36 protein-coding genes and 1 tRNA gene (1 of these 37 only partly in view) are annotated in these 45,416 nt (G+C 45.2%); 19 read left to right on the top strand and 18 right to left on the bottom strand.

Annotated features, from left to right (window positions below):
• Positions 1-159: 159 nt before the first annotated feature.
• The gene (locus tag QUB10_RS04375) at positions 160-408 is read right to left on the bottom strand and encodes a hypothetical protein (RefSeq protein WP_333199875.1); all 249 of its coding nucleotides are present in this window, start codon (positions 406-408) and stop codon (positions 160-162) included.
• Between the two features lie 205 nt (positions 409-613).
• Here QUB10_RS04375 and QUB10_RS04370 point away from each other — a divergent pair, with 205 nt between their 5' ends.
• Complete coding sequence (locus QUB10_RS04370; RefSeq protein WP_333199873.1) at positions 614-856, top strand: transposase; 243 nt, start codon at positions 614-616, stop codon at positions 854-856.
• Between the two features lie 34 nt (positions 857-890).
• Positions 891-1,274 carry a transposase gene (locus QUB10_RS04365; protein WP_333054008.1) on the top strand — a complete coding sequence of 128 codons (384 nt, stop codon included), beginning with the start codon at positions 891-893 and terminating at the stop codon, positions 1,272-1,274.
• A gap of 224 nt (positions 1,275-1,498) precedes the next feature.
• On the opposite strand, the gene QUB10_RS04360 is transcribed toward QUB10_RS04365, so the two are convergent.
• The 4 genes from QUB10_RS04360 to QUB10_RS04345 form a co-directional block, all read right to left on the bottom strand.
• A complete protein-coding gene (locus tag QUB10_RS04360) occupies positions 1,499-2,974 on the bottom strand; it encodes an adenylate/guanylate cyclase domain-containing protein (RefSeq protein ID WP_333199871.1) in 1,476 nt (491 codons plus the stop codon).
• A gap of 70 nt (positions 2,975-3,044) precedes the next feature.
• On the bottom strand, positions 3,045-3,389 hold the full coding sequence (locus QUB10_RS04355; protein ID WP_333199885.1) for a slr1659 superfamily regulator: 345 nt from the start codon (positions 3,387-3,389) through the stop codon (positions 3,045-3,047).
• A 46-nt stretch (positions 3,390-3,435) separates the two neighbouring features.
• Complete coding sequence (locus tag QUB10_RS04350; protein WP_333199869.1) at positions 3,436-4,014, bottom strand: DUF6272 family protein; 579 nt, start codon at positions 4,012-4,014, stop codon at positions 3,436-3,438.
• 77 nt (positions 4,015-4,091) lie between these two features.
• Positions 4,092-6,065: a PP2C family protein-serine/threonine phosphatase gene (locus tag QUB10_RS04345; RefSeq protein WP_333199867.1), complete on the bottom strand. Its 1,974-nt coding sequence runs from the start codon at positions 6,063-6,065 to the stop codon at positions 4,092-4,094.
• Positions 6,066-6,600: 535 nt separating this feature from the next.
• On the opposite strand from QUB10_RS04345, the gene QUB10_RS04340 reads away from it, so the two are divergent.
• Positions 6,601-7,182, top strand: a complete 582-nt coding sequence (locus tag QUB10_RS04340) for a hypothetical protein (RefSeq protein WP_333199865.1) — start codon at positions 6,601-6,603, stop codon at positions 7,180-7,182.
• 263 nt (positions 7,183-7,445) lie between these two features.
• Here QUB10_RS04340 and mnmA read toward each other — a convergent pair whose 3' ends face one another.
• The gene (gene mnmA, locus QUB10_RS04335; protein ID WP_333199863.1) at positions 7,446-8,537 is read right to left on the bottom strand and encodes a tRNA 2-thiouridine(34) synthase MnmA; all 1,092 of its coding nucleotides are present in this window, start codon (positions 8,535-8,537) and stop codon (positions 7,446-7,448) included.
• Positions 8,538-8,652: 115 nt separating this feature from the next.
• Here mnmA and QUB10_RS04330 point away from each other — a divergent pair, with 115 nt between their 5' ends.
• Both QUB10_RS04330 and QUB10_RS04325 read left to right on the top strand, forming a co-directional pair.
• Entirely contained in the window at positions 8,653-10,305 is a 1,653-nt protein-coding gene (locus QUB10_RS04330; RefSeq protein ID WP_333199861.1) for an NAD(P)H-hydrate dehydratase, read from the top strand.
• 269 nt (positions 10,306-10,574) lie between these two features.
• Complete coding sequence (locus QUB10_RS04325) at positions 10,575-11,105, top strand: peptidoglycan-binding protein (RefSeq protein ID WP_333199859.1); 531 nt, start codon at positions 10,575-10,577, stop codon at positions 11,103-11,105.
• A gap of 521 nt (positions 11,106-11,626) precedes the next feature.
• Here QUB10_RS04325 and QUB10_RS04320 read toward each other — a convergent pair.
• From QUB10_RS04320 to QUB10_RS04305, 4 genes are all read right to left on the bottom strand, one after another.
• A complete protein-coding gene (locus tag QUB10_RS04320; RefSeq protein ID WP_333199857.1) occupies positions 11,627-12,100 on the bottom strand; it encodes a TerB family tellurite resistance protein in 474 nt (157 codons plus the stop codon).
• Positions 12,101-12,220: 120 nt separating this feature from the next.
• Complete coding sequence (locus tag QUB10_RS04315) at positions 12,221-14,122, bottom strand: M61 family metallopeptidase (protein WP_333199855.1); 1,902 nt, start codon at positions 14,120-14,122, stop codon at positions 12,221-12,223.
• Positions 14,119-14,799 carry a Crp/Fnr family transcriptional regulator gene (locus QUB10_RS04310; RefSeq protein WP_333156927.1) on the bottom strand — a complete coding sequence of 227 codons (681 nt, stop codon included), beginning with the start codon at positions 14,797-14,799 and terminating at the stop codon, positions 14,119-14,121. Before QUB10_RS04310 ends, QUB10_RS04315 begins: the two co-directional genes overlap by 4 nt.
• A 567-nt stretch (positions 14,800-15,366) precedes the next feature.
• Positions 15,367-16,227, bottom strand: coding sequence for an inositol monophosphatase family protein (locus QUB10_RS04305; protein WP_333199853.1), 861 nt, complete (start codon positions 16,225-16,227; stop codon positions 15,367-15,369).
• Positions 16,228-16,579: 352 nt separating this feature from the next.
• Here QUB10_RS04305 and QUB10_RS04300 point away from each other — a divergent pair, with 352 nt between their 5' ends.
• Entirely contained in the window at positions 16,580-17,632 is a 1,053-nt protein-coding gene (locus tag QUB10_RS04300) for a glycosyltransferase family 4 protein (RefSeq protein WP_333199851.1), read from the top strand.
• 124 nt (positions 17,633-17,756) lie between these two features.
• Here QUB10_RS04300 and QUB10_RS04295 read toward each other — a convergent pair whose 3' ends face one another.
• The 3 genes from QUB10_RS04295 to QUB10_RS04285 form a co-directional block, all read right to left on the bottom strand.
• A complete protein-coding gene (locus QUB10_RS04295) occupies positions 17,757-19,682 on the bottom strand; it encodes an alpha-amylase family glycosyl hydrolase (RefSeq protein ID WP_333199849.1) in 1,926 nt (641 codons plus the stop codon).
• Positions 19,683-19,969: 287 nt separating this feature from the next.
• On the bottom strand, positions 19,970-20,875 hold the full coding sequence (locus QUB10_RS04290) for an Rpn family recombination-promoting nuclease/putative transposase (RefSeq protein ID WP_333199847.1): 906 nt from the start codon (positions 20,873-20,875) through the stop codon (positions 19,970-19,972).
• A 142-nt stretch (positions 20,876-21,017) separates the two neighbouring features.
• Positions 21,018-21,512, bottom strand: coding sequence for a hypothetical protein (locus QUB10_RS04285; RefSeq protein WP_333199845.1), 495 nt, complete (start codon positions 21,510-21,512; stop codon positions 21,018-21,020).
• 198 nt (positions 21,513-21,710) lie between these two features.
• Between QUB10_RS04285 and QUB10_RS04280 the strand changes: the two genes are divergently transcribed.
• Together QUB10_RS04280 and QUB10_RS04275 are read left to right on the top strand one after the other, a co-directional pair.
• Positions 21,711-21,941 carry a hypothetical protein gene (locus QUB10_RS04280; RefSeq protein WP_333199843.1) on the top strand — a complete coding sequence of 77 codons (231 nt, stop codon included), beginning with the start codon at positions 21,711-21,713 and terminating at the stop codon, positions 21,939-21,941.
• Positions 21,942-22,148: 207 nt separating this feature from the next.
• Positions 22,149-23,153 carry an MvdC/MvdD family ATP grasp protein gene (locus QUB10_RS04275; RefSeq protein ID WP_333199840.1) on the top strand — a complete coding sequence of 335 codons (1,005 nt, stop codon included), beginning with the start codon at positions 22,149-22,151 and terminating at the stop codon, positions 23,151-23,153.
• A 25-nt stretch (positions 23,154-23,178) separates the two neighbouring features.
• On the opposite strand, the gene QUB10_RS04270 is transcribed toward QUB10_RS04275, so the two are convergent.
• The 3 genes from QUB10_RS04270 to QUB10_RS04265 all read right to left on the bottom strand — a co-directional run bounded on the left by QUB10_RS04270 (position 23,179) and on the right by QUB10_RS04265 (position 24,590).
• Positions 23,179-24,042, bottom strand: a complete 864-nt coding sequence (locus tag QUB10_RS04270) for an Npun_R2479 family HD domain-containing metalloprotein (RefSeq protein ID WP_333199838.1) — start codon at positions 24,040-24,042, stop codon at positions 23,179-23,181.
• A 240-nt stretch (positions 24,043-24,282) separates the two neighbouring features.
• Positions 24,283-24,420: a Mo-dependent nitrogenase C-terminal domain-containing protein gene (locus QUB10_RS34190; RefSeq protein WP_445300761.1), complete on the bottom strand. Its 138-nt coding sequence runs from the start codon at positions 24,418-24,420 to the stop codon at positions 24,283-24,285.
• Complete coding sequence (locus QUB10_RS04265) at positions 24,369-24,590, bottom strand: hypothetical protein (RefSeq protein ID WP_333199837.1); 222 nt, start codon at positions 24,588-24,590, stop codon at positions 24,369-24,371. Before QUB10_RS04265 ends, QUB10_RS34190 begins: the two co-directional genes overlap by 52 nt.
• Positions 24,591-24,914: 324 nt before the next feature.
• Between QUB10_RS04265 and QUB10_RS04260 the strand changes: the two genes are divergently transcribed.
• Complete coding sequence (locus tag QUB10_RS04260) at positions 24,915-25,730, top strand: cobyrinic acid a,c-diamide synthase (RefSeq protein WP_333199835.1); 816 nt, start codon at positions 24,915-24,917, stop codon at positions 25,728-25,730.
• Between the two features lie 156 nt (positions 25,731-25,886).
• On the opposite strand, the gene QUB10_RS04255 is transcribed toward QUB10_RS04260, so the two are convergent.
• Positions 25,887-26,930, bottom strand: coding sequence for an AI-2E family transporter (locus QUB10_RS04255; protein WP_333199833.1), 1,044 nt, complete (start codon positions 26,928-26,930; stop codon positions 25,887-25,889).
• A gap of 108 nt (positions 26,931-27,038) precedes the next feature.
• Between QUB10_RS04255 and QUB10_RS04250 the strand changes: the two genes are divergently transcribed.
• The 9 genes from QUB10_RS04250 (at position 27,039) to QUB10_RS04210 (ending at position 39,138) form a co-directional block, all read left to right on the top strand.
• Complete coding sequence (locus QUB10_RS04250) at positions 27,039-27,338, top strand: hypothetical protein (RefSeq protein ID WP_333199830.1); 300 nt, start codon at positions 27,039-27,041, stop codon at positions 27,336-27,338.
• A gap of 9 nt (positions 27,339-27,347) precedes the next feature.
• Complete coding sequence (gene gshA, locus QUB10_RS04245) at positions 27,348-28,499, top strand: glutamate--cysteine ligase (RefSeq protein WP_333199828.1); 1,152 nt, start codon at positions 27,348-27,350, stop codon at positions 28,497-28,499.
• 371 nt (positions 28,500-28,870) lie between these two features.
• Positions 28,871-29,332 carry a tRNA (cytidine(34)-2'-O)-methyltransferase gene (locus QUB10_RS04240; RefSeq protein ID WP_333199826.1) on the top strand — a complete coding sequence of 154 codons (462 nt, stop codon included), beginning with the start codon at positions 28,871-28,873 and terminating at the stop codon, positions 29,330-29,332.
• A gap of 582 nt (positions 29,333-29,914) precedes the next feature.
• On the top strand, positions 29,915-32,389 hold the full coding sequence (locus tag QUB10_RS04235) for a peptidoglycan DD-metalloendopeptidase family protein (RefSeq protein ID WP_333199824.1): 2,475 nt from the start codon (positions 29,915-29,917) through the stop codon (positions 32,387-32,389).
• Positions 32,390-32,527: 138 nt separating this feature from the next.
• A tRNA-Met gene (locus QUB10_RS04230) sits at positions 32,528-32,600 on the top strand.
• A 125-nt stretch (positions 32,601-32,725) separates the two neighbouring features.
• Positions 32,726-33,325 carry a peroxiredoxin gene (locus tag QUB10_RS04225; protein ID WP_015178160.1) on the top strand — a complete coding sequence of 200 codons (600 nt, stop codon included), beginning with the start codon at positions 32,726-32,728 and terminating at the stop codon, positions 33,323-33,325.
• Between the two features lie 112 nt (positions 33,326-33,437).
• On the top strand, positions 33,438-33,977 hold the full coding sequence (locus tag QUB10_RS04220) for a redoxin domain-containing protein (RefSeq protein ID WP_333199822.1): 540 nt from the start codon (positions 33,438-33,440) through the stop codon (positions 33,975-33,977).
• Between the two features lie 215 nt (positions 33,978-34,192).
• A complete protein-coding gene (locus tag QUB10_RS04215) occupies positions 34,193-38,242 on the top strand; it encodes a hypothetical protein (RefSeq protein WP_333199820.1) in 4,050 nt (1,349 codons plus the stop codon).
• A gap of 335 nt (positions 38,243-38,577) precedes the next feature.
• Positions 38,578-39,138, top strand: coding sequence for a Uma2 family endonuclease (locus QUB10_RS04210; protein ID WP_333151151.1), 561 nt, complete (start codon positions 38,578-38,580; stop codon positions 39,136-39,138).
• Between the two features lie 300 nt (positions 39,139-39,438).
• Here the strand turns inward: QUB10_RS04210 and QUB10_RS04205 are convergent, their stop codons facing one another.
• Positions 39,439-41,907 (bottom strand): ATP-dependent Clp protease ATP-binding subunit, encoded by a 2,469-nt coding sequence (locus QUB10_RS04205; RefSeq protein ID WP_333199818.1) that lies wholly within the window; start codon positions 41,905-41,907, stop codon positions 39,439-39,441.
• Between the two features lie 442 nt (positions 41,908-42,349).
• On the opposite strand from QUB10_RS04205, the gene QUB10_RS04200 reads away from it, so the two are divergent.
• On the top strand, positions 42,350-45,416 hold the 5' portion of the coding sequence (locus QUB10_RS04200) for an AAA family ATPase (RefSeq protein WP_333199816.1). Its footprint extends 2,273 nt past the window's final position; only the first 3,067 of its 5,340 coding nucleotides appear in the window; it begins with the start codon at positions 42,350-42,352; its stop codon lies beyond the right edge, outside the window.

Raw genomic sequence — 45,416 nt, 5'->3', positions numbered from 1 at the left:
AAACCTCTTTAAATATACTTAATATTCTTATTATATCATATTAGTTATTTATGTAATTAATTTTGTTTAACTACTTACTTAATCTTTCTTTAATCATTTTGCTACCCAATCGCTACCCGTTATGAGATCATGGTTAGCATGAAAACATTGAAGTTTAAGCTATATCAAAGCAAGCGAAATAGACATCTCAAGCGAAGTATCAATGCTGCCGGGGTGATCTACAACCATTGCATTGCACTCCATAAACGGTACTACCGGATGTGGGGCAAGCATTTGAATTGCAGCAAGCTTCAAAGTCATATTGCTAAAATCAGAAAGCGTAAAGCGTTCTGGCAGCAGGTTGGATCTCAGGCTGTACAGGATATCTGCCAGCGAATCGAGAAAGCCTACCAACTGTTTTTTAAGCATCACCAGAAAGGAGTTAGACCTCCCGGTTTCAAGAAAGTTCGCAAATACAAATCGTTCACTCTCAAGCAAGCTGGCTATAAATTTTTAGGTGGTAATCGAATTAAAATTGGGAATCGCGTTTATCAGTATTGGAATTCCAGAGAGATAGCGGGGAAGGTCAAAACCTTAACCATTAAGCGCACTCCATTGGGAGAGTTATTCATGGTTGTGGTCGTTGACAGCGTTGAACAACCTGAAACCAAAGTCGAGACGAGTAGAATCGCTGGCGCAAGATTTCGGCTTGAAAACGTTTCTCACCTGCTCAGATAAAACGAAAATCGAATCACCACAATTCCTGAAACAATCCCTCGGCGCTATTAAGAAAGCGAATCGTCAACATTCCAAAAAACGGAAAGGCTCAGCTAACCGGGAAAGAGCAAGACTCAATCTAGTTCGCAAGCACTCCTGACGTAGTAAATCGTCGCTCTGATTGGTTCTGGAAATTGGCTCACGAATTAACTGATAAGTTTGACGTGCTGTGTTTTGAAACGTTGAATCTAAAAGGAATGCAACGGCTTTGGGGACGTAAAATCTCAGACCTTGCATTTGGCGATTTCCTCCAAATTCTCAAATGGGTTGCCAAAAAGAAAGGAAAACAATTAGTTTTTATCGACCGCTGGTATCCATCTAGTAAAACTTGTTCCCACTGTGGACACGTTCTGAAAGAATTGGATTTATCAGTTCGTGAATGGCGATGTCCGTCCTGCCAGAAGGTGAACAGCAGAGACGAGAACGCTGCAATAAATAACTTGCTTGTTTTCCTTGGTGGGGCGTCAACCGTTAAGTTAGGCGATGTTAGACAGGCTGTGCCTGCAATTGCTGTTTGAGCTTAGAATCCCCTCGCCTTTAGGCAGGGGAGTATGTCAAACCTTTGACAGAGGCCAGAGGTCAGTCATCACTCTCAAGATATATATCAATCCTTACAGGAGTCCTAAATTTTTTATCCCACCCCAACCCTCCCCGAACCCGCGAGGAGAAAGTAAGAAATTCACAAGTGATGCGAGGATTGCTATATGGAGTCAATCTAAAATCTAAAATCGAGTAAGCTGCTTTAAATTCCTTTAAGGAGCGATCGCCAATCCCGACAGCGTTTCAGGTAAATGCGAGCTACCTGATCGCTGGGATTTGTTCGCAAACACTCTTCAAATAATTTTCCCGCTTCTCGGAATTCCTTGCGATCGCACAGTAACATAGCTTCATTATATACAGGCAAATTTGCTAGCTTGGCCGACATAATTTCCGGCATATCTGCATCAAATACCTCATAGACTACGACATATTGAGATTTTCCTTTTACCTGCACTTTATCCACAATCCTAATAGCATAATCTGTGGGATTTCGCAACCGTTCTAAAGTCTGCTGAGAAATTAACAGAGGTACGCCGTAATCTTTGGTCAATCCTTCAATGCGAGATGCTAAATTAACAGCATCGCTAATCACAGTGCTGTCCATGCGGCTTTTCCCCCCGACTGTCCCCAGCATCAAAGAACCGGAATTGATGCCAATGCCAATTCGGATCGGGACGTAGCCGACCTCTTGACGGTATTCGTTGTAAATCTTGAGGGTATTTAGCATTGCAATACCCGCTTTCACTGCATCATCTGCAAAGTCACTAAACAAAGCCATAATTGCATCGCCGATGTATTTGTCAATAAACCCATTATTGCTAGTAATCGCCGGCTCCATCCGCGAAAGGTAAGCATTGATAAATTTAAAATTTTCTTGGGGAGTCATAGTTTCGGAAAGCCTCGTGAAGTCGCGAATATCCGAAAATAGCACCGACATTTCCTGCTGCACTTGGTCGCCTAAATGGACATCTATAATACTTTCATATCCCAACAAATTTAGAAATTGGTGCGGCACAAATCTACCGTAGGCATCAGTTAACTCTGATTCGGCATCCAGGGATTTTTCTAAATTTTGATTGAGGTCAAATAGTTTCTTAATAAATAAATGGCGATCTGCTTCAGCTTCTTTGCGTTCCGTGGCATCTTGAAAAACTGCGATCGCAAAAGCAACTTTGCCACCCTCGTCAAAAATTGGTGTTCCCCAAATCTCCAGGGGAACTTTCTTGTAGGGTTGATGAATTTCCAGATTGTCGGCCGTCGCGTTTTCGCCCCTCAAAGCTCGGACGATGGGCAAATTCTCGAAAGGGTAAATAGTCTCAGTTCCCGCAATATAAATTTGATAAATTTCTGACAAATCCTCAACTGCATTTAAGGGCAAAACTCCTTGGCCGAGTAACTGCTGTCCGGCGTGATTTATGTAGTAAGGTCGGCCTTGAGAATCCAGCACGAGCACACCTATAGGAATCGCTTCGAGAAATTGAGCCAGCTTGATTTCGCCTTCGCGCACCGCCTCGAATGCGCGAGTTCGCAACTCAGTTTCAACCGTATCGGAATGTTCAGCAGTAGTTTCCAGCAAGATTTCCAGATCCGCTTTTTCCTCCTTCAAGTCTTCCACTTGCTGGCGCAATCTTTCTATCTCTAAAAGTAGCTGTTCTCTAGATGGTTGTTCTTCCAGCATAACTCGAGAATTTGCGCCTCGACTAACAAAAAATTGCTTAACATCTCGCACCCTAAAAGTAATCGTGTTTCTATAGAAAATCCAACTGCAAACCAGGCATCAGGCGCTGGAAATTCTTCAAAGACTTACCTTGCCATGCTATGCTTTGAGAGCCTTGTACCGCCATTTGCACCCTGGCTGTTTTGCGAACCTCGATAATAAACTTCGATAGCATATTGATGCCAGAACTGTTCAAAAATTCTAACTGCTGCAAATTGAGGGTAATTTTTGTCGGTTCCAAGTCGGCAACTTTGGTCAGAAACTGCGCTAGCGGCGCGTACTCTGCAGGCCCGCTCAGCCTTAGAGATCCAATAAAACTCACGGTTGCCGTTGCTGGATCGTAACAGATCTGGTAATCTTCTGTATTAATTTCCATAGCCACAAAAAAAAGTCCCTTAGATATTATCGATCGCTAGCGTTGGTTATACTGTTAATTGCACCATAGTTGTCACCGCAATTACTTCGGGGTCTTTGTGCACGGTCTGGAATTTCCAGCCAAGTTTGGCGGTATAATCGGTGAGCATGGTCAACAAACCCAATCCAGAATTCGTACAGGTTTCGTCAGCAGCATTTTTTTCTAACCGCTGAATGTAAAGTTCGCTTGGCTCCGAGGTCAGCAACTGGTGAATGTAAGCCTGAAACTTGTCCACCGCTTGCGGAGAGATGCTGTTAGCAACTGAGAAAATCACTCCGTCGCTGTCTAATTGCAGTTTAATATCGATCGGGTACTCCGAGGTTTCATCATTAAACTTCATGGCATTTTCCAATAACTCGTTGGCAATGTAGCTAACAGCGCTTTTTATTTCAGCTTGTCTTTCAATTGTCGCGGGATCATCTTGGTTGCCCGGAAAAAAAGTCGTCAGGTAGTCAGCCAGAAAATCCGCCGACAAACCGTTGTTACGCCACCGCTGCTTGAGAGGAATCGAACTCGGAGAAAATCCAATTATTAAGTATTCTTGGCTAGCGGGCTGCTCTATGAAATCGCCGAAAATCTGAATCATATCAATGTGAGACCTAAAGTTTGAGATGACGGACATCACTGAATATATTTTAAACTTTAGAAGGGATATCCAAGTAGTTATTTTTGTTTTAGTACCAGCAATGTGATGTCATCAAAAACTTTTTGTTCGCCGATATGCGATCGCACGTCCTTAATTACAGCGTGCCTGATTTCGGCAGCCGAACACTGCCAATTAATCTCTATTACCTCTATTAACCTATCTAAACCATAAAGCAGTTGATCCATATTTTGAGCTTCCGTAATCCCGTCAGTGTACAGCACAACTACATCTCCTGAATGCAAATGCACAATTTGCTCAGCAACAAATTCAGCAATATCTGCATCCAGCCCGATCGGGAAACCCAAATCGATCGTATCAAAGCGCTCGACAGAACCGTTACACCGCACGACAATCATTTCTTCGTGCTGGCCGCTCAACTTCAGCATCCCCTCCTCATAGTCTAGCAAAGCAAGGCTGGCGTTTTTATCGGATTTCATGCGCTTTACATTATCGTAAATTACACTGTTAATAGCACTTAAAAATCTCACCGGATCGGGTTCATTGTAGGCGAGCAAAGTTCGGACTGCCGTTTGAACCATAATCATTAAAACACCGCTCTCCAATCCGTGTCCCGTCACATCCCCAATGCCGATTTTTACTCTACCTTTGTGTTGGAGTACGTCGTAATAGTCGCCGCCTACTTCCTCAGCAGCCTCCATAAATCCCGCAATATCTAAGCCGATAACTTCCTTGAGTTCTCGATCTTTCGGCAGCAGCATCTGCTGAATCTTGCGAGTAACGTCTAGTTCGGCGCTCATTCGCATATTTTCGGATTTCAGGCGATCGTTGAGAACAGTAATTTCTTGATTTGCAGCAACTAAGGCATCGGCAATTTTGTTAAACGCACCCACAACTTGCCCCAGTTCATCTCTGTTATCCAAAATAATTTTTTGTGCGAAATTGCCACTTGCCATCTTTTTTGATGTTTCGTCAAGAACAAATACAGTTTGCATAACCGCCCTGTAAAAAGACACAAATAGATAAATAACGAGAGCTAATATTATTAACACTAAAATAATAATCACTTGTTTCCTCTTAACAAAAGCAGCAATCCGGTACTGAAGAAGAAAATCTAACTCGTTTACAGTTTTATCTCCGAGTTGAAAAATTGCATTTAAAGCCAAATTGCTTCCTGTGATGTAGGCGTAATATTTTAGTGATACAGTTTGATATATTGTTTGATCTAGTTGCTTAGTTAGCTGCTTAACCAGAGAGTTGAATTTTATTAAATCCTGTGTTAATGCCGAGCGCAGATTCCCCTGATGATTATTGCTAAATGCTACCTCCATGTTTACTTGCAAATCATCATTGATTTCTCTCAATCGGCTGGAAAGAGTAATCAGTTGCGCTCTTTCTTCTGGTGTGGCATCGGCACGCAGGCTAATTTTTTGAGAAATAAGTCTAATCTCTGACAAAATTTTTTCCATTTCTGGAATCTGACGCAAAGTAGCATTTATTAAATAATAAGTATCCAAATCTGGGTCGGAAATCAGATTGGAAGTATCGCCGACGCGAGCGCTCAGTCTATCAATGTCTGTAGCTAAACGTTGATAGACAAAATCGTAAGTTTCTAAACTCCACTGGCTGCGGCGAAGTTTAAAATTTTGCCAATCTTGATAAATTTTATGAAAATTTTCACTTGACATTAATATGTTTCCGACCTGGCTATCTGTATTTGCTAGGGCCTGAAAGTTCTTGTCTATCTTGGCTTCTAAATCGGTTCGAGATTTTGAATTGCTTAAATTAGAACTTAAACTCTGATAATTTAACAGTTGAAGTTTTGGTATGTATTCCCTCAACTGGCGCAGTGGGCGCAAGTATTGATTACCGTAAATTTCTTTTTGAGTAAAATCAACCCTGCTGTTAATTTCGGAAATCAACAGGTACATGACCAAGGTTAACGGTATTGCAAATAGAAAACCGATCAGGAGAAATTTTTGAGGATAACTCAGCCGATTCATTAAATTGATTGCCAGGGATTTCCTGTTCATAATGGATAGATGTCAACAAAATTGTAGTCGAAAAGTAGCCTTTGCTACTAAAGTAGTTGCGGGGACGATCGCTCTAGAAAACCACAATGCTAATACAATTAATCAGCGATAGCTAATTTAATTTCTAATGCGCTTTAGTCCTGTTGCAACAAATTTTGTGGCATCCCTGTGATATCCTTGGCTCAGCTCGCCTCTCACAGTCTAAAACACGTTTAGCAGTTTTGGAACGAAGAATAGTAATTTGTACTGAGAGTCGGGGGCAGGATTAGAGGCTTTTAAGAATATTTACTTAAGCATAAATTTTTCTTAATACCCTGAGACAAAAAGTAAAAATTAAGTAATAACTGGGTAGTGCAAGTTTCCTGAAACACAACTGCCGGCAGCGAGTAGGAAATACTTACATCGCACCAGCAACCCGCAGTCAAGTCGGTTCTGCACAAAGGAACCAATAGCACCAGCAATCGTGTCTAAATAAGTATCTGCAGTTGAGTGTCCAGGAGCGATCGCGCATTGTGTAAAGTGAGGCAGAGGGCGTATGATGAAAAGAATCTCCAACAATAGTTTTCAAAAGAATAAAAACCGAGACCAAAAGCAGCCCAATCCTGTAATCTTGGCTTTGGTGCTGACAGGAATTCTGGTATGGGAAATGTATCCGGCGCTAAGACACACCGCAGCCGCTAACGCGGGCGCTCTCAAAGATTCCCTTGCCCAGTTGGAAAAGCAGCAGCAAACCGCGCAGCAATTTTCCTCAGCTGCGGTGCCCCAAACAATCAGCTATTCGGTATTGGCACTCAATACTCTAATTTCCGAACCGGGGAAGTTGGCCGAGACGACGCGCCAAAATCCCCCAAACAAATTGCCCGCAACCGTAGCAGCAGCAGTTCGCCGACAGTTGTCGGACTCCACTGGCATTGCTGCTGACAAGTTGAAAGTAACTGAATCAAGCGAACAAAGTTGGCCGAATACTTGTTTAGGACTCGCGAAAGCGGATGAAATTTGCGGTCAAATGATTGTCGAAGGTTGGCGGGTTGTGGTTTCTGATGGTAGGCAAACTTGGGTGTACCGTACTAATGCTAGGGGAAATATCTTGCGTTTGGAAAAAAAGTTAGCTAGGTAAATTTACCCCTGTGAAATGAAAAATAAGTTTTTTTGGAACAGGCAAGATTCCTGTTCCACAAAGAGTGAGTTTTTTTGTGGGAGGTTTCTTGTCGGCTTCTGGGAACAGGCAAGATGCCTGTTCCACAAAGAGTGAATTTTCTTGTGGGAGGTTTCTTGTCGGCTTCTGGGAACAGGCAAGATGCCTGTTCCACAAAGAGTGAGTTTTTTTGTGGGTGGTTTCTTGTGGGGAGTAGGGGTTGGGCTTCTAGCCCGCCCCTTGCTTTAATTTGGGAGTTGGTTTCTTTCGATGATGCCGCCGCCCAACAGCACCTCGCCGTCATACCAGACAGCCGCCTGTCCGGGGGTAATGCTCAACTGCGGTTCGTCAAAAATCAACTTAACTCTTGTACCGCCGACTTTTTCCTCTGGTTGGGAGGATTCTACAGGAATAATTGTAGCCGGGACGGGTTGCGATCGATATCGAATCTGTACCTGAGCCCGAATCGGAGCCATCGGCGCAGCCACAGAAACCCAATTCACTTTCTGGACTGTACATTCAGATTCTACTGCCAACTGTCGATCGCCCACAACTACCCGATTGCCAGCAGCATCGAGTTCAATCACGTACAGCGGTTCCGGTGCAGCAATCCCCAGTCCCTTCCGCTGGCCGATGGTGTAGTGGTGTACACCGTCATGCTGTCCGAGCACCCGCCCTGACTTGTCCACAATGTCACCCTTTTGCGGCGCAATGTACTTATCCAGAAAAGCCCGCATCGAACCGTTACTTTCCACCAAGCACAAATCCTGACTTTCCGGCTTATCAGCAGTTGTCAAGCCAAATTCTGCCGCGATTCTGCGAGTTTCTGTCTTGGTAATTTCGCCCAAAGGAAACTCCGTACCCGCCAACAAATCCTGTGTTAGATCGTACAGGAAATAAGACTGATCTTTCGCAGGGTCGATCGCCCGCAGCAACTGATAGCGACCCGTAGCAGCATCGTAAGTAATCCGAGCGTAGTGCCCTGTAGCGATTTTTTCAATTCCGAGTTCTTCGCGAGCATACTTAAGCATTGGCCCGAACTTCACAGTTTTATTGCACTGCGAACAAGGCAGAGGCGTAACTCCTGCACTGTAACCCTCCACCAAATAATCAATAATACTTGCCTGAAAGACCTCGCGGCTGTCAACAATGTGGTGGGGAACGCCCAAATCTTCGCAAATTTTAGCTGCATCGACCATTCCCTCAGAGCAGCACTGACCTTTGCCCTTCATCAACCACAGCGTTAAACCCACCACTTCATATCCCTGATGGTGTAAAATTGCGGCTGCTGCGGAACTATCGACCCCGCCGGAGAGGCCTACAACAATCTTGTTCATGATTCTGAGAGAAATTGCTATTTTACTGTGAGTTAGTTCGATCGAGCTAATTTATTATACCACAAAAATACTACAACTGGCCACTGCTGCTGTTAGCTGAAATTTTAGCATTAATATGACCATTCAAAAATTTGTTGTCACCGCCGACCAAATGCGGCAAATAGAAACGAGAATTTTTGCTGCTGGAATGCCAGTCGCAGCTTTAATGGAAAAAGTCGCGGGACTGATTGCTAGACGCATTCAGGAGCTTTTGAAAGCGGAAGGAAGTTCGGCAACGGGCAGTGTACGGGATTTAACGGATAGAAGGAAAAGGGAAGAAGGGAAAAATATTGTTAATTCTCAATTGCCAGTTATCGGCATATTGGTTGGGCCCGGACACAACGGTGGCGATGCTTTGGTTGTTGCCCGCGAATTGCATTTTCAAGGGTTCCAAGTAGTTATTTACTGCCCATTTTCTAAACTAAAAGAACTCACAAAAAATCACGCTGATTATGCGCGTTATTTAAATATTTCATTTGTTGATAATATTGAAAATCTGACAAACTGCGATTTGCTCGTAGATGGTTTATTTGGATTTGGATTAGAACGAGAAATTACTAACGCCACTGCCGCAGCTATTGACGAAATAAATAATTTAAATATACCAATTTTAAGTATAGACATTCCTTCGGGGATTCATACAGATAGTGGAGAAGTTTTGGGAACGGCAATTAGGGCAAAACATACATTATGTTTGGGTTTGTGGAAAATGGCATTTCTGCAAGACAGAGCATTAGAATATATCGGCAGTTCAGAATTAATTGATTTTGATATTACCGCAGCAGATATTGCAGCAATATTGGGCGAAACGCCAGCAATACAACGCATTACAAAAGCATCGGCAACTCAGCATTTGCCGTTACCCCGATCGCCAATTTCGCACAAATACACCAACGGTAACATACTAATTATTGCAGGTTCCCGCCGCTACAGCGGAGCCGCAATTTTGGCAGCATTGGGAGCAAGAGCAAGCGGCATCGGAATGCTGTCAATTGCTGTTCCTGAGTCGATTAAATCGATGTTGAGCAGCCAGTTGCCAGAGGCATTAGTTATAGGATGTCCTGAAACCCACAGCGGTGCAATTAGCCAGTTGCCAGTAGCAATTGATTTGAGTACCTATGATGCGATCGCCGCAGGCCCAGGTCTGACATTGGAAGCCGCAATAGCTGTAGAATCTGTACTGGAGAGCGATCGACCTCTGGTGTTAGATGCTGACGGTTTAAATATCCTCGCTCAACTCGGCACAGTCCCGATTTTGTCCGAACGCTGTGCACTGACAATTATCACGCCTCATCCGGGCGAATTCAAGCGTTTATTTCCCGAATTAGCCGACCAAACCGGCGACGATCGAATTGCCGCAACTCAAGCAGCAGCTCAGCTTTGCGGTGCAACAATATTGCTCAAAGGAGCCAGAGTGTGCATAAGTTGGAAGGATGAGGACGATTCCCTACGGCATAGCGACGCTTCACGTACCATCACCTACCTCAATCCCGAAAGCACCCCAGCCCTCGCCAGAGGCGGCAGCGGCGACGTTCTCACAGGCTTGTTGGGGGGACTATTAGCAAGTGCGATCGCCCGCAAATCCCCCCCCAAATCAGTTGCTGCAACAGCAGCTTGGTGGCACGCTCAAGCCGGAATCATGGCTGCTAAAGAACGGACGGAATTAGGAGTAGATGCCTTTACTTTGACACAGTATTTAATTCCAACCTTGCGAGAATTTGCTGAGTAAACAATCAACAGTAGTTGGTAGGGTGCGTACCCCGCATCTTTGTATTTTGTAGGGTGTGTACCGCGCACCTTACCCGTGGGTTTGTAGTGACGACGGAAGTCCTCATAAAAATATTACAACTTGCATTCCTTACGACAAACCAACGGGTAACTCAAATGAGTGACACTCAAACGAGTGACACTCGAAAAAGTGACTGTGCAGTCATAAAACCTACGAGTTATACCTGAAATATCAAACACCAAAACTTAAATCTTGAAAGGAATCACATTATGTTCACGGAAGAAAGAAGCTTGAACAATGAAACTATGGCTCTTGTCGCCGATACTACTGCTCAATCAAGTCTGGCATTTGCTGAAACCACGGGAGTAAACAAACCCACTTTACAAATGGGTTCAACAGGTCAAGCTGTCAAGGAACTACAACAGCTTCTATATCATTGGGCATATTATTTTGGGCCGATTGACGGTATTTTCGGCATCCAAGTTCAAAACGCGGTCAAAGGCTATCAACACCGCGTCTTTTTAAAAGAAGATGGGATTGTCGGCCCTGTCACTTGGGAAGCACTATACTCTGGTGCACCTGTGAATATGCCGATCGTCATGAAGGGCAGTTCTGGCAATGCTGTTAAAATTGTTCAGAATGTCTTGAAAATCAATGGATACTATTTCGGCTCCATTGACGGATTCTTCGGGCCGATGACAGATGTAGCAGTGCGACAATTGCAAATTAGCAAGGCTTTACCGCAAGATGGAATTGTCGGCTATAGAACTTGGCACGCCCTCAGCAAGTTACCGCACTAATGACGGGTTTGATTAATATCTATTCCGGTTTTACTCAGAAATGATTGTGGACTGTTGACTGTTGACTGTTGACTGTTGACTCGATTTTATTATTCTGATGCAACCGGAAACGATATCACTTTCAGTAATGGCAAAAAATCGGTAGCTCAATTAGGGATTTAGGCTTTGCCTAAGTCCCTAATTATTGTTAATGGGAAGGCTGCGGGCGAGAAAGGCGATTCCCTGCGGGATAGCTTCGCTTCACGCAAATTCTGTTACCGTTGTCGGCGATGAAAAATATTCTCAACTTCCCTGTGTTTTTGTGTTAGTATATCCTAGGAAATTGGGAGTCACAATCCGGTTTATTTCCCTTCTGATTTAGTTGTAAATAGTTGCACTCAGAAAAATATTATTTCGATACTTACCTAACAAGACTTAGGCATGGGGGGCTTATTCCCGGTTTCTACGAAAAATTCCCGGTTTAGTAACGAGAAATCTAGGAATCAACCGGGTTTTTAAGCCAAGCGCACGCAAGTCCCGAACTAGCCTTTGATGAACTTTTCTAATTTTTGAGCCATCTTCTCGACAATTCCCTCTGAAGTATCTGCAGCCGATGATTCAGCTTCAATACGCTTGACCACATCCTCTGAAAGATTCAGCAACTGCACTAATTTTTGATAAGCTGCGGCTTCTTCAGCGTTAATTTTTGGTTCGTCAGGAGTGCGAGAACTAGAAGAAATCACTTCATAGCCTAGTTGCAAGACTAATTCCTTTTCATCTTGAGTTTCTAGTTGGCCGATCAACTCGTCAAGGGGGATATTTTGCATGACGTAATCCCGCAGTTCTTGTTGCATTTGTTGTCCGTCGGTATCTGGGGCAAACAAACGACAAAAGCGATCGAGCATTAAATTAACTTCTTCTGTCGCGAGTTCGCCGTCAGCCCAGGCCATAGAAGCAACAATTCTCAGCAGATTCATCTGGCGGGGCGTAATTGATGGAGGAGGTGGGGTTTGCATAATCAAAATTGGTAATTGGGAATTGGGAATTAGGAATTGGGAATTGGGAATTGGGAATTGGGAATTGAGCCTGATTCCTTCTTGTCTTTTCTGTCCCCTTCCCCTTCCCCTTCATTTATGTCACAGTTTTGATAAAGGAACTCCTAGCCATCCCGTAAAGTTTTGTTTCTGAATAGCAGTGGGCTGTTCCACCGGCACGATCGAGTAACGCATCGGGCGCGGCGGGGCAAGAGTAACAGGACAAGTCCGCAGTTCGTCTTGGTGAAAAACCGTCACCTCTATTGTGTCCCCCGGCTGATAATCTTTTAGCCTCTCACCCGCTTGTTCTGAATTTACCCGAAAACCTTCGATCGCCAGCAACTCGTCTCCAGCATCAATTCCGGCCAATTGTGCCGGAGATCCTACTTCGACAAATTTAACCATTTCCCGCCCGTTTTCCGTTCCCAACGTCCAACCGATGCGAGGTATTTCGCTAGTTTCACCTGCGGTGAGTTCTAGCCCGAAAGGTTCCAGATACTTGTTGTAAGGCAACTCTTCTGTGCCGTCTATATAGCGCGCAAAAAAGTCGCTCAAATCAATGCCCGCGACGGACTCGATCGCACTTTGCAACTCTTCGGGAGTAAAGCCTATTTCTGCTGGCAGCGAAGGAGAATTTAACTGTCCGTTTGAGGTCAAATGCGCCGATTTGCCGTCTGTTCCCGACTTCAGGTCAAAATCGCCGTTTTGGGCAGAATTAGCATTGCCAAACTGCTGCCACATCAAACGCATCACATCATCGAGCGATCGCTCATTGCCGTGTCTGGCTCGAATCAACAAATCGAGCAAAAACGACACAACTTCCCCTTTCAAATAATAGGAAATCTGCGAGTTGTCGCTATTAGCATCCCGGCGATAAAGTTTAATCCAAGCATCCCAGCTCGACTCGCTCAGAGGCTGCACGCTCCGCCCCGGAGTCGTCTGCAAGCGAGTAATTTCCTTAGCCATACCTTGGAAAAAACCTTTCACGTTGTAGAGTCCAGCTCGAAAAGGAATCACCAAATCGTAATAGCTGGTAGTGCCTTCAGAGAACCATAAAGAAGGAGTGTAATTTTCTTTTTCGTAGTCAAATACTTCGAGAGCTTTCGGTCGAATGCGCTTGACATTCCACAGGTGAAAAAACTCGTGAGCTACCAACTGAATAAAGCGTTCATACTTTTCCTTAGCCCGAAAACCAAAACGCGGATAGTTGAGAGTGCAACTCTCCTTGTGTTCCAAACCGCCAAAACCCGAGCCGGACAAATGCAGGAAAAACACATAGCGTTCGTAAGGCAAACCGCCGAACATTTTTGCCTCGACTTCGATCACTTTTTGGATATCTCGAATCGCCCGATCTGGTTCTAAATTGCCTTTTCCCCAAACAACTAGCTGGTGGGGTTTTCCCATCACTTCAAACTCGTATACTTCGTGACAGCCAATCTCAAAAGGACTATCTACAAGGGTATCAAAATCCGCAGCAGCGAAAGTAAGATTTTGACCATAAACAGGCGGCAAAGTAGTAACGGTGCGCCATTCTGGCTGCGGTGGCACAACGGTTATAGTGTAGCAGTTGCTCTCAAAACCGGGCAAGAAAAAGCACAAAGCCGCCGGATTGAAATAACCGTGAGTCGAGTCTAAATGATTGGTTCGCACTGTCAGTTCGTTGGCAAAAATGCGGTAGCGAACCGTGATATCTGACACCGAATCAGTCTCGATTTGCCAGTGATTTTTGCTGAGCTTGCGCCAAGGTAAAGCTTGAGCGCCCCCATGGGAGCTAAAATCTTGCAGGTGGCGGGCGTATTCTCGAACCAAGTAAGAACCGGGAGTCCAGACAGGCATTTTTAAATCCAAAACCGGCTCCGACCAACCTTGCACGCGCAAAGTTACTTCAAACAGGTGGGATTCAGGATTGGGCATCGCCACCGAATATTGAATTGTCGGTGCTGTTAGTTGCCCCTGACGGTTGTCGGCAGCCGACGAGGTATCCTCATAAGTAACATCAGTCATTGACTTGCCAAATTAATCAAGTGCTTGAGGTTGATCAAATGGATAGTTTCGCGGTCTGGATCGATTTTGATCCAACCTTTACTATCGAGTTTTTCCATAATTTTGCTGGTTTCATCTAGGGTGATATCTGTGACATCAGCTAAGTCTTCATAAGGAATATTGAAGATATCTTTGCCCTCAGCAGTTTTCTGACCGTAGTTTTCTGCCAGCTCGACTAAAGTATTTGCTAGTTTAACCGCTGGCTGGCGGTTTCGGAGTTGATAGCGGTGATTGGTTTGGCGGAGTCGCCGCACCATCAGTTGCAGCATCCGGTGGTGCAATTGCGGATCTTTAAACAGGGTTTGGATAAATCGCTGAGCTGTGACGCTGAGAAGTCGCACCGGCGATAGAGCAAGTACGTCATTCGATCGAGGAGATTCGTCCAGAATGGCCATTTCGCCGAAGAAGGCACCCCGTCCTAAAATAGCCATTGATACAGCTCGATCGTTTGACAAGCGGCGGACTTTTACCCAGCCAGACACGACAAAGTAAATCGCGTTGCCCCAAGAATCCTCCATCACCACAGCTCGGCCCGGGGGATACTCATGCTTGACGGCATTTGATAGCAGCCCTCCCAAGGTTTCTGGGTTAGCACCCTTAAATAGAGGGAATAGCTCACTGAAAGCTTCTGTCTTCATCAAAAAAATGGGTAGAAACCCCGTCCTTCTAGGACGGCTTTATATTGTCTTTTTTTGATTACTACCGCCTTGGGACTGGTTGGCTCGGTGTGCTTTTGTGTTGCACTTTCAGCGGGACAATTACCGCCTCAAACTTCCCAGCCCTGTACGCATAGTGTTTTGCTCTTTCGAGCCTCCCTTTCGGGGTGATGTTAGCCTGCGCCTTGGTTTAGTGAGCTTGTTGGGCCCAAAGCACTGCCCCAGTGACATTAGGGCTGTTTAACCTTCAGCGACATAGCCGAAAACTGGCTTCGCATTCAAGGAGTGTCGTGACTCAAAAAACGTAGTCAGTTAAGACGATAGCTGGTCAGAATGGCTTGTCAGATTACTCTTCCAAGCCTCACGCCGTCAGGGCTGAGGTTCCTGACGCAAACTCGCGGAGGTGGAAAATATGATTAGGCGACACCCAACAGCTAGGGAACGATCGATGTTTGGGAACACAAACAATCCGTTGCTCCTTTAATTGATGATAAGGGTGCAGAGGCCCGCTTCACGTAAAATCGGCAGATTCTTTAATCTTAAACGGGTTTACAAGCGTGCCACTGCCTTTTGAACTTTGCCCAACAGAGGTTCTATGTAGTCCGGCCAGCCGATCGCGATTGACTGCGTGTGGGCCAGAGTCTCCGGCTCGATCGCATCTTTAGTCCACCTCAGCGGTTGACCTTGCAAGTCGCAACAAACCAATCCGGCTGCTTTTGCTAGAGCCAGAGGGCCGGCGGTATCCCACACTTTAACTCTGCCGTTGAGATACAGGTACAAACCAGCTCGACCGAAGATAACTTCCATCACTTTTAAGCCAAAGCTGCCCAACGAGTAAAATTCTGCTCCGGGGATGCTTTGGGCGATCGCCCGGGCGTAGTTTTTCTGGTCTTTGTCTCCGAGAATAATTTTACAATTTTCCGCTGTCGGAGCAGGCGGTTTGCATAGGGCGATCGGCTGCGGCGCTTGGGCTCCCACAGTTTGGAACAATCCCCAACCTTTGCCGCCAAAATACATTTGGTCAAAAGCCGGGGCGTAGAGCCAGCCGGCCACCGGTTCCCCCTCAAGCAGCAGCCCCACCATCGAAGCGTAGTGTAGTTTTCCCCGAATAAATTCTTCAGTTCCGTCGAGGGGATCGATGCACCAGAGCCGCTGGTAATTGGCCCCGTAAGCTGCTCTGGAAGCGGCGTTTTCCTCCGTTATCCTGCCGTCTTCAGGAAACAAAGCGCTAAATGCTGCCGATAGTTGTCGGTCTAGGTATTGATCGATACTCGTCACGTAGTCGTTGGGCCCTTTCTCGCAAACTTCAAAAGGTTCGGCTGCGAGCTTGTAAGCTTCTTGACCGCACTCGCGCAGGGTGTAGCGAATTTTTTGGTCTTGCTCTGGAGAAATATACATGAGGTTAAACATAAATTTTTTAGCTAACTTCAGCATAAAAGCTTAAGTCCTTGGAATCGATCGGCGCGTGTCACTGTTTTTTATTCCTACAGGATTTGCGCGCCGATGCCGAGAAACCCGGTTTCCTAACCGTCAGCGCCCTTGCGATACAAGCCCCAGACAGGATTCGTGGAACTCAAAAAAATTCACACATGAGGGAGAACCCCCCAGATTCATCTGTAGAGTCCAATCTAAAATCTAAAATCTAAAATCTAAAATCTAAAATCGACTGACCGATCGCACTAGCACTTTCAACAGCAGAGGATAGAATCTTCTGAGGTTAGATAATTTGTGCCAGCACCAACATGATTATAAGGAGAATACTTTGAAATACCATTTGGCATTAGGTCGCAAAATAGACCTAGATGGAATTGACCGCGATGCACAACTAGGCAAATGCCCTCGCCACGTCCTGCGAGCCCTCAGAGACCGCTTAAATGCCACTGTCCACGCCCCGGATGGCGAAGCGATATCGTTGAGCGACAAGCTGCGATCGAAAATTTCTTCTAAACCCGAACATTGGGCCGCCGCCCGCAAGTTGTCCGAGCAAGTCAGCAGCGACGACGTGATATTTTGTACCGGCGAGGACATTGGCATTCCAGTGGCGGCGGTGTGCGGTGAATCGTCTGATCGCCCGAAAATTATTGTATATTTTCACAATATCGATCGGCTGCGCGGCCGCCTCGCGCTGAAACTATTCGGTTTGGCTGACAAAATTGACCTGTTCATGGCCTGCGCCAGCCCTCAAACAAACTTCCTCCGCAGCTATTTAGGTATACCTGAATCGCGCATCTTAGTGCTTCTAGAACAGACAGACACCCAGTTTTTCACACCGGGCCCCGTTTCTGGCGAGAAAAAGCGGCAAACAGTTGTTAGCGTCGGATTAGAAAAGCGCGACTACCGACTCCTAGCAGCAGCAACTGCTGACTTAGATGTTGACGTAAAAATTAGCGGTTTTTCTAAAGATGCCAAAGCTTTATCGCAAGCTTTCCCCGATACTATGCCAGAAAATATGTCGCGCAAATTCTACGAATGGCCGGATTTAGTGCAGCTTTACCGCGATGCAGACGTAATTGCAGTTTGTTTGGTGGACAATAAATATGCTGCGGGAGTGCAGGGTTTGGTGGAAGCAATGGCCTGCAAGCGACCGGTCGTCATTACTCGGACTCAAGGTATGGTCGATTATTTAGCCACCCCGGATATTGCCAAAGTGGTAGATGTGGGAGATGCCGCAGGTTTGCGCGAGGCGATCGTCCATTTGCTAAAAAATCCTCAAGAAGCTGAATCTCAAGCGCAGCGGGGATACGAAATGGTTTTGAACCAGCACAGTAGCGAACGTTATGTCGATATGGTAGTCGAGAAGTTGCGATCGCTTTAAACTCGTAATATCACCAACGGGCTCTCCGGCCCGTTCCACAAAACAGAAACTTGGTTGTGGAACAGGCATCTTGCCTGTTCATTAAAAACTGGTAAAACAGGCCGGAAAGCCTGTTGATTAAAAATCACGACTCGCGTCCACTCGCCCACTTATCCCGCCATTTCACAGTCCCTTCCGAAACTAAAACCCAGCGGCGACAAACCAGATTTTCTCGCAGCGGCGACAGTCCTTCCCGTAGCAGTGCATACTTATAAGAAATCAACTTCCCGGCACTTTCATTAAAAGGAATTTCCCCAAACCAAGTATTAGTATTGATATACTCCAACGGGTAGCCCTTACTAATATCCCAATTCCCCAATTCAGGACAATCTCCAATCACCACAATTCTTTCCCCAGGCTGAGTTCTAACGCTGTTAAGCTGCGCCCGCACAATAGTTTTCGCCTTAACTCGTTCTCCGACGCGGCTAAAAATCATTACTTCCTGCGAACCCAACTCTAAGTTGTACAGCATCCCATCTTTAACTTCAAACTTACGGCGCGATAAAACCTCCGTATGCTCTCCATCAGGCAGCTCAGTATCCACCTCTTTAATTGTCACAGAATTGCCACGATTCATCGCTACAAACACCACGGAATCGCGATAGCGGCGCACGTAACAATAAACATCAGCAGTTAGATATTTTTGCCACTGACTCCCCATCGAAATAGCTGGATTCAGCCGCCGCAATCCAGACAGCAACCGCACATCTCGGTAAATCGGCGAATCAGTATCCCACTTTTCCATCATCGGGCGGTTGTAAGGGTCATTTCCCCCTTCGGTATCATCGTGCAGATACTGTTCGGTGCCGTAATAAATGCAGGGAATGCCGCGAGTAGTCATAATTAAACATATCGCCAACCGCAGCATTTCTGCATCGGGATTCAACGACTGAAACCTCGGCATATCGTGGTTGTCAATAAAAGTAATCAACTCCGTCGCCCCGTAGTAGCGGTGATCCAAATTCAGGACATCTTGGACTAACTTAAATCCCGCCTCCGCACCCTTCCCCAATACTTCTCGAATTGCCACGCACAGACCAAAATCTAAAATAGTCATCCCCGACTCGTTGACAAATTCCACAGAACGATCGTTTCTAGGGTCGCTGTAAATCCATTCGCCAAAAATGAAAACATCAGGTCGGTGTGCTAAAATATCAGCATTAAATTCCTGCCAAAACCAAATAGGCATATGCTTAACTGTATCAACCCGCAAAGCATCAACACCTCTGTCGAGCCATTGTTTAATTGCTGACTTAATGTAATTCCGGTAGGCAATATTGTTTTCGTTGAAAGTTGCTAAACCCGATAGTTCGCAATTTTGGACTTGCCATTCATCTTCCCAGTTTTGGACTTCGCCGTAGTGGTGATACCAGTCATCTTCATCGTCGTTAAAGTCAGCTATTTTTACGCCGTCGTCGTAGAGTTCCCCTTTTTTGCCACTAAAATCTGGGTTGCTGTGATTGCAGACAATATCGAGTACGAGTTTCATGTTTCGCTGGTGCAACTCGTGTACTAATTTGTCAAATACCGTATCTTTACTTTCTTGTGTTTGGTTAATAGAAGGATTGTCGCCTGTGGCAATGAAGCGGGGATTTAGTCGCTTGAAATCTTTAGTCCAGTAGCCGTGAATTGCAGCTTGTTCGACAAACAATGCTTCTACTTGCTCGAACAGTGGAGTCAGCCAAACTGCGCTAACTCCCATATCTTTTAAGTAATCGAGTTTGTCGATAACTCCTTGCAAGTCGCCGCCCCAATATTTGCCCCAATCTTTGCCTTCTGGATCGTAAAGTTCTGGGTTTGGGCCTTCGTTATTTGCGGGGTCGCCGTCGTAAAAGCGATCGACTACAATGAAATAAATTGTTTCTTGTCGGAATTCAATGTCTCTGGTGTAGAGGAATTCTAAATCGAGTTCGCTTTCTGGCTTAACTTCTTCTACCAGAGACTCAATTTTTTCTTCTGATTCTGTAACTTCGTATTGAGAGGAAGTTTGATTGGGAGTGACTGATGTCATGAGATGTATTTTTTTATATTGTAAGATTGGTCAGTTATTCGGAGCTAGAGTCGGAGATAGCTTTCCCCTCTGACTGACTTTTACAGCATCATACGGAATTTACTGGTTTAATGAAATCTTCCTTTAGAGAGAGGGCAGACTCATCCTTGAGCATTAAGTGGATGAGAGTTAATATTTAGCGTCATTCTCAATCAAAGAGGCAGAACCTCAAAAACCTGCGCTACCAGGCTGATCCTAGTAGCGAGAAAAGGTGTACTAATTGTGCGATCGCACTTTGTCCCTTCCTTTCATTCCTCCCGCAAGTTTTCGATATCTTCAACACTCAAACCAGTTGTTTGACTAATTGTTTGATTGTCAAGGACATTGAGAAGTTGCCTAGCAATTTCTAGAGCCTTTTCTCTCATTCCTAGAGCGAGTCCTTCTTCTCTGCCTTCTTCTCTGCCTTCTTCTCTGCCTTCTTCACGCCCTTGTGCGAGTCCTTCTTCAATTCCCTTTCGCAAGATTCCCTGCTGATCCAGAATATACCTTTCGCGTGCTTCTAAATCTGCCAACTCTTCTGGATTCAAGTTAGTTTCATTAGCAATCGCAAAGGCTTGCTGTATTTCCGAGACTGTTTCCATTGTTTGCGGTACCACTTCCAAACTGGGAGCATTTTTCATAAAATAAACCCACTTGTCAGTCAAAGTTTCTAATTCATCCAATTGTTTATTGAACTTTGGCAACTCGATAAAGATCAGTTCTATCTCTGGATCGACATAATCAAATAAACGCTTTTTCTCCTTGAACACAAAGTGAGAAATTACTTCTCGGTCATTGTCAAACATTTCAAAATCAGTAATTGTCAAAGCTATTACTGGTTTTAACTTAAAGTAACCTTCACCGCGAATCAGTTGTGTCGAGTAAGTTTTCGCCGTATTGTAAACCACCCGTTTCGCAAAAGATTCTACATTTAAAACTTGCATCTCGATAATTACAGTTGCGCCTCCTGCAAGCCTGGCTTTGACATCCAGGTAAGAGTCTTTGAGATACTGTACTCTTGATGCTAAATACGGGTCGATAATTTCTAAGTCAGCGATGGTGGGATTACCATCATAAATCATGGCATTCAGAAAACTGATTAAGATTGGTTTGCTTTGATTTGAACCGAATATTTTTTTGAAGGCAAAATCGGTTTTGGGGTTAATGAATCTCATGGTCAATCTCTTTTAAAATGACTTACCTCTTATTTTAACCCATTGGGAAAATGGATTGGGCGAGTTACCAAAACTAGATATCGGATGCTCTATCCAAGCTTGAGCCTGGGAATCCCTCAGCCATTAGCGCTTGCTCTATCTTCTATTCTGTCAAATCGACTTGTCGAATCTCTTCTAGTGTCATATCCAAGCATTTCGCAATTTGCTCATCGGTCAAGCCTACTGCTTGCAAGCGTTGGATCGCCTCCATTTTCGCCCGCTGCTTTCCCCGCAAAAACTCAGGCGACTCTTCCTGTGATGTGCAGACATTCAGAGATCCGATTACATGACCACGAGCAACATGATTGCCACTAATGACGCTGCCAATAACGTTGCGAATCCTCGACTTGCGGATCAGTGCCGATCGCAAATTTAATTTATTAACCTCTTCTCCAAAAGCATCAGAGAAAAACTCCCATAGCTCGTAGCCAACATCTTTAGCATCACCCTCAGTACAGTTCAGCCCTTGGGCAATATCGCCGTACTTTTGCCGCTTCAAAACGCCCTCAATCACGCCAACTTGCATATCATCTAAATGCTTGCCAGTTTTCGCAAAGACCACTTCATCAGCAAAAGCCAGTGCTTCTTTAACGTTCATTAGCTTTCCTCACGAACTCGCCACAACAAAATTATAACCGTCTCGATCCGACTATTTTCGCCTTAAATACAAAAACGATTAAAGCTTTATCAAAACTTTTTATATTATACGACTTTATCCGACCTTTTTCGACTATACAAATTAATTGGCAAGCTGTAGCATTGTGAATATCAAATCATCGCTCAAAGAAACTAACTTATGACGACTACCCAACTCGCTCTCGACAAAAAAACGCATCCCTTGATGATGCACCTAAGCATCTTGCCCAAGTACGGCATTTCCGAAGAGCAAGCTAGCTACGATCCCAGCACGCAGACTTCTAATATCACCTCCATGAGCGGCTCCTGGTGTACTAAGAGCTCTTCCACGAGTGAAAGTGTTGGTTGGCCTTTTACAAAATCCGATGAGGACTCGCAAGAAGACGACTAGAAATTTTAATAATTAACAGATAATTCGATCGCCCTTTATGTTCTTGAAAGACCTGTATAAATTTTTGCATGACAGGTCTTTCACTGTCAACATTATTTCAATTAGTTTGATTGCGATACCAGTTTCAAAAAAAATCTAACCGCATACAAGCTCGAAACCCATACATTATCCATCATTTCCTATCTCAAATCTAAAATATAAAATAGTATGACTGACCTTTTAATCGTGACTTCCGAGACTGACATTCATGCGGATGTCGTTATCAACCAATTGCAAAAATCAAATATTCGAGCAATTCGATTAAATTCAGAAAGTTTTATAAAAAAAAGCAAATATGCTTACTCGTGGCAAGCTTCGGGCAATCCCAGTCAAAGTTTTTTGTCTTTTGAAGACTCTTTGAGAGAAGTTCAAGATGTTGGCGTGATTTGGTGGCGAAAACCAGAAGATTATCAAGTGTTTCCAGAAGTTGATGATGCTTGGGCAATCAAGTATTGTCAAGAAGAAACAGAATCTTTAATGTACTCTCTGTCTGGCTTATATCCCAAAGCGAGGTGGGTCAATAACTACTACAAAATTAGATTGCCTTCCCATCGCATCAATCAGATTCCAATTGCTCAAAAACTGGGAATTACTATCCCTCCAACACTCGTAACCAATTCCTACGATGCTGCTTGCAACTTTGTGACACAACAGGGTAAGTGCATTGTCAAACCGATGCGCTACTCTGGATTCCTACATGATGAAAAGCAGTATGCTTGCTATACTCGCCCCATTGATGTAGAAACACTTGAAGCATTTCGAGAGAGCATTCGATTAGCGCCTGTTTTTATTCAAAAACGCATTCAAAAGAAAGCCGAATATCGCGTTACATTAATCGGCAAGCATAGTTTTGTTTGCCGGATTGATGCCAAACATACCAACGATGCAGACGTGACTTTGGATTGGCGCGTCACCGAACCGGAGAAACTCGTTCACGTTCCCGACAATTTGCCGATCGACTACCTCAACAAACTTCATCAAATGCTTGACGAGTTTGGTTTGAATTTTGGTGCATTCGACATCATTCGCGACGAGGATGATACGCTCTATTTTATCGAACTCAATCCTAACGGACAGTGGTATTGGATCGAAATTCTCACTAAAATGCCTATGGTTCGCGCAATGGTGGAACTCATCGAAGATTTAGCGCTGCAATATCAACAGGATTGCTGAATATCGCCCGACATCTACCCAAAACCTACCTAACGACAGCCACCTCCTCCAATCCTACCTTAGAATGCTCCACCCGGAACACATTTGCGCTCAGATTAGCAACAATTTGTTTCCCCTGCTGCGTCAGTTCCAAATAGCCGATCGCATCCTTCACATATCGATAAACCACATTCCAATAAAACTTCGGATAACCATCCCGCAACTCCCCCGGATTCTGATAGCCCAAAACCAGATTTTGCCCAGTCTCCTCAAACTCATAAAACAGCGCCGCAATCTTTTGCAAATATCGTGGATCGCTCAACTGACCGATTAAATCGGCAGCCCGAACTAAACCCGGATAATTGACAGTATCTTGATAATCTTCATCTGCAGGCACTGGGAAACGAGTCAGCTCAATATTATGCTTAATCAGCTCAGCATCAATCAGTTTATGACCGCCAAAACGCTCGTCAATAAACATTTTTCCGCGCTCGACATGATAAAGCATCAAACTAGCATCCGTGGCCCCCGGAGGCAGCGTTAATTTCATGTCACCTATTCCCGTCGCATACAGTCCTAAATCTGTTCTATCTTGTCGGCAAACACCTTTAACATACCCGATATCGTGACATAGCAAAGCAATGTGGAAGTGCAACCAATCTTCGCAGGAAACACCCCCTTCGCGGATGTGCTTCCCCCCCAGAATTGCTTGTCCCACCAAGGTCACTAAAATAGTGTGTTCGACATTATGGTAAAGAGCATCGCTATTAGCAATATTTTCTAAAGCCATACTCGCCACCCAAGCAATAATCTCGCCATAGTCAGATTTAAACCCGCCGTAAGTGTGGCGGTAGCCTTCAATCAGGCGATTGACAAAAGCCTTAATCAGCAGTTCAGTTGCGTTAAACATATTCACTTCCCTGAGCCCACGTAGATTATTAAATTATTTTTATAGTTATTGTTTTTGCTGCTACCGTTTGATGTTATTTTTGGCTTAAGCGCCACGATGGATACCCACTCCTATCGAGAGGCATCCATTGATATTATCAACAATTATGGCTTAAATTATGGCTCTCGCAACTACCAGAGCGACAGACCCCATAAATAATTGATATCAAGGGGCGATCGAGGTATGACACCCCTCAATTAGCTACGGCGTTACATCTTCCCCGTATAGGTTAGGAAAAAACGAGGGCGAGCGAAAGCTTAACCCAATTAATTCCTCATACACAGGATTCAGCTTGCACATAGGCGGTATGTGGAAAAGATGGTGTCCCCATAGCTGCATATCTCTCTCACAATGACACCCTGCGCGTATAACTGGGCACACCACTGAGTTACTGGTGGCTCTCCCACGGCAATGTTATCAAGCCACTGTCGCACTTGTTGCAAGAGGCGATCGCGAAAAGTTAAGTCTTGGCACTGATTTTCCGGGAAAATACTTGTAGTCAATTTCATGATTGAACTCAGTAATTATTACTAACAAAAACTCATGAATCACCCGACTTAATCCTCAACGAAACCCAATGTTGCGCCGGTGACGGGAAGAAGTTTTACGGGTGGCACTCGTCGCCCCCAAATGTGATGCGAAGAGCTAGCATTTGTGATTTAAAACTCGCTAAAGTGTGAGACAGATCACGCCCCATGTTCCCTACAGAATGTATATTTAGATAGATGGCAAGAAAATAAGACAGAACAACTTGCAACCCTCCGTCGCAGCTTCCCCCTCCCATCATCTGCCATATATTACTCTGTATACTTACTAATATAAGGTTTCAGGCAATGATTAAACAAAAACATAAATATGCCGACCTTGCTCAACTCCCCCACACAGATACCGTGCTGCAAAAACTCCCTGTAGAAGTTAAAGATTGGGCCCAAAGCTTGCCTTGGAACCAGCGACGCTATGTCTTGTCCCTCTGCTACATATTGTGTGCATCTACTCCCGACTTGCAAGCAGAATTTTTAGATAATTATACAGCCGACGGTTTAGTCTCAAAAATGTTTGAAGATGTAGATACTCTACACCGAGTCAAAGAGTATTTAATCAGATTTCGGGTCAAAAAACAATTAAACGAATCAGATTTAAGAAGCTACATCAAACAATTTTATATCCACTCAGCTCAACAATCGCGCCGAGAAACTGACCAATATTTAGAATCTGCACTCCGCTTCGTCTTGAGTACAGAAGAACGCAATAATGTTTTTAACTACATTTTGGGGTTTGAATTTATTAAAATTGTGTTTCAAATGAGCTGGTTGCAACACGAAAGATTAGCGAGACTCCAAAAAAATCAGTCGCAGTTTATTGAAACCTATATCAAGCCGATTCAACACGCACACAGAATTAATGGCATAATTCTCCCGAAAGATGAGAGAATATTTTTTGCCAGACGCACCTATTACGTTCAAATTCCTAACATTTCCTACAGAAAGCTCATTGAGTTAGTCATGGCAACTTTTACTACAGAAATGGTGAGTAATTGCGGATTTTCTATCAGCCGCCACTCTCAAGCTCTGCGTTTTGACTGCGATTATATTTATGATCCAGAACCAGAAGAAGAAAGATTTCCTACTGACTTGCAATTTATTCATTAACTGTACGCAGTAAGGTGTACCATACAGTGCTTTTTTCTCTTTACTTGTAGTTGCGCTTTGGGCACAGGAGAGTTTTTGAAGCATGGGACTTCTAGTCTGTAAGTTAAAACCGAATTTTCCAGCGGGATTGGATATAAAATAGGAGGGCTGCATCAATTAACCTTCCGCTTGCATTTCTTCAATGTCAAACCAGCTAACTATAACTCCCGCTAGCGGAATCGCCAGAAATATACCTAAAAGTCCTGCTGATCTTGCTCCGACTAACAGTGCAAAAAATACCACTACCGGATTGAGGTTAAGGGAATTTTGCATGAGTCTCGGATGAATAAAGTTGTCTTGAATTTGCTGCAAAACAATGCAAGCTGCCAATACTTTTAAAGATAGCCACACATTTTGAGACAATACAATAAAACAAACTAAGCTAATCCCCAGCGTCGCTCCGATCCCTGGAACTAAATCAAACAATCCGATAATAAAGGCTAAAATCAAGGGAAATTTTACATCTAACAGCAGGAAGATTAAAAAACTTGCTGTTGTCAAAAATAACATTAACAGGATTTGTGCCTGAAAAAATCCTAAAAAGTTTTTCTCTATTGTTACACTTAAACGCCTGTGCAGGTGTCGGGGTATAAATTTGAGAACTAACAGCCACAGCCTCTCTCCATCAAGTAACATGAAAGAAGCCACTACCATAATTAATATTAAATTCAATAAATTGGTTAAAAATACTTGTAAAAAAGCAATACTCGATACAACTCCTGCCAAAGCTTGATTTCGCAGTTGTTCCTCAATAACTCGCAGGTTAACTTGCAGGTTTCTTGCTCGCAAAAATGCTTCGATGCGCTCGGACAGAGGCGCTAAAGCATTCACAAATTCAGTCATGCTGTCAATTAATTGCTGTCCTTGAGATAAAAGAGTGACGCCTACAGTGACGGTGAGACCGCCAAAAACTAAAATGGTGAGCAGGACAACGAAGGCGACAGCTAAACTTCGCGGTAAAAATCTCTGGAGAGTTCGCACCGGATAGTTGAGCAAAAAAGCCACGAGTGCAGCAATGGTGAAAACCGCGACGGCAGTTTCAAAGTAAGCTAAAAGTTGCAGTCCAGCCCAACCAGAAGCAAATAAAAGCAAAAACCGGACTAAGGCTAAATTGCTTAGCATATTCCAAAAATTGGGAGGGGTTCTTTCTTGCTCTTTCACAGGGATTTTTAGGGGTTAATACTATAGCTCAAAAATATTGCAGAGCCCTCTTTTAGAATCGCACCCAAGATATATCTGCGGCTATCCCCCTCAAGGCAGAAAATAGATGTGGAACTGAGGCAGGAGTGGGTTCTATTCACCACAAGTTCGATCGCCCCCAATACCGAATCAAACACAAGCGCGATCGAACAAACAGCCTTTCTGACTCTCAAACCGTCTCGGAAACTCTTTGCGATGGCATTATTTGTCATGGCAGGCCCCCAACTAGGAAACAAACGCTCAAACAAAGCTGGCGCCGAAAAACCCCGTTTCAGTGCCAGTCGCGAAAAATTTCAACTCTACCTAGTGGAATATAGTATGAACCGGTCAATTTTTGGGATACTAGAAACTAGCACTCAACTTAGCTGAGGAACAAACGTGCTGCTATCAAAAGGCTTTGAAGTAGAAATGTATACCGGCACTCCCGAAGGTGAGGTTGTCGGTCTCTCCGATCGCATAGTCGCCGATCTAGAGGGATTTGTGCGGGAGCCTGATAGCCGCAATGTGGAGTACACGACCGCCCCGCTGTGCAGCTACGATCGCCTGTTATGTGCCTTAGTCAAGCCACGAGTTCGGCTGCGCGAGTATCTCAAACAATTGGGCGACTATACCTTGCTGCCGGGAAGTACCTTGTCTCTCGGAGGGAGCGATCGATTTTACCGATCCGATCCCAACAACCCCTACCACACCTACATCGAGCAAACCTACGGCACCAAAGTCGTCACCGCCAGCATTCACATCAACATCGGCATCTCCCAACCAGAAATGCTGATGCGCGCCATCCGCCTCGCCCGCGTCGAAGCACCGCTATACCTTGCCTTGAGCGCCTCTTCCCCCTTCCTCGACGGGGAAGTCACGGGCTATCATTCGACTCGGTGGGGTTTGTTTCCCAAAACTCCCGCCATCGTTCCCCTGTTTGAAAGTCACAGACATTACATCCAGTGGACTGAAGAACAGCTAGAACTCGGCACTATGCAAAACGTCCGCCATTTGTGGTCTGCAGTGCGACCAAATGGCGATCGTCGCCCCTACTGTCTCAACCGCCTCGAACTGAGAATTTGCGACCTCGAAGTCAATCCTCTGGCTTTGTTAGCCATCACTGCCTTACTAGAAGCTCGCATTTGGCAGATGATGGAAGACCCCAGCTTAGACCCTTTAGAGCTCAGCACCTTGCCAGCAGCCACCCGCAACCAAGACTTAGTTGCTCTCACAGACGCCAACGAAATTGCTGCATCCCGGCAAAGTTTGGATGCCGAACTTACCCACTGGCAAGACGGCAGAACTATTCTGGCACGAGATTGGATTGAGGAAATTTACCGCGAAGTGTGGCCTATAGCCAAAAAACGCGGCTTTAGCTGCTTTCTCTCGCCACTCAAAAAGATTCTCCGGGAAGGCAACACGGCCCAGCAGTGGTTGAAGCTACACGAGGGCGGTTCAGACACCCGCAGTATTATTCTGCAAGGGATTAATGGTATGGCTCACCAAGAATGGGAACTTGAAGACAACTTGTGCGCCCAGTTAGTTGCCTGAAGTACCCGCCGTTATGATAAGGGGGGCTTTCACTAGCCCCCTGCCTCTGCGTACTCAGCAAATACAAATAGCCCGAACCTCCCGGTCAATCGATTTTAGATTTTAGATTTTAGATTTTAGATTGACCCCACCGATAAATTCGGGGACTCCTTTATCGGATACAGGTTTTTTATTTCTGGACGGATGAATCACGTGGCGGGTATCCTGGATGCTTGATTGTCAAAAGTTGCAGAGCACCTCCCAAAAACCAATCAGAATATTTAATCAATGGAGCTCGACAAAGGTTATAAATAAAAGCTATAAGGTATATCTACCTGTGGGTAGTTTGATAAATTTCCCAATAGCTGTATTTTACGCTTTTAATTAGCTTCATGCCCCAACTTGTCTTGATTCACCCGCAAATCCCCCCGAATACTGGCAATATCGCCCGCACTTGCGCTGCCACAGGCACGGAACTGCATTTAGTCGGCCCGCTGGGGTTTGAAATTAGCGATCGCTACCTGAAACGGGCCGGCTTAGATTACTGGCCCTACGTCAATCTCCACTGCCACGAAGACTTAGCGGCTTTTCTGGTCTATCGGGAGCAGCGCGGGGGACGCTCGATCGGATTCAGCACTGGCGGGCGATGCAATTACGCGCAATTCCAATTTCAGCCCAGCGACTGGCTGATGTTTGGCTCGGAAACTGTAGGCATTCCCCAATTCGTCTTGGATGCCTGCGATGCCACAGTTTTTATTCCGATGAGCCAGCCTGGAGTCAGGAGTTTGAACCTCTCCGTCAGCGCCGCTGTAGGTTTATTTGAGGCTAAACGACAGTTGGGGGAGCTGGGATAAATCATTATCAACACATAAATATATAGATATTTAATAGCTGGTGGAGGCTGCCAAGTCTCCATTTTAATATAAGAAATTTGTATCAAAGGGGTGAAAATCTAGATAGCCGACATTAATATATTTTATTCATTCAAAAACAGATTGTTATCAGCAACACCAAATTACTCCCAAGAGGATTCAGCAACAAAAACAGAGGATTTTAGCGATTTAGGGCGTCAGCGAGTACCAGCTTGGGTCTGAACACTATATCTAGTAAATATACGGTTGTAGGTTGTCCGGAAATTAGCCTAAAGTCTGATAATAGGTGAGAGTTCAGAGCCTTACGGGAATGAAGATTTTATGTATTCGTTCCAGCTATTGCGGTGTAAGGCTTGTGGGGTTAATTGCAGCAGGTTTGACCGAGAATTTTAAAATTTATGACGGTTTGAGCTTGTCTAAATTTAAAAAGCAAGGTAATCTGGCCTAAGCATGATAGCTGTCAACAATCAGAATATTTTTGCTTGTTGATTTAAATTCAGCGTCATGCGATCCCCTTGAGTGTTTCCAAGGACAGTTAGCGCTTCTCAGTAGGAGGTCGTTTTTTTGAAACGAACATATCCCCAAATTAAGCCTGTTCAGGCTAGTGAAATCGACAGAGACGGTTCTGCGGAACCATCAAAACAGACAACGCTCAGCACAGGCAGAGTTCGCTCTCTCGCCACGATCGGGCTGGCAATATCGGTAGGTGCTTCTGGCATCCTGCTACCGAGAAATGGAGACAGCGCTCGCGCGTCTGAGCTCGCACCGACATCAGAATCCACCGCTGAAGTACAGCCAGTATCGGCCAACGGGCCCGCTACGTCCGCACAAGTTGACGGTTCCAGGGCCCAACAGCCCGGAGCACCTTCTGAGCCGGCGACGGTTAAGGTGCAGGAGGGGCAAAGCCTTTGGGAGCTTTCTCGGGATTATGAAGTAGAACCGTTGGTACTAGCAACTGCCAACGACATCCAACCCGATACCATACTCCAAGTTGGCCAACAGCTTAGAATTCCGACTGCGACGGAAGCCACACCACAACAGAACGCCGGCTATAGCACATCGGCTTCGCTAGATCGCGCAGCGACGGTCAATCCCGAACAAGAGTTAAATCTGACTGGCTCCGAGCCATTGGATAGTGCAGCGATGACAGCGCTGCCATCAACCGCAGCGACCCCGCTGGTCACGACGGTACCGGAACAAAGTTCGATCGACATCCCGAATGCAGACGGGGCGATCGACAGTTTGAAAAAACAGGAAAACCGCACCACAGAATCGGGTCGAACTATGTTCGGGTCGGAAGGGGGAGCAAATTTATCTACACCTGCGGCATTTGTGCCCGAGTCAGCACCGACGCTGACCTCCCCCGGATATGCAACTGGGACAACTATTCCTGACCTCGATGCCACACCTGTAATTCCCAATTCCGGGGAAGGTCAAGCAGCATCGCCCGATCGAGCATTCGAGTCAATAGAACAGTCTTTGGCAACACCCAGTTTGCCCTCGGCTGTGCTAGTCCCCCCTGCGGGAAGCACCGCCCGGCCGGCTGAGGTTCTCTACAGCGTGCGTCCGGGAGATACGGTAGATGCGATCGCCAAAGGTCACGGCGTATCGCCCAAAGATCTGATCTCCGTCAACAAGCTCGGCAACCCCAACTTGCTGAATGTCAATCAACGGCTCAAAATTCCCCAAGTTGGGTTGAAAAATCCAGGGGTGGAGGCTGCTGCATCTTATTCTGCCTCCAACTCTACATCGGTCTGGGCGGCGAGTTCGGTTCCCGCATCTTTGAACCCCAGCTCGTCTACCTCGGAAATAGCCGGTGCTGGCGTTGCAGCACCCGCGCCCACAGTGCCTGTTGTCTCTCCCCTGGAGAACCTGGAAGGTCTGAACAATATTTCAGCGCCGATGGTTCCCCAAATTAACAGCATTCCGCTGACTCAAGTTTCCCAAACCATTAGCGATCCACGGAAGCTGGATCTTCAAGGCGAACCAACATTTACAGGTGCAGTTGACACCAGTGCCCTGCCCTCGCCAGCCAGTGCAACTGCTACCGCCATCGCTACGGGAGAATACCCGCAGCCGATCAGCTTCGTGGCAAATACTAGCGCCCAGGGTTCAAATGCCGATCCAACTAGCGCTTTACCAGAGTCGAATTCGGAGGCTCTCCCCACCGCACAAGCTCTCAACCCTTATTCCGAACGCTTGAGGGCAGAAGTTGTCAGGCTGCGAGAGGAATATCGTGCCTCGCGCAATTCGATCGGCGCCAATGCGGTGTCCCTGGCTCCAAATGACGGGCCCTCGGTCAACCCGTCTGAGGATATGCCAAGTGCCAATCCCTATCTCTACACCCCCGAATATACTGAGGCGGTGCAGAATGAAATCAGCAGACCGCCATCGAGAGCCTGGTCCCAGCAGGTTCAGAAGCAGCAGCAAGAGCGTTTAGACCCCGCTCGCGCAGCGGAACTGCAACCGATCAACCTGACGCCAAAAAGCACTCTGGAACAGCCGGTAGTGGCAACTGCTCCTTTGGGAGCCGACGGTTACGATCCCCTAAGCAACCCGTCTTTGGGACGCATGGTTTCTCCAGAACTGCCTCCGCTTTCGAGCCCTGATACTTATCTGCCTAACGGCAAACAACAGTCGGCTAACGGGTTTATTTGGCCGTCTAAGGGCGTTCTTACTTCTGGCTACGGCTGGCGGTGGGGACGGATGCACAAAGGAATTGATATTGCAGGGCCGATCGGCACGCCAATTGTGGCAGCATCAGACGGGGTGGTTACCTATGCTCAGTGGAACGACGGCGGCTACGGGTATCTGGTGGAAATTACCCATCCTGACGGCACTGAGACTGTCTATGCCCACAACAGCCGAATTTTGGTGCAAAAGGGTCAGAGAGTCGCTCAAGGGGAACAGATTTCAGAAATGGGCAGCACTGGCTTCAGTACCGGGCCGCACTTGCACTTTGAAATTCATCCCCCCGGACAGGGTGCTATCAACCCAATGGCTTTTCTGCCCGACGATGCGTCCAGCGCTTCTCGGTAACGACTGGTCGGAAGTTATGGGTTTTGAATGATTACCAAAACTCATAACTTTTACTGGAAGTCATTAGAAAGAGTGTTGTTTGAAAACAAGACATAGCTAGCCCTACCGTGCTACGATAGTAAATCGTGAAGTAGATTTGGCTCAGTGGCGCAGTGGTTAGCGCAGGGGACTCATAAGCCCAAGGTCGCAGGTTCAAATCCCGCCTGAGCCATTATTTAATCAAAAAAACTGCGCTCTCAAATTTGAGAGCGTTTTTTTTGATTGATCGAGAAGATACTTGTAGTCGTTATGAGTATGATATATTTGTAACAGTTCGTAAAAAAGGAAACAAAATCTATGACCAGTGAATGCCTCCGGGTTGGTCAAGCTGCACCCGATTTCGCAGCAACAGCCGTAGTGGATCAGGAATTCAAGACTGTTAAACTGTCCGACTATAAAGGCAAAAAGTATGTAGTCCTGTTCTTCTACCCCTTGGACTTCACCTTTGTGTGCCCGACTGAGATTACAGCATTTAGCGATCGCTTCGAGGACTTCAAAAAAATCGATACCGAAATCCTCGGCGTATCCGTGGACAGTGAATTCTCTCACCTCGCTTGGATACAAACAGACCGCAAATCTGGCGGTGTTGGCGACCTCAACTATCCCTTAGTTGCTGACCTCAAAAAAACAATTAGTTCGGCCTACAACGTCCTAGACCCAGAAGCAGGCATTGCCCTCCGAGGTCTGTTCATCATCGACAAAGAAGGCATCATCCAACACTCTACTATCAACAATCTTGCCTTCGGCCGCAACGTGGACGAAACTCTCCGTACCCTGCAAGCTATCCAACACGTCCAGTCTCACCCCGATGAAGTTTGTCCCGCCGGCTGGCAGCCCGGTGACAAGACCATGACTCCCGATCCTGTCAAGTCTAAGGTATTCTTTGCTGCGGTTTAAGCAGATTATATTTGTACGGACACGGCGCTGCCGTGTCCGTACCCGCAGAGGCATTTATTTAACCGGATTTTTAATTACCAATTAGCAATTAGCAATTACCCCATTAGGAAATATGCTGACTTCTACTAATTTTAGCGGCTTGTTAAATGAGCGGTTTTTCCAAAATCTATTGCCTGTTCCGGCGAGTAATGTTCTGAAGCTGGGACAGATGACGCCAGATTTTGAATTGCCGGATATTAATAATGGCAAATTAGTGCGGCTGTCGAATTATCGGGGCGATAAGCCGGTAGTCCTGGCTTTTACGCGGATTTTTACAGAAAAGCAATATTGCCCTTTCTGTTTTCCTCACATTAAAGCTTTGAATGAAAACTGGGAAAAATTTGCCGATCGCAATATAGAATTATTGATGGTTGCCAGTACCGACGATCGCCAAAGCCAAATTGTGGCTAGAGATTTAGGCTTGAAAATGCCTCTGCTTTCTGATCCAGGCTGTCAAGTTTTTCGTGCTTATCAAGTCGGTCAGGCTTTAGGTGCTCCTTTGCCTGCTCAGTTTGTTTTGGATGCAGATGGAAAACTCCTCTTCAAACATTTGTTTTCTTTCATAGACCACAATGCTAGTGTAGACACTTTGCTGCAATATGTCGATCGGTAAGGAAACCGCTGCTGTGTCCTAATTTGGAGTTTTTAGCCGCTGATGCACGCTGGTGTAGGCCCATCAGCGGGATTTTTTTCATCAATTGACAGTGGCTGCTACAGCTCTTTAGTCATAAATACTTATTGTGCCAATTGCGATGGCGGAATGTTGCCATGTTCGCTCGACATTAATCTAGGCTATAGCTTGAAGGTACTTAGTACAAGTTTAAGCCAATGTCGTCTCCCAAAGATCGATCGAGCAAAATTGAATTGAGCGTCTTAGCCTCGCATCCTGAGTTGTTGACAGGTTTAGATGCGTGGCTGCGGCTAGGTTTACTTTCGCCCGCTGAGGTTGAGGAATTGTGCCGACAGTATTTAGTCTGCCCAATCAGAGATCCCGCTGTAGATTTTTCTGAAATTGAAAACCCGCGAGATCCTATTGCCGAGCCTAAAGTACCTGCCTTATCAACGCAAAAAGCAGTACCTAGCAGCCGAGAAAGCGTTGCTAGGCCCACAGAAACTACTCAAACCCCTAATTTTATCGCTCAAATTTTGCACTCGCTAATGGCAGAAATTAGCGTGGTGTGGCTGTTGTTTTTAGGAGTGTTCATGGTAGTTGTCTCCTCTGGAGTCTTAGCTGCCAGTCAGTGGGAAAGATTTCCTGCCTCCGGACAATACGGAGTTTTGTTAGCTTATACTTTAACCTTTTGGGCGATTAGCAGTTGGGCAAACAGACAGCAGAATTTGCACTTGACTGCTCAAACTTTGCAAGAAGTGACGCTGTTGCTAGTGCCGATCAATTTTTGGGCAATGGATACTTTTGGATTGTGGCGGTATCCTTGGGATTGGGCGGTAGCAATCGCAGCGGCACTTATTTTGACTTGGATAACTGCCCGGATTATCAAATATCAATATCAAAGCTGTTCAGGAAAAAACATCACTCGATCGATCGCCCTAAATCACTTGGGATTGAGTTATTTGCACTCTTGGTGGGCCTTGGCAGGCTTTGCCCTTACTGCGGTTTATGTGGGTACAGTGGGAACTGCTGCTACTACAGTTTATCAAGTTCAGCAACAACGATTGCAATCTATCCAAGGTGGGGGAAATACTGAAACGTTCCCCGCTGCTTTCAGTTTGAGCAGAGATTTTCTGACTTACAAAAAAGCAGCTTTAGTAGCTTATTCGTTAGGAATTTTACTGGGTCGAGCGATATTTGTCAAGGATGTAAATATCGCTGAAATGGGTTTAGCTTTGGCGATTTGTGGCGTGCTTTTAGCATGGCTAGATTGGCAGCACCCCCTCACATCTGGGACTATTGAAAACAATATATCCGATCGGCCAAATCCCAGCAATTTTTTTAAATGGCAATTAGCGGGAATGGGTTTGTTGGGTTTGGGGTGGCTGGTTTGTTTTCGTGACATTCCGCTACAGGCGATCGCAGTTAGCGGATTGGCTGTTTGGTTTTTTTATAACCGTTTAGTGCGGTTTTGGCAAGAGTTTGATTTGCTAATGCTGGAGGCGGTGGGACTTCAAAGTATTTGGCTGTTTTGGCGAGTGCTTCCTTTAGGGATTAAAACACAAGTTGTGGCATTTTTAACTCAGCTTACAAACTCTCAGGAAACTCCTTGGGCTTTTTGGGGTGTTCTGCTGTTGCCTTATTTAATTTTAATGGTAAGTGCAGCGCAGTGGCTCTACCGCAAGCGAAAGTTTCAACTTGCCAGTTTTGGCGAAAACCTTGCTCTCGGTTTGGGGAGTGTTTTAACTGTTATTAGTTTTGTCAATCCGTTTTGGCGATCGCTCAATTTATTAGTCTCTACTTTAATTTTAGGTTGGATCGCTTGGAAATACATAATTCCAGATAATTCCCGGCGAGTTGCGAGGCCGGATTCTGCGGCTGAGCAACAGGGAAATCCAGCAATTTTGGTTCCCATAACTCACATTATGGGTTTAGGCGCGATCGCTTCGGCAATTGACTTATTTTTCCCAAACCTGACCCCCAATATTTGGTCGGCAATATTATTAATGTTTATGGCGAGTGAATGGGTATTTTTTGTCTGGATGAAAGCGGCAAATTCCCAAGAAAACTCTGCCTTTTTACGCTGGCATCCTGCATGGTTCCAAAGTTCCTGGTATCTGGGCTTAGTATTAGCAGGATTTAGCTTTGTCTTGATGCAAAATTATTTGATTGCGGGTACTGCCACTCACCGCCCTCAGTGGAGTTTACTCTGGCTGGTGACTCCTTTGGCTTTGACTGCTGTTGCTAAATATACTGAGGTTCCTCACAAACGAGTTGCCAGTACATTTAGTACGATCGCTTTAATAGTTGCCCAACTTCTAATTTTTATTTTTCCGGGATATCGATTAATTGGTTTGGGGGTTGCCGCCGGATTAATGTTGGTCAATACTTACTATTTAGTCGAGCTACCAGCGGCTGCGATTGGAGTGGGGTTTGGCTTGAGTTTCGTAGCTGCGGTGATCGATCAATTAGGTTTTGTTTCGGGTTGGGATTGGGGAATTGCCGGGGCGATCGCTCTTTTGTGTCTGTGGTTGCTTCGCAGCATGATTGTTCGTTTTTCCAGCCGTTTACCTGAGTCTTCTCAATTAGCTGAAATTTACGATCGAGCTGCAGATGGGTGGGCAATCTTACTGGCAAGCTTGCTGTTAACAACTATTACTTTTTATTCTTTTGAACTGTACGCAGGCAGTAACTTGAGTTCCTCGCCCTCTGCTGAAGTTTTGGCTGCTATTTTGGTGATAATGGCTGCGATTATTTTCCGAAGTTTACGCCAACTTTCCCCTCTGGCAATTTATGCCTTGGCTTGGAGTTTGGAGTTGTTGACAGCAGTCGGTTTGAGTTTTGTCGATCGCACGACGATTAATTTAGCAGTTGCTAATATCGCTCTCGGATTGTCTACGCAATTATTGGGCGATGTGTGGCGGCGCCGCCACCGCGATCCAACTATTTTACCTAGCATTCATTTTATACCTTTGGTTTACGGGGTATTGGGTTTAACTTTCCGATCGCACACTTTGACGAATTGGACTGGTTTAACTGTGTTGGGTGCGTCTTTAATTGCGATCGGCATTGGTAGGCGGGAGCCAGAATTCAAACCTTTGGTTTATTTAGGATTAATTGGCGTCTCCGTTGCTGCTTACGAATCGCTACTCTATCAACTTTTTCAAACACCAGAAGGAGCTTTTGGCGACGGCTTAATTGTCCTGGCCACTCTCGGCACAGCTTTAACATATATTTATCGCATTTTATCTCCTTGGCTCAGCAATTATTTACATTTAACTAATGCAGAGTTAAAAATATTTGCTCACCTGCACTGGGTTTTGAGCAGTTGGCTGCTGATTTGGGCTTCTGCCAATGATATTAAATCCGGCCTCAATTTAGGATTAGTCACTGGTGCTTTATTAGTTCAATATGCTTTCTTGCAAGGGCGAAATAATCTCGATCGCCAATGGGCAGAAATTTGGATTTACTTGGGCTGGCTAGAAGCCTTTGGTATCCGGCTTTACTGGATCAATACGCCTTTAGTTAAGTATATTTCCGGGCCGCTGGGGCCTTGGAAAGTTGCCCTCGCTTCTCTATTTGCCTATTTCATTTACATTTTGCCTTGGGACAACTGGGGTTGGTCAAAAAAACCTTGGCAGGTAATTGCTTTGCTGATTCCAATAGTTACTATTTTGGAAAGTCCGGCTAAGTTTTATCCGATTAGCTTGCTGATAGCTGCCGCCTTCTATGTTTTCCTAGCTTGGGAAAGGCAGGAAGTCCGTTGTACCTATGTGAGTGTGGCGATAATTGACTGGATATTGCTGCGGTGGTTTGGGGAAATAGGATTGACTCAGCCAGAGTTTTATGTTACTCCTTTAGGACTTTCTTTCCTTTATATTACTCAGTTCGATCGCACTCTCAAATTACCCGCACAAAAACCGCTACGCCACACTCTACGAATGCTCGCAACGGCGCTGATTTGCGGGATGCCTCTTTTGACTCAGCAAAGCCACGGTTTAGTTGCGGCAGCTTTTAGTTTGGTGGCGATTGCAGCGGGTTTGGCGCTGCGAGTTCGGGCGTTTTTGTTTGTGGGAACGGGAATTTTTTTAATCAATGTTTTCTATCAGTTGGTGGTTCTAATCTTCGATTATCCGCTGATTAAATGGGCCATTGGTTTGGCTTTTGGCATTGCATTTATCTGGATTGCTGCTACTTTTGAAACGCGGCGCGATCGCATTTCTGCTGTCGTGCAGCATTGGGTTGTACAATTGCAATCGTGGGATTAAATTTTCCCTTAATCAACTTTTGTTGGGTGGTTAGGGTGGGTTTACCAAAACCCTAACCCTATGATTATTTGTTGATGAAGTTTTGAAAAATCGCCCTTTTTTTTTTGGGTAAAAAGCTTGACACTGTTAGCTTGACAATGTATTATTTAATAATGGGAATAGTGGCAATTTTAAAAATTAAGTTACTACTCCCATTATCTAAAATATACCTTAAAAGCAAACTAAGATCAATAGGTAAAAATTCCTTTTTTTGCGCCGCGATTTGAGATTGTGAAAGCAGCAAAGGCGATGAAACAGAAAAAGGGCAACTAAAAGGAGCGCCAAATAAATAAATTATGACAACTCAGTTTATGAAGCGCCTGTTCACAGTAAAAGAATATCATCAGATGATTGAATCTGGCATCTTGACAAAAGATGATAAAGTTGAATTGATTCGAGGAGAAATCGTTCAAATGGCCGCCGTCGGTAGAAGGCATACATCTCATGTCAAGCGTCTGACAGAGTTATTCTATATCCGCTTATTATCGAGAGTAACCATTGGAGTTCAAGATCCGGTAGAATTGGACGATCGCTCGGAACCTGAACCGGATATTTCCTTACTGCGACGGCGCGATGATTTTTACGAATCGGGACATCCTCAGTCTGAGGATATTTTACTAATTGTGGAAGTGGCGGATGCAACCGCTGAAACTGACAGAAATATCAAAATTCCTCTTTATGCCGAAGACAATATTGTAGAAGTTTGGCAGGTAGATATTAACGAGCAATGTGTAGTAGTTTATCGCGAACCTTCTCCTTCGGGATACCAAAATATTCAAAGATTTCAGCGGGGTCAGGTTTTATCAATTCTTGCTTTTCCAGATGTAGAAATTGCTGTAGATAATGTGTTGGGATAATAGAGTCATAACTCATACCATTTTAGATTTTAGATTTTAGATTTTAGATTTTAGAATTGGGAATGATATCGTTTCCGGTTGTATCGGAATGATTTAACCGCAGAGGGCGCAGAGAACGCAGAGGGAGAGAATACAGAGAGGAATAATTCCGATGCTACCGAATTTGATATGACTGATTATATAAGGATTTGGAGCGTGCCTAAACTTGCTTTTTTTTAACGGGTATTATTTAATTAAAAACCCGGTTTCTCGGAGAAACCGGGTTTTTAATTAACAGTATTTATCCGTCTGTAGAGTGCATTAATGGCTTAATGCGAATTCGGGCAATTTCGGCTCAGATGAACCATCGGGCACTACCTTAACCTGACCGTTTTCATCCACATCCACGATCGCCTTTTGGCCGTCTTTCAGCTTCCCAGACAGCATTTCCTCAGCCAGTACATCTTCCAACAACCGCATGATTGCGCGGCGCAAAGGTCGAGCACCGTAGCTGGGATTGTAGCCTTCTGTAACTAACAAGTCCTTGAACCGTTCTGTCACCGACAAAGTAATACCCTGTTCGGTTAAGCGGCTGAAGACTTGCTGCAACATAATGTCCGCAATCTGCTTGACTTCTTCCCTGTTCAACTGGCGGAAGACGATAATCTCATCCAAGCGGTTGATAAATTCGGGACGGAAAAACTGTTTCAGTTCTTCGTTTACCAAGCTGCGAACGCGGTTGTACTGACCGTCTGCGGCACTTTCAGCAAACTCGAAACCGAGACCGCCGCCGCCTTTTTCAATCACTCGCGAACCGATGTTTGAGGTCATGATCAGCAGTGTATTCTTAAAGTCTACTGTCCGACCTTTAGCATCAGTTAAGCGGCCGTCTTCCAAGATTTGCAGCATCATGTTGAAGACATCCGGGTGAGCTTTTTCGATTTCGTCGAACAAGATGACCGTGTAAGGACGGCGCCGGACTGCTTCTGTTAGTTGGCCACCTTCGTCGTAGCCAACGTAACCGGGAGGCGAACCGATGAGTTTGGAAACCGTGTGGCGTTCCATGAATTCGGACATATCTAACCGAATCATGGCTTCTTCGGAACCGAAGAAATAAGTGGCCAGGGCTTTTGTAAGTTCCGTTTTGCCGACGCCTGTGGGGCCGGAAAAGATGAAACTGGCGATCGGGCGATTGGGATTTTTTAAGCCTACCCGTGCGCGACGGATAGCCCTAGAAACTGCGCTGACAGCTTCTTCTTGACCGATCAAGCGCTGGTGCAAAGTATCTTCCATGTGCAGCAGCAATTCCGATTCGGATTCTGTCAGCTTGCTGACTGGTACTCCCGTCCAATTAGCCACGATGTGGGCGATGTCTTCTTCGGTGACGATGGGAGAGATTCTGATCTGGCTTTTGTTGATAGTAGCTGCGGCGATTTCGGCTTCGATTTCTAATTCGCGATCGCGCAATTTGCCAGCTTTGTCAAAGTCTTGTTCGCGCACAGCAGCATCTTTTTCTTTGCTAACAGCCGGAAGTTGTTTTTTGAGTTCTTTAACTTCGGGCGGGGTTTGCGAGTTCAAGACGTGGACGCGGGAACCTGCTTCGTCAATTAAGTCGATCGCCTTGTCTGGCAAAAATCGATCGTTAATGTACCTGTCTGACAGTGTAGCCGCTGCTTCTATAGCTGCATCGGAAATCGTCAGTCTGTGGTGCTGTTCGTAGGCTGATCGCAACCCGTACAATATTTCTATTGTTTCAGCCACGCTCGGTTCACCGACTTTGATCGGTTGGAAGCGGCGTTCTAAGGCAGCGTCGCGCTCGATATGCTTGCGATATTCGTCCAAGGTAGTGGCGCCAACACACTGCAATTCGCCTCTAGCAAGGGCTGGTTTGAGCATATTGGAGGCGTCCATGCTACCTTGAATTGCGCCTGCACCGACTAAGGTGTGAATTTCATCAATGACCAGAATGATGTTGCCGGCAGCGCGAATTTCGGCCATGATTTTCGTTAGCCGTTCTTCAAATTCGCCTCGGAACTTTGTACCAGCAATCAGCGAACCCATATCGAGGCTGATTACTTGTTTGTCTTCTAAAATTTCCGGGACGTTTCTATTAACAATCCGCTGGGCTAGGCCTTCGGCGAGGGCGGTTTTGCCTACTCCCGGTTCGCCTACTAACACTGGATTGTTCTTCGTGCGGCGGCCGAGCACTTGGATCACACGCTCGATTTCATTTTCGCGGCCCACCACGGGATCGAGTTTGCCGGCTGCGGCTAACTTGGTCAAGTTTGTGCCAAATTCTTCTAAAGTCGGGATTTTGCGATCGCCGCTATCTCCCCTACCTCCAGGTACCGCCGCCACTTCTCCCACGGCACGAATTACCTGCGTGCGGACTCTCTGGCGATCGATTCCCAAGTTTTGCAGCACCTTCGCCGCCACCCCTTCATCGTCCTGAATCAGCCCCAGCAGGATGTGCTCGGTGCCGATGTAATTGTGGCCTAACTGCCGCGCTTCGTTCAGCGCCGTCTCAAAAATGCGCTTGACGCGGGGCGTAAAAGGAATTTCCGGTGGGAGGAACCCGGAACCTCTACCGATGATATTTTCGATTTCATTGCGCGCCTCTTTCAAATTGAGGCCCATATCCAGTAATACTTTTGCAGCGATGCCAGTGCCTTCGCCGACGAGCCCCAGAAGAATTTGCTCGGTGCCTACAAAATTGTGACCGAGGCGTCGCGCTTCCTCTTGGGCTAGCATGATTGCTTTAATGGCTTGTTCTGTAAAGCGTTCAAACATATTTTTTCTATCCTACTGTCTTGGCGAGGGCTGTATCGCTGCTGGTGAGGAGCGATTTGGAACACTACACAAATTATAGATGTAAATTTTTGTGTATTTCCTTCTTTAACAATGTATCTTGCTAAGGGGGTAGGGACAGTGGGGAGACCCGAATAGTAGGGGTGTGGTTGCCGTCCGCTGTCGATCGGATATTAATTGAGAATAATAGTAGCAAAATGGCTTGATTCCATGAATACTATCATTTTATCTATAAATAGATTCTTGTCCCAGTACATAAAGCTTGATTTTTGTTGGCCTAAGTACATGGTTGAATTAAGCATATAACAGTTGCCATGTCAAGACTTTTGACGGTTGAGGGTGGTCGTGCCGTCAGCCAACAGCCAACAGTCAACAGCGAACAGCGACTCGAATCAGATATATTTTCAACTCTCAGCAGAACTCCATGCAATTTCTCTCCCAATACCAAATCCACTCCACTCTCCACGAAGGTATCGAAACGATTATTTATCGAGGAAAAATCCCCACCCACCAAGATACAACTGTACTCAAAATCCTGAACGCTGAATATCCCACCCTCGATGCAATTACCCGGATCAAGCACGAGTATCGCATTCGCCAACATTTAGACCATCCGGGCCTAGTTAAAGTCCTTAGCCTAGAAAGCTTTGACAACCGTCTCGGCTTGCTTTTAGAAGACTTTGAGGGCGAATCTCTCGATCGACTCATGTCCAGACAAAAGCTCGAAGTCATAACCTGTTTGAGGTTTGGCATCCAACTCATAAAAACATTAGAATATCTCCACCTTCAAAAAATTATTCACAAAGATATTAAGCCTAGCAATATCATCCTCAACAGCCACACAGGAATTATTAAACTGACAGATTTCGGCATTGCTTCACTATTGTCCAAAGAAAATCCCCAAATTAATAATACTAACTCGCTCGTCGGTACTTTTGCTTATATGTCTCCCGAACAAACCGGGAGAATGAACCGCACCCTCGACTACCGCACCGACTTTTATTCTCTCGGAATCACTTTATATGAAATGCTGACAGGTCAATTGCCATTTATGAGCAACGACCCTTTAGAAATAGTTTACAGTCACATAGCTTCTCAAGCAATTTTACCGCATCAAATTAATTCAGACATTCCACCAGCAATTTCACAAATTGTGATGAAATTGATGGCTAAAAATGCCGAAAATAGATATCAAACAGCAGGCGGCTTGTTAGCCGATTTAGAAATTTGTTTATATCAGTTAGAAACTACAGGCAAGATAGTCGATTTTAATCCCGGAAACTTAGATATATTGAGTCAGTTGTTGATTCCTCAAAAATTGTACGGGCGGGAAACACAAGTCAGCGAACTATTGGCAGCATTTGAACGTGTAGCTAATCCTTGTGAGGAAACTTCTTCCGCTTCCCAAATTGAACTTATCTTAGTGTCGGGTTATGCAGGTATAGGCAAATCGGCCGTAGTTAGCGAAATTCAAAAACCCATCACCAGACAGCGGGGCTATTTTATTTCAGGTAAATTTGACCAATTCAAGCGGAATATACCTTACGCATCTTTAATTCAAGCTTTTCAATCATTGATCCAGCAATTACTTGCGGAAAATAGCAAAAAAATACAAGATTGGCAACATAAACTTTTAGCCGCACTAGGCGATGCCGGACAAGTAATTATTGACGTGATTCCCGAACTAGAATTGGTAATTGGCAAACAGCCTGCCGTTCCCGAACTTGCCCCAACTGAAGCACAAAACCGCTTTAACAGGCTATTCAAAGAATTTATCCACGTATTCGCGCAAAAAGAGCATCCATTAGTCATATTTATCGATGACTTGCAGTGGTCAGATTCAGCGACGTTGAAATTAATGGAATTGCTGGCGACTGACCCAGATAGCAGATATTTACTATTAATTGGAGCCTATCGAGACCAAGAAGTTAGCTCTACACATCCTTTAATGCAAACAGTGGAGTACCTTCAAGAAACGGGGATTATTCTCAACAATTTAGTGCTGGAACCTCTTTCTTTAGCCCAGGTGACTGAGTTGATTTCTGAGACATTGAATGACTCAGAAAGAATTCAACCTTTAGCGGAGTTACTTTGGAATAAGACTGGTGGAAATCCTTTTTTCTTGACGCAATTGCTCAACACTCTTTATCAAGAAAAACTTTTGATATTTGACTTTACCAGGCTGCTGTCTCCCGGAAGAAGAGGGGAGTGGCAGTGGAACATTGAGGAGATTCAGGCTATTGGCATCACAGATAAGAGTGTAGTTGAACTGGTAGCCAGTCGGATTCAAAAATTGCCAGATATTACACGAGAAATTTTGAAATTAGCCGCTTGTGTTGGGGACAGTTTCACTCTAGATGTTCTCTCTACTGTCAACGCAAAATCTCCGTCAGTCACTGCGACTGAACTCTGGGATGCTTTGCAAGCGGGGTTAATACTTCCATTGAATGAGAGTTACCTCATTCCTTTATTTTTAGATGGAGAAGCCGGAGTTAATTTAACTTTCGATTCTTCGCGAGTCAGCTATAAATTTTTGCACGATCGCGTCCAGCAAGCGGCATATTCGCTGATTCCTGATGATGAAAAGAAAGCCACTCATCTTAGCATCGGTAAATTGCTACTTGAAAATACGCCACCCGATAAAGTAGAAGAGAGAATTTTTGATATTATCAACCAGTTGAATGTAGGAAGTGATTGTCTCACCCGCCAATCAGAAAAAGATGAATTAGCAGGATTAAATTTAATGGCTGGGCATAAGGCAAAAGCAGCTAACGCTTATGAACCCGCTGTTAAGTATTTGAATGTGGGAATTTCCTTATTAGCACCTGATAGCTGGGTTCGCAACTATGACATGACGCTGCGGCTGTATGTAGAGACGCTGGAAGCAGAATATTTAAACACCAACTTTGAGCAAGCAGAAGTTTTGGCAGAAGTGATTTTGCGATCGGCTAAAAACCAGCTTGACATAGTGAAAGTGTATCAGCTAAAAATCCTATTTTATCAGGCTCAAAGCCAGATGATAAAAGCTGTTGAAACAGGTCTAGAAGTGCTGGAAATGCTGGGAGTAAACCTATTAGATAACCAAACCATTGCAGTGCCCAAATTGCCGCGACTTGAGGAATTAGAAAACCTGCCAGTTATGACAGATCCTTATCAACTGGCAGCTATGGAAATCCTGACAGCCCTCTATCCTCCTGCTTATATTGCCAAACCAGAAATTGTGTCCTCCCTCGTCTTGACTATGGTCAATCTTTGTATTGATCGCGGTCATTCAGCATTAGCTAGTTTTCCCTATACTCTTTATGGAATGATGCTGTGCGGTATCGAAGGCGACATCGAAGCTGGCTACTACGCTGGACTAATCGCTTTAAAGCTGCTAGAACAATTTAATGCTAGCCAACAGAAAGCTAAGGTTTATGTAATGTTTAATGGTCATATAAGAATCTGGAAAGAGTCTACTAAGAATACACTTGCGTCCTTTCTAGAAGGCA

The organism is Microcoleus sp. B5-D4 (assembly GCF_036705145.1).
Taxonomy (GTDB): domain Bacteria; phylum Cyanobacteriota; class Cyanobacteriia; order Cyanobacteriales; family Microcoleaceae; genus Microcoleus.
The sequence above is the reverse complement of the archived record's forward strand: the minus strand, read 5'-3'. Positions and strand labels throughout refer to the sequence as shown.

What these genes read in the sequence shown, in the direction of transcription:
- QUB10_RS04375 (WP_333199875.1), bottom strand. Translation starts at nt 408, where the DNA reads ATGCTTAAAAAACAGTTGGTAGGCTTTCTCGATTCGCTGGCAGATATC.
- QUB10_RS04360 (WP_333199871.1), bottom strand. Translation starts at nt 2,974, where the DNA reads ATGCTGGAAGAACAACCATCTAGAGAACAGCTACTTTTAGAGATAGAA.
- QUB10_RS04355 (WP_333199885.1), bottom strand. Translation starts at nt 3,389, where the DNA reads ATGGAAATTAATACAGAAGATTACCAGATCTGTTACGATCCAGCAACG.
- QUB10_RS04350 (WP_333199869.1), bottom strand. Translation starts at nt 4,014, where the DNA reads ATGATTCAGATTTTCGGCGATTTCATAGAGCAGCCCGCTAGCCAAGAA.
- QUB10_RS04345 (WP_333199867.1), bottom strand. Translation starts at nt 6,065, where the DNA reads ATGAACAGGAAATCCCTGGCAATCAATTTAATGAATCGGCTGAGTTAT.
- QUB10_RS04340 (WP_333199865.1), top strand. Translation starts at nt 6,601, where the DNA reads ATGATGAAAAGAATCTCCAACAATAGTTTTCAAAAGAATAAAAACCGA.
- mnmA (WP_333199863.1), bottom strand. Translation starts at nt 8,537, where the DNA reads ATGAACAAGATTGTTGTAGGCCTCTCCGGCGGGGTCGATAGTTCCGCA.
- QUB10_RS04330 (WP_333199861.1), top strand. Translation starts at nt 8,653, where the DNA reads ATGACCATTCAAAAATTTGTTGTCACCGCCGACCAAATGCGGCAAATA.
- QUB10_RS04325 (WP_333199859.1), top strand. Translation starts at nt 10,575, where the DNA reads ATGTTCACGGAAGAAAGAAGCTTGAACAATGAAACTATGGCTCTTGTC.
- QUB10_RS04320 (WP_333199857.1), bottom strand. Translation starts at nt 12,100, where the DNA reads ATGCAAACCCCACCTCCTCCATCAATTACGCCCCGCCAGATGAATCTG.
- QUB10_RS04315 (WP_333199855.1), bottom strand. Translation starts at nt 14,122, where the DNA reads ATGACTGATGTTACTTATGAGGATACCTCGTCGGCTGCCGACAACCGT.
- QUB10_RS04310 (WP_333156927.1), bottom strand. Translation starts at nt 14,799, where the DNA reads ATGAAGACAGAAGCTTTCAGTGAGCTATTCCCTCTATTTAAGGGTGCT.
- QUB10_RS04305 (WP_333199853.1), bottom strand. Translation starts at nt 16,227, where the DNA reads ATGTTTAACCTCATGTATATTTCTCCAGAGCAAGACCAAAAAATTCGC.
- QUB10_RS04295 (WP_333199849.1), bottom strand. Translation starts at nt 19,682, where the DNA reads ATGACATCAGTCACTCCCAATCAAACTTCCTCTCAATACGAAGTTACA.
- QUB10_RS04290 (WP_333199847.1), bottom strand. Translation starts at nt 20,875, where the DNA reads ATGAGATTCATTAACCCCAAAACCGATTTTGCCTTCAAAAAAATATTC.
- QUB10_RS04285 (WP_333199845.1), bottom strand. Translation starts at nt 21,512, where the DNA reads ATGAACGTTAAAGAAGCACTGGCTTTTGCTGATGAAGTGGTCTTTGCG.
- QUB10_RS04280 (WP_333199843.1), top strand. Translation starts at nt 21,711, where the DNA reads ATGACGACTACCCAACTCGCTCTCGACAAAAAAACGCATCCCTTGATG.
- QUB10_RS04275 (WP_333199840.1), top strand. Translation starts at nt 22,149, where the DNA reads ATGACTGACCTTTTAATCGTGACTTCCGAGACTGACATTCATGCGGAT.
- QUB10_RS04270 (WP_333199838.1), bottom strand. Translation starts at nt 24,042, where the DNA reads ATGTTTAACGCAACTGAACTGCTGATTAAGGCTTTTGTCAATCGCCTG.
- QUB10_RS34190 (WP_445300761.1), bottom strand. Translation starts at nt 24,420, where the DNA reads ATGCAGCTATGGGGACACCATCTTTTCCACATACCGCCTATGTGCAAG.
- QUB10_RS04265 (WP_333199837.1), bottom strand. Translation starts at nt 24,590, where the DNA reads ATGAAATTGACTACAAGTATTTTCCCGGAAAATCAGTGCCAAGACTTA.
- QUB10_RS04260 (WP_333199835.1), top strand. Translation starts at nt 24,915, where the DNA reads ATGATTAAACAAAAACATAAATATGCCGACCTTGCTCAACTCCCCCAC.
- QUB10_RS04240 (WP_333199826.1), top strand. Translation starts at nt 28,871, where the DNA reads ATGCCCCAACTTGTCTTGATTCACCCGCAAATCCCCCCGAATACTGGC.
- QUB10_RS04225 (WP_015178160.1), top strand. Translation starts at nt 32,726, where the DNA reads ATGACCAGTGAATGCCTCCGGGTTGGTCAAGCTGCACCCGATTTCGCA.
- QUB10_RS04220 (WP_333199822.1), top strand. Translation starts at nt 33,438, where the DNA reads ATGCTGACTTCTACTAATTTTAGCGGCTTGTTAAATGAGCGGTTTTTC.
- QUB10_RS04215 (WP_333199820.1), top strand. Translation starts at nt 34,193, where the DNA reads ATGTCGTCTCCCAAAGATCGATCGAGCAAAATTGAATTGAGCGTCTTA.
- QUB10_RS04210 (WP_333151151.1), top strand. Translation starts at nt 38,578, where the DNA reads ATGACAACTCAGTTTATGAAGCGCCTGTTCACAGTAAAAGAATATCAT.
- QUB10_RS04205 (WP_333199818.1), bottom strand. Translation starts at nt 41,907, where the DNA reads ATGTTTGAACGCTTTACAGAACAAGCCATTAAAGCAATCATGCTAGCC.